At 70.3% G+C, this 56,798-nt stretch carries 50 protein-coding genes and 2 pseudogenes (2 of these 52 running past the window's edge); 31 read left to right on the top strand and 21 right to left on the bottom strand.

Annotated elements, in window-relative coordinates; genetic code table 11:
• Nucleotides 1–2,622: the 3' portion of a formate dehydrogenase subunit alpha gene (fdhF, locus tag ABZ939_RS13805; protein WP_361853135.1), read on the top strand. Its footprint begins 72 nt before the window's first position; only the last 2,622 of its 2,694 coding nucleotides appear in the window; the start codon falls outside the window, past its left edge; it ends in the stop codon at nucleotides 2,620–2,622.
• Between the two features lie 12 nt (nucleotides 2,623–2,634).
• Here fdhF and ABZ939_RS13800 read toward each other — a convergent pair whose 3' ends face one another.
• Together ABZ939_RS13800 and ABZ939_RS13795 are read right to left on the bottom strand one after the other, a co-directional pair.
• A complete protein-coding gene (locus ABZ939_RS13800; protein ID WP_361853132.1) occupies nucleotides 2,635–3,492 on the bottom strand; it encodes a universal stress protein in 858 nt (285 codons plus the stop codon).
• A 24-nt stretch (nucleotides 3,493–3,516) separates the two neighbouring features.
• Nucleotides 3,517–3,729: a hypothetical protein gene (locus ABZ939_RS13795; RefSeq protein ID WP_361853129.1), complete on the bottom strand. Its 213-nt coding sequence runs from the start codon at nucleotides 3,727–3,729 to the stop codon at nucleotides 3,517–3,519.
• Between the two features lie 658 nt (nucleotides 3,730–4,387).
• Between ABZ939_RS13795 and ABZ939_RS13790 the strand changes: the two genes are divergently transcribed.
• The 6 genes from ABZ939_RS13790 (at nucleotide 4,388) to ABZ939_RS13765 (ending at nucleotide 9,611) form a co-directional block, all read left to right on the top strand.
• The gene (locus ABZ939_RS13790; protein WP_361853127.1) at nucleotides 4,388–5,287 is read left to right on the top strand and encodes a universal stress protein; all 900 of its coding nucleotides are present in this window, start codon (nucleotides 4,388–4,390) and stop codon (nucleotides 5,285–5,287) included.
• On the top strand, nucleotides 5,287–6,012 hold the full coding sequence (locus ABZ939_RS13785; protein ID WP_361853125.1) for a pyridoxamine 5'-phosphate oxidase family protein: 726 nt from the start codon (nucleotides 5,287–5,289) through the stop codon (nucleotides 6,010–6,012). The genes ABZ939_RS13790 and ABZ939_RS13785 overlap by 1 nt, the downstream gene beginning before the upstream one ends.
• A 321-nt stretch (nucleotides 6,013–6,333) precedes the next feature.
• Complete coding sequence (locus ABZ939_RS13780) at nucleotides 6,334–7,239, top strand: universal stress protein (protein WP_361853123.1); 906 nt, start codon at nucleotides 6,334–6,336, stop codon at nucleotides 7,237–7,239.
• Nucleotides 7,236–8,180 (top strand): universal stress protein, encoded by a 945-nt coding sequence (locus ABZ939_RS13775; RefSeq protein WP_361853121.1) that lies wholly within the window; start codon nucleotides 7,236–7,238, stop codon nucleotides 8,178–8,180. Before ABZ939_RS13780 ends, ABZ939_RS13775 begins: the two co-directional genes overlap by 4 nt.
• Nucleotides 8,181–8,652: 472 nt before the next feature.
• Nucleotides 8,653–9,108 (top strand): Hsp20/alpha crystallin family protein, encoded by a 456-nt coding sequence (locus tag ABZ939_RS13770; RefSeq protein ID WP_361853119.1) that lies wholly within the window; start codon nucleotides 8,653–8,655, stop codon nucleotides 9,106–9,108.
• On the top strand, nucleotides 9,108–9,611 hold the full coding sequence (locus ABZ939_RS13765; protein ID WP_361853117.1) for a flavodoxin domain-containing protein: 504 nt from the start codon (nucleotides 9,108–9,110) through the stop codon (nucleotides 9,609–9,611). Before ABZ939_RS13770 ends, ABZ939_RS13765 begins: the two co-directional genes overlap by 1 nt.
• A gap of 62 nt (nucleotides 9,612–9,673) precedes the next feature.
• On the opposite strand, the gene ABZ939_RS13760 is transcribed toward ABZ939_RS13765, so the two are convergent.
• The 3 genes from ABZ939_RS13760 to ABZ939_RS13750 all read right to left on the bottom strand — a co-directional run bounded on the left by ABZ939_RS13760 (nucleotide 9,674) and on the right by ABZ939_RS13750 (nucleotide 11,124).
• Nucleotides 9,674–10,327, bottom strand: coding sequence for a CBS domain-containing protein (locus tag ABZ939_RS13760; protein ID WP_361853114.1), 654 nt, complete (start codon nucleotides 10,325–10,327; stop codon nucleotides 9,674–9,676).
• A gap of 10 nt (nucleotides 10,328–10,337) precedes the next feature.
• Complete coding sequence (locus ABZ939_RS13755; RefSeq protein WP_361853111.1) at nucleotides 10,338–10,742, bottom strand: cyclic nucleotide-binding domain-containing protein; 405 nt, start codon at nucleotides 10,740–10,742, stop codon at nucleotides 10,338–10,340.
• 94 nt (nucleotides 10,743–10,836) lie between these two features.
• Entirely contained in the window at nucleotides 10,837–11,124 is a 288-nt protein-coding gene (locus ABZ939_RS13750) for an MBL fold metallo-hydrolase (protein ID WP_361853108.1), read from the bottom strand.
• Between the two features lie 243 nt (nucleotides 11,125–11,367).
• On the opposite strand from ABZ939_RS13750, the pseudogene ABZ939_RS13745 reads away from it, so the two are divergent.
• The 3 genes and pseudogenes from ABZ939_RS13745 to ABZ939_RS13735 form a co-directional block, all read left to right on the top strand.
• Nucleotides 11,368–11,484 (top strand): annotated as a pseudogene (locus tag ABZ939_RS13745) (alcohol dehydrogenase); the annotation flags it as partial.
• A gap of 68 nt (nucleotides 11,485–11,552) precedes the next feature.
• Nucleotides 11,553–12,323, top strand: a complete 771-nt coding sequence (locus ABZ939_RS13740; RefSeq protein ID WP_361853105.1) for an HAD-IA family hydrolase — start codon at nucleotides 11,553–11,555, stop codon at nucleotides 12,321–12,323.
• Nucleotides 12,320–14,710: a glycoside hydrolase family 65 protein gene (locus ABZ939_RS13735; RefSeq protein ID WP_361853102.1), complete on the top strand. Its 2,391-nt coding sequence runs from the start codon at nucleotides 12,320–12,322 to the stop codon at nucleotides 14,708–14,710. Before ABZ939_RS13740 ends, ABZ939_RS13735 begins: the two co-directional genes overlap by 4 nt.
• A gap of 76 nt (nucleotides 14,711–14,786) precedes the next feature.
• On the opposite strand, the gene ABZ939_RS13730 is transcribed toward ABZ939_RS13735, so the two are convergent.
• Nucleotides 14,787–15,776, bottom strand: a complete 990-nt coding sequence (locus ABZ939_RS13730) for a nitroreductase family protein (protein ID WP_361853100.1) — start codon at nucleotides 15,774–15,776, stop codon at nucleotides 14,787–14,789.
• Nucleotides 15,777–15,798: 22 nt separating this feature from the next.
• Nucleotides 15,799–16,422 carry a CBS domain-containing protein gene (locus ABZ939_RS13725; RefSeq protein ID WP_361853097.1) on the bottom strand — a complete coding sequence of 208 codons (624 nt, stop codon included), beginning with the start codon at nucleotides 16,420–16,422 and terminating at the stop codon, nucleotides 15,799–15,801.
• Nucleotides 16,423–16,672: 250 nt separating this feature from the next.
• On the opposite strand from ABZ939_RS13725, the gene ABZ939_RS13720 reads away from it, so the two are divergent.
• From ABZ939_RS13720 to ABZ939_RS13710, 3 genes and pseudogenes are all read left to right on the top strand, one after another.
• Nucleotides 16,673–17,575: a universal stress protein gene (locus ABZ939_RS13720; RefSeq protein WP_361853094.1), complete on the top strand. Its 903-nt coding sequence runs from the start codon at nucleotides 16,673–16,675 to the stop codon at nucleotides 17,573–17,575.
• A pseudogene (locus ABZ939_RS13715) lies at nucleotides 17,559–17,915 on the top strand (cation transporting ATPase C-terminal domain-containing protein); the annotation flags it as partial. The gene ABZ939_RS13720 and the pseudogene ABZ939_RS13715, both read left to right, overlap by 17 nt.
• Nucleotides 17,916–18,039: 124 nt before the next feature.
• Nucleotides 18,040–19,776: a GAF domain-containing protein gene (locus ABZ939_RS13710; protein WP_361853091.1), complete on the top strand. Its 1,737-nt coding sequence runs from the start codon at nucleotides 18,040–18,042 to the stop codon at nucleotides 19,774–19,776.
• A 6-nt stretch (nucleotides 19,777–19,782) separates the two neighbouring features.
• Here ABZ939_RS13710 and ABZ939_RS13705 read toward each other — a convergent pair whose 3' ends face one another.
• Together ABZ939_RS13705 and ABZ939_RS13700 are read right to left on the bottom strand one after the other, a co-directional pair.
• On the bottom strand, nucleotides 19,783–20,469 hold the full coding sequence (locus ABZ939_RS13705; RefSeq protein WP_361853088.1) for a response regulator transcription factor: 687 nt from the start codon (nucleotides 20,467–20,469) through the stop codon (nucleotides 19,783–19,785).
• 51 nt (nucleotides 20,470–20,520) lie between these two features.
• A complete protein-coding gene (locus tag ABZ939_RS13700) occupies nucleotides 20,521–21,159 on the bottom strand; it encodes a CBS domain-containing protein (protein WP_361853085.1) in 639 nt (212 codons plus the stop codon).
• A gap of 703 nt (nucleotides 21,160–21,862) precedes the next feature.
• Here ABZ939_RS13700 and ABZ939_RS13695 point away from each other — a divergent pair.
• Nucleotides 21,863–23,062: an IS110 family transposase gene (locus ABZ939_RS13695; RefSeq protein WP_361853246.1), complete on the top strand. Its 1,200-nt coding sequence runs from the start codon at nucleotides 21,863–21,865 to the stop codon at nucleotides 23,060–23,062.
• A gap of 261 nt (nucleotides 23,063–23,323) precedes the next feature.
• Here the strand turns inward: ABZ939_RS13695 and ABZ939_RS13690 are convergent, their stop codons facing one another.
• Entirely contained in the window at nucleotides 23,324–23,869 is a 546-nt protein-coding gene (locus ABZ939_RS13690) for a flavodoxin domain-containing protein (RefSeq protein ID WP_361853082.1), read from the bottom strand.
• Between the two features lie 14 nt (nucleotides 23,870–23,883).
• Nucleotides 23,884–24,525, bottom strand: coding sequence for a hypothetical protein (locus tag ABZ939_RS13685; RefSeq protein ID WP_361853079.1), 642 nt, complete (start codon nucleotides 24,523–24,525; stop codon nucleotides 23,884–23,886).
• 1,259 nt (nucleotides 24,526–25,784) lie between these two features.
• On the opposite strand from ABZ939_RS13685, the gene ABZ939_RS13680 reads away from it, so the two are divergent.
• The 14 genes from ABZ939_RS13680 to ABZ939_RS13615 all read left to right on the top strand — a co-directional run bounded on the left by ABZ939_RS13680 (nucleotide 25,785) and on the right by ABZ939_RS13615 (nucleotide 40,143).
• Nucleotides 25,785–26,819: a lytic murein transglycosylase gene (locus ABZ939_RS13680; protein ID WP_361853076.1), complete on the top strand. Its 1,035-nt coding sequence runs from the start codon at nucleotides 25,785–25,787 to the stop codon at nucleotides 26,817–26,819.
• Nucleotides 26,820–26,879: 60 nt separating this feature from the next.
• Nucleotides 26,880–27,917 carry a sigma-70 family RNA polymerase sigma factor gene (locus tag ABZ939_RS13675; protein WP_361853074.1) on the top strand — a complete coding sequence of 346 codons (1,038 nt, stop codon included), beginning with the start codon at nucleotides 26,880–26,882 and terminating at the stop codon, nucleotides 27,915–27,917.
• Nucleotides 27,918–28,016: 99 nt separating this feature from the next.
• Entirely contained in the window at nucleotides 28,017–28,949 is a 933-nt protein-coding gene (locus ABZ939_RS13670; protein ID WP_361853072.1) for an ABC transporter ATP-binding protein, read from the top strand.
• Nucleotides 28,946–29,716 (top strand): ABC transporter permease, encoded by a 771-nt coding sequence (locus ABZ939_RS13665; RefSeq protein WP_355109892.1) that lies wholly within the window; start codon nucleotides 28,946–28,948, stop codon nucleotides 29,714–29,716. Before ABZ939_RS13670 ends, ABZ939_RS13665 begins: the two co-directional genes overlap by 4 nt.
• 2 nt (nucleotides 29,717–29,718) lie before the next feature.
• Entirely contained in the window at nucleotides 29,719–30,549 is an 831-nt protein-coding gene (locus ABZ939_RS13660) for an ABC transporter permease (RefSeq protein ID WP_361853068.1), read from the top strand.
• Nucleotides 30,550–30,555: 6 nt separating this feature from the next.
• Complete coding sequence (locus ABZ939_RS13655; protein WP_361853065.1) at nucleotides 30,556–31,788, top strand: MCE family protein; 1,233 nt, start codon at nucleotides 30,556–30,558, stop codon at nucleotides 31,786–31,788.
• On the top strand, nucleotides 31,785–32,831 hold the full coding sequence (locus ABZ939_RS13650; protein WP_361853062.1) for an MCE family protein: 1,047 nt from the start codon (nucleotides 31,785–31,787) through the stop codon (nucleotides 32,829–32,831). The genes ABZ939_RS13655 and ABZ939_RS13650 overlap by 4 nt, the downstream gene beginning before the upstream one ends.
• On the top strand, nucleotides 32,828–33,811 hold the full coding sequence (locus ABZ939_RS13645) for an MCE family protein (RefSeq protein ID WP_361853059.1): 984 nt from the start codon (nucleotides 32,828–32,830) through the stop codon (nucleotides 33,809–33,811). Before ABZ939_RS13650 ends, ABZ939_RS13645 begins: the two co-directional genes overlap by 4 nt.
• Complete coding sequence (locus ABZ939_RS13640; protein ID WP_361853056.1) at nucleotides 33,808–34,932, top strand: MCE family protein; 1,125 nt, start codon at nucleotides 33,808–33,810, stop codon at nucleotides 34,930–34,932. Before ABZ939_RS13645 ends, ABZ939_RS13640 begins: the two co-directional genes overlap by 4 nt.
• Nucleotides 34,929–36,224, top strand: coding sequence for an MCE family protein (locus ABZ939_RS13635; protein ID WP_361853053.1), 1,296 nt, complete (start codon nucleotides 34,929–34,931; stop codon nucleotides 36,222–36,224). The genes ABZ939_RS13640 and ABZ939_RS13635 overlap by 4 nt, the downstream gene beginning before the upstream one ends.
• Nucleotides 36,221–37,417, top strand: a complete 1,197-nt coding sequence (locus ABZ939_RS13630) for an MlaD family protein (RefSeq protein ID WP_361853050.1) — start codon at nucleotides 36,221–36,223, stop codon at nucleotides 37,415–37,417. Before ABZ939_RS13635 ends, ABZ939_RS13630 begins: the two co-directional genes overlap by 4 nt.
• 5 nt (nucleotides 37,418–37,422) lie before the next feature.
• The gene (locus ABZ939_RS13625; RefSeq protein WP_361853047.1) at nucleotides 37,423–37,938 is read left to right on the top strand and encodes a hypothetical protein; all 516 of its coding nucleotides are present in this window, start codon (nucleotides 37,423–37,425) and stop codon (nucleotides 37,936–37,938) included.
• Nucleotides 37,939–37,952: 14 nt separating this feature from the next.
• Entirely contained in the window at nucleotides 37,953–38,582 is a 630-nt protein-coding gene (locus ABZ939_RS13620; RefSeq protein ID WP_361853044.1) for a hypothetical protein, read from the top strand.
• Nucleotides 38,583–38,877: 295 nt separating this feature from the next.
• Nucleotides 38,878–40,143: an ABC transporter substrate-binding protein gene (locus ABZ939_RS13615; protein ID WP_361853041.1), complete on the top strand. Its 1,266-nt coding sequence runs from the start codon at nucleotides 38,878–38,880 to the stop codon at nucleotides 40,141–40,143.
• Nucleotides 40,144–40,219: 76 nt separating this feature from the next.
• On the opposite strand, the gene ABZ939_RS13610 is transcribed toward ABZ939_RS13615, so the two are convergent.
• The 4 genes from ABZ939_RS13610 to ABZ939_RS13595 are packed head-to-tail and all read right to left on the bottom strand — an operon-like array spanning nucleotide 40,220 to nucleotide 43,940.
• On the bottom strand, nucleotides 40,220–41,017 hold the full coding sequence (locus tag ABZ939_RS13610) for an ABC transporter ATP-binding protein (RefSeq protein WP_361853038.1): 798 nt from the start codon (nucleotides 41,015–41,017) through the stop codon (nucleotides 40,220–40,222).
• On the bottom strand, nucleotides 41,014–41,952 hold the full coding sequence (locus ABZ939_RS13605) for an ABC transporter ATP-binding protein (RefSeq protein WP_361853035.1): 939 nt from the start codon (nucleotides 41,950–41,952) through the stop codon (nucleotides 41,014–41,016). The genes ABZ939_RS13610 and ABZ939_RS13605 overlap by 4 nt, the downstream gene beginning before the upstream one ends.
• Entirely contained in the window at nucleotides 41,942–42,934 is a 993-nt protein-coding gene (locus tag ABZ939_RS13600; protein ID WP_361853032.1) for a branched-chain amino acid ABC transporter permease, read from the bottom strand. The genes ABZ939_RS13605 and ABZ939_RS13600 overlap by 11 nt, the downstream gene beginning before the upstream one ends.
• A 13-nt stretch (nucleotides 42,935–42,947) precedes the next feature.
• Nucleotides 42,948–43,940: a branched-chain amino acid ABC transporter permease gene (locus ABZ939_RS13595; RefSeq protein WP_361853029.1), complete on the bottom strand. Its 993-nt coding sequence runs from the start codon at nucleotides 43,938–43,940 to the stop codon at nucleotides 42,948–42,950.
• Between the two features lie 223 nt (nucleotides 43,941–44,163).
• Here ABZ939_RS13595 and ABZ939_RS13590 point away from each other — a divergent pair, with 223 nt between their 5' ends.
• Complete coding sequence (locus ABZ939_RS13590) at nucleotides 44,164–44,331, top strand: hypothetical protein (protein ID WP_361853026.1); 168 nt, start codon at nucleotides 44,164–44,166, stop codon at nucleotides 44,329–44,331.
• A gap of 283 nt (nucleotides 44,332–44,614) precedes the next feature.
• A complete protein-coding gene (locus ABZ939_RS13585) occupies nucleotides 44,615–45,769 on the top strand; it encodes an aminotransferase class V-fold PLP-dependent enzyme (protein WP_361853023.1) in 1,155 nt (384 codons plus the stop codon).
• 107 nt (nucleotides 45,770–45,876) lie between these two features.
• On the opposite strand, the gene ABZ939_RS13580 is transcribed toward ABZ939_RS13585, so the two are convergent.
• Both ABZ939_RS13580 and ABZ939_RS13575 read right to left on the bottom strand, forming a co-directional pair.
• Complete coding sequence (locus ABZ939_RS13580; RefSeq protein WP_361853020.1) at nucleotides 45,877–47,019, bottom strand: extracellular solute-binding protein; 1,143 nt, start codon at nucleotides 47,017–47,019, stop codon at nucleotides 45,877–45,879.
• 122 nt (nucleotides 47,020–47,141) lie between these two features.
• Nucleotides 47,142–49,808 (bottom strand): SpoIIE family protein phosphatase, encoded by a 2,667-nt coding sequence (locus tag ABZ939_RS13575; RefSeq protein WP_361853017.1) that lies wholly within the window; start codon nucleotides 49,806–49,808, stop codon nucleotides 47,142–47,144.
• Between the two features lie 379 nt (nucleotides 49,809–50,187).
• Between ABZ939_RS13575 and ABZ939_RS13570 the strand changes: the two genes are divergently transcribed.
• The gene (locus tag ABZ939_RS13570; RefSeq protein ID WP_361853014.1) at nucleotides 50,188–52,251 is read left to right on the top strand and encodes a SpoIIE family protein phosphatase; all 2,064 of its coding nucleotides are present in this window, start codon (nucleotides 50,188–50,190) and stop codon (nucleotides 52,249–52,251) included.
• A gap of 270 nt (nucleotides 52,252–52,521) precedes the next feature.
• Here ABZ939_RS13570 and manA read toward each other — a convergent pair whose 3' ends face one another.
• The 4 genes from manA to mmsA form a co-directional block, all read right to left on the bottom strand.
• Nucleotides 52,522–53,622: a mannose-6-phosphate isomerase, class I gene (manA, locus tag ABZ939_RS13565; RefSeq protein ID WP_361853011.1), complete on the bottom strand. Its 1,101-nt coding sequence runs from the start codon at nucleotides 53,620–53,622 to the stop codon at nucleotides 52,522–52,524.
• Nucleotides 53,623–53,689: 67 nt separating this feature from the next.
• On the bottom strand, nucleotides 53,690–54,799 hold the full coding sequence (locus tag ABZ939_RS13560; RefSeq protein ID WP_361853008.1) for a sugar-binding protein: 1,110 nt from the start codon (nucleotides 54,797–54,799) through the stop codon (nucleotides 53,690–53,692).
• 61 nt (nucleotides 54,800–54,860) lie between these two features.
• The gene (gene mmsB, locus ABZ939_RS13555) at nucleotides 54,861–56,159 is read right to left on the bottom strand and encodes a multiple monosaccharide ABC transporter permease (RefSeq protein ID WP_361853243.1); all 1,299 of its coding nucleotides are present in this window, start codon (nucleotides 56,157–56,159) and stop codon (nucleotides 54,861–54,863) included.
• On the bottom strand, nucleotides 56,156–56,798 hold the final stretch of the coding sequence (mmsA, locus tag ABZ939_RS13550) for a multiple monosaccharide ABC transporter ATP-binding protein (protein ID WP_361853240.1). The gene runs 878 nt beyond the window's last position; only the last 643 of its 1,521 coding nucleotides appear in the window; its start codon lies off the right edge, out of view; the stop codon is at nucleotides 56,156–56,158. The genes mmsB and mmsA overlap by 4 nt, the downstream gene beginning before the upstream one ends.

Below are 56,798 nucleotides of genomic sequence, written 5' to 3'. Positions count from 1 at the left end.
GCCGCCGGAGCCGAACTGCCCACCCTCTGCCACGACGATCGTCTCCGGCCGGTCGGCTCCTGCCGGACCTGCCTGGTTCGCGCCGACGGGCGGATCGTCGCCGCATGCGTCACGCCCGTGACGCCGGGCCTCACCGTCGACACCGCCGACGAGGGCGTGCGGAACCTGCGCCGGGACGTGGTCGGCCTGATCGCCTCGGCGCTCCCGCCGCGCGCGCTCGCCGACAGCGCGCACAGTGAACTGGCCGAGGCGTGCCGGGCCTTGGGGATTCCCGCGGACACGGCGGCCGGTGACCTCACGCGCGGGCGGGACGAGAGCCACCCGTACGTCCATCTCGACCGCGACCTGTGCATCGCGTGCGGGCGCTGCGTACGGATGTGCTCCGACGTCCAGGGCACGTTCGCGCTCACCCTCACCGGGCGCGGTGCCGACACGGTCGTCGCCCCGGGAACTGGCGGCCCCTGGGCCGGCTCCGACTGCGTGTCCTGCGGCGGCTGCGTCGACACCTGCCCGACGGGGGCGATCACCCAGCCCGGACCCGGGCAGGGCCTCACCTCGCGGCAGGCACCTGCTGACCGCGTGCGCACCACCTGCGGGTACTGCGGAGTCGGTTGCACCCTCGACATCGTCGTCCGCGAGGACCGTGTCGCCGCCGTGCTCCCCGCCCGGGACGGGCCCGTCAACCGGGGCCACGCCTGCGTCAAGGGCCGCTTCGCGTACGGATACCTCAGCTCCGCCGAACGTCTCACCGAACCCCTGATCCGGGAGAACGGCGAACTGCGACCGGCGACCTGGGACGAGGCGGTGACCCGGATCGCCGACGGCCTGCGCGCGGCCGTCCTCGACGGCGGACCCGACTCGGTCGCCGCGATCTCCTCCGCCCGTGCCACCAACGAGGAGAACTACCTCGTCCAGAAGTTCCTGCGGACCGTCATCGGCACCAACAACGTCGACAACTGCTCCCGCCTCTGCCACGCCCCGTCAGCCGCAGGACTCACCGCCTCCTTCGGACGCGCCGGCGGCACCGACCCCTTCGACGACGTCGAGACCGCCGACTGCCTCCTGGTCGTCGGCGCCAATCCCGTCGAAGCCCACCCCGTCGTCGGTGCCCGCCTCCTCCAGCGGGCCCTCGCAGGGGCCTCCCTGATCGTGGCCGACCCCCGTGCCGTGGGCCTCGCGCGCCATGCCGACGTGCACCTTCGTCCGCGCCCCGGTACGAACGTCGCCCTCTTCCACGGCCTCGCGCACGTCCTCGTCGACGAAGGCATGACCGACTCGGGCTTCCTCCATGATCGCGCCACCGGACTGGACGAACTCTCCGACCTCCTGGCCGACTACCCGCCCGAGCGGGTAGCCGAGATCACCGGCGTCCCTGCCGACGACATCAGGAAGGCGGCCCGGCTCTACGGCCGCGCGGAGCGGCCGGCCGTCCTGTACGGACTCGGCGTCACCGAGCACCTGCACGGCACCGACGGCGTACGGACCCTGGCGAACCTCCCCATCCTGCGCGGCGCCGTCGGCGGCACCGGCCGCGGGTTCGGCATCAGCCCCCTGCGTGGCCAGAACAACGTCCAGGGCGCCTCCGACATGGGCGCCCTGCCCGACCTGCTCCCCGGCTACGGCCGCGTCACCGACCCGGAGGCCCGCGCCCGTGCCGAAGCGGCGTGGGGCCGACCGGTCCCCGACCGGCCGGGCATGCGCATCCCCGAGATGTTCGCGGCGGCTCGGGAGGGCCGGCTGAGGGCGCTGTGGATCATCGGAGAAGACGTGTGCGCGACCGATCCCGACAGCCGGCGGGTCGCGGAGGCCCTCGACGCCTGCCCGCTCGTCGTCGTCAACGAGCTCTTCCTCGGCGAGACCGCCCACCACGCCGATGTCGTCCTGCCTGTGGCCTCCTGGCTGGAGAAGGACGGGACCTTCGTCAACTTCGACCGCCGCTTCCAGCGCGTACGACCAGCGGTGGCTCCGCCCGGCACGGCACGCTCCGACTTCGGGGTCGTCCATGCCGTCGCCGATGCCCTCGGCGCCGACCTGGGCTGCCCCACGCCGGCGGCGGCTCTCGCCGAGTGCGGACGTGTGACACCCCTCTTCGCCGGTCTCTCACACGAGCGGATCGACCAGGAGGGTGCTGTGCCCTGGCCCTGCCCCGCGCCGGACCGGCCGGGCGAACGCACGTTGTACGCCGACGAGTTCGCCACGCCCGACGGGCGCGCCCACCTGTCGGCGGCCCCCTACCTGCCGCCCGGCGAGGAACCGGACCAGGACTATCCGCTGGTGCTCGTCACGGGGCGCCGATGGGCCCACTACAACTCCGGGAGCATGACCCGGCGCGGCGGCAACCTTCTTCTCGACGCGTCCGACCGCCTGGACCTGAACCCGGAGGATGCCGCCCGGTTCGGTGTCCAGGACGGCACCCCGGTCACCGTCGAGAGCCGCCATGGACGGGCGCGACTCGTCGCCCGCGTCGGGACGGAACTCGCTCACGGGCAGGTGTTCTGCGCGTTCCACTTCCCGGCCAGCGGCGTCAACTCCCTCACCTCGGAGCACGCCGACACCGTGACCTCGTGTCCGGAGTACAAGGTCACGGCGGTACGCCTGCGTCCGACGGCGTCCGACGACTGATCGGCACGGAGCTCAGGAGTGGGGCACGAGGGCCACGGGCACCGGGCTGTGGTGCAGCACCGCGTGGGCCACGCTGCCGATGTGCGCGCCCGGCGCCGAATGACGCGTACGCCGACCCACGACCACGAGCGCGACGTCCCGGGCGGCCTCGACCAGTTCGAGGCCGGCCGATCCGACCACCACGCGAGCGGCGGCCGCGACGTCGGGGTACTTCGCGCGCCAGGGATCCAGCAGTTCTTCGAGCGAACGCTTGATCTCCGGAGCCAGGGCATGGCGGATGTCCGGGACCATGGCGGGTCCCAGGCCCGCGTACAGCGGGAGTTGCTGCGCGTACACGACGTGGACCTGGGTGTGCCGCCGGGCGGCTTCCTCGAAGGCGAAACCCAGGACGGCGTCCACGGGCTGCCGCACATCGGTCCCGACCACGACGGGGCCCCGTGGAGTGGTCGCCCCGCTGACAGCCCGTACCAATACGACGGGCCGCTCGACGGCACCGGCGACCGTCAGGCCGACCGAGCCGAGCAGGTAACCGGCCACGCTTCCGAGCGCCCGCGAGCCCAGGACCAGCAGCTCGCTCTCCTCGGCCGCGGCGACGAGACCTGGCACGGGACCCGAGGACAGCAGCTGGGTGGTCACCGACAGGCCGGGATGGCGCTCGCGCAGGCCACCGGCGGTGCGCGCCGTCATCTCTTCGGCCCACCCCTCCCCGAGCTCCCGTGCCACGAGAGACAGAACGACCTCCGGTACCGGCTCCTTCGCATGCACCAGATGCACGCCGGTGCCGCGCAGCACCGCCTCCTCGGCCGCCCACTCCGCGGCGGCGTTCGCTTGTTCCGTGCCGTCCAGGCCCACCACGATGCTCCGCGTCATGATCGTCCACCTCCTCGCTCGGTGTCATCGACGTCGTACGGGAGACGGGGGCAGGAGACCGAGACCACGCCGTCCACCGTCGCGCACATGCGCTCGATCGCCGGGACCGTGCCCCCGGAAGGGCGGCCTGCCGCTGACCTCCACGGCGAAGAGACCGGCGATCCCCCTGAACGCGGTCTCCGGGGCGGCGGTGACCACGTCGTGGGGCGTCACCTCGAAAACCGTGCGGTACCGCATGACGGTCCTCCTTCACGGGACGTGGCGGCCCGGTAGATCCCAGCCTGCCGCGGGAAGCCCGCCCCCGGGCAGTGCCGAACGGTCCCCCTCCCGGGACTGTTCGCCCCTATCACGGCCGGCCGGCCGGGACGCACGGTGGAAGGCGAGAGCGCCGGTCTCGGGAGGGCCGCGGCCGCGCGCCGGGCCGGGAGGCGAGAACCATGTCTGCGACCGGAACATCCGGGTCAGCCGCAGGGTCAGATCCACAGGTACAGACTGCGGGAGGCCGCCCGCAAGCGTCACCGCGTCCGCGACCCGTACGGTGAGAGCGGCGTCGCCTTCAGGGACGATGCGAGGTTGTCGCCGCCGGCCGGCGGACGGCAAGGGCCGAAAGGGGCACGTCGGGACCCGGGCAGCCCTGGCACCGACCGTCGACCGGTGCTTTCCTGAAAGTGAGGAGGGGCCCGCCCAAGGGACGCGGGGAAGCGGCTTCGAGCCGCGCACCGCGCGATCAGGATCCGCGAGAAGCGGATGGGCCCCTCCTCACGTCGTGTCTCGGCGCCGCCGCCACTCGTGGTCCGGGCGGACCGCGCCCGGGACCGACCGGCCCTACCGTCCCCCGCAGCCCGGTGCGAGCGTGGCGGCAGGCCACCACACGACCCGGAAGGCGGTGGGCACGATGGAATCACCCCTGGTGGTAGGAGTCGACGGGTCCGACGCCAGTCTCACGGCTCTGGACTGGGCCGTCGACGAAGCGGTACGGCACGGGCTTTCCCTACGGATCGTCCACGCCTCGATGTGGGAACGGTACGAAGGAGTCGTCCCGACCTGGGCCACGGACCGGCCCTCGGGCCAGGTCCTCGCCGAGAACATCGCCGGCACCGCAGCCGAACGAGCCCGACGCCGCGCACCCGACCTTCCCCTCACCACGGACGTCCTCGCCGAGGACGCGTCCACCGGGCTGCTCAGGGAGGGCCGGGAGGGCTCGATCCTCGTCGTGGGGTCCCGGGGGCGGGGCGGGTTCGCCGACCTTCTGCTCGGATCCGTCAGCCTCACCGTGGCCGCCCGGGCCCACTGCCCGGTCGTCGTCGTCCGTGGAGACCGGCACGCCCTGGAGGCACGCCACGGGCGCATCCTGCTCGGCGTCGGAGAGCACGACGTGGACTCGCCGGCCGTGCGCTTCGCCTTCCAGGAGGCGGCGGTCCGGGATGCCGAACTCGACATCGTCCGCACCTGGCGACGGCCGGCCCATGAACCGGTCGACCACCCGCTGCTGAGCGGCGACGGGGGAGCCTACTTCGCGGAACGGTCCTCTCAACTGCTCGACAAGGCCCTTGAGGCCGCCGCGTTCGAACATCCCCGGGTGCGCCTGCGCAGGACCACGGTCGAGGGCCCCGCCCACAGAGTGCTGACCGAGCGCTCCGCCGCAGCCGACCTGCTGGTCGTCGGGGCACGACGCAGGGACGGGCTCGTCGGCCTGGAGCTCGGCAGGGTCGCCCACCGCGCCCTGCACCACGCCTCGTGTCCGGTCGCCGTCGTACCTCAGCGGAATCCGGAGCCCACGGAAGGGGACCGGTGATGAACACGCCCGATGAGCGGCACGCCTCGCACGTCACGAGCGACCTGGGCCGCCGCGTCGCGGCACGGCGCACGCAGCTCGGCTTGTCCCGGGCGGAGGTGGCCGAACGAGCCGGCTCTGCACCCGGCTTCGTGGCCCACGTCGAGGAGGGGATGCCGACCCCGGGGATCGAATTCCTGGTCCGGCTCGCGAACGCCCTGGAGACCACCGTTCAGGATCTCACCGGGTACAGGGCGGACCTCGCGCCCGGAAGAGCCCACGCCGGGCACCGGGCACGGATGGAGGAGGTCGGCGAGGCCGAGTGCTGGGAGTTGCTCGACGGCCACGGCGTCGGCCGGGTCGCCGTCGAGGGACAGGACGGGCCGGCGGTGTTCCCTGTGAACTACCAGGTCGTCGACGGGGAGATCGTCTTCATGACCGCCGCGGACTCGTCCCTCTCGCGCGCCTCGGCGTCCGGCGCGGAAGTCGCCTTCGAGGAGGACCGTCTGGACGAAGCGTTCAGCCAGGGCTGGAGCGTGCTCGTCGTCGGTCCGGTACACACGGTGTCGGACGAGACCTCGGTACGGAGGATCAAGGACGCCGGCCGCCCGGAACCGTGGGCCGGGGATGGGCGCGACACCTTGGTGACCCTCTCGCCGCGCCGGGTGACCGGCCGCCGTATCCGGGTGCCGGGCGCGCCCGGCACGCCGTCCGGTTCTGCCGACCAAGGACCGTCGCGTACGTGATCCCTGAGCGCCGGGCGGTACCTCTCTTCGGCTTCGGAACCGCTGTACCTGGCGGCGCATCTGATGGCGCAGTCGGCGACGCCTGACCTGGGCTGTCATGACGTGTCTCCTCAGCCGAGTCCGCTCCGCACGGTCCATGGTCGGATCGCACAGGATCCCGAACTTCGGGCTGGTACCCCGTCGCTCCCGGCAGCAGGGCCGGGCAGGTCGAGATCGGGGCCGAACGGCCCATCCCGAGAATGCCCGCCACGGTGTCAGCGTGGGGGGTGTCGCCCCTCGGGCCGTGCCCCCGAGCCCCGGGCGTACCTCGGAGGAGGAACCATGACCAGCGAGATCCCCTTCCGACAGAAGCTCGGCAACGTCGTCGTGGGAGTCGACGGGTCCCCCTCCGGGCGGACGGCCGCGCTCTGGGCCGCCGCCGAAGCGGACCGACGGGGACGGCCACTGCATCTCGTCCACGCAGCCGATACCGACCGCCGGGCCCTCTTCGCCAATGCCGAGACGATCCAGGCGGTACGTGAAGCGGGCCGCGACCTGCTGATCGAGACCGCGAGCACGGTTCAAGAGCGCTTCCCGGACCTCGCCGTAACGAAGGAGCTGAGCCGCCAGGAGCCGGTTGCCGGTCTCCGGGCGGCCGCCGGCGACCGGGGCACGATCGTGGTGGGCAACCGGGGGCTCGGCGGCTTCTCGGCCCTCATGCTCGGCTCCGTCGGTCTGGGTGTGGCAGCCCTCGCCGAGGCGCCCGTGATCGTCGTCCGCGGTGAAAGCGACCGCCCCGAGTCGGGATCGGTGACGGCAGCCGTGCACGGTGCGTCGGATGTCGGCTGGCTGCTCGTCGCGGCTGCCGAGGCGGACGCCCGCAAGGCCGTGTTGCGACTGGTGAGCGTCTGGAACGTGCTCACACACGTCGGCAGCGTCGCGACCATGCTGGACGACCTCGACGAGATCGCGCGGCAGCGCGTGCACGAGATCAAGGCACTCGCCGACCTCGTGTGTGAGTACCATCCCGGGCTCATCATCAGCCATCACGTCGAGACGGGCACGAGCACGCCCGGGATCCTGGTGGAGGCGAGTGCCCACACCGATCTGCTCGTGATGGGCAGAGAACACCGTGTTCTGGGCGCAGTCCCGTCCCTGGGGCGCGTCGCCCACATCCTGCTCCACCACTCCCAGTGCCCGGTGGAGATCGTCCCACCCGCCTTCGCCACCCGGGTCGAGGAGACATGAACGAGATACTGCTCGGAGTGGACCCCCGGGAGCAGTCGATCCCCGCCCTCGTCTGGGCCGCCGACGAGGCCGTACGAAGAGGACTGGCGCTCCGCCTGGTCGTCGTGGTACCGCCCGCCCACGAGGGTCTCTGGTACGACGCGCAGGCAAACCAGAGCGCCCTGCGGATCCGCGCGGAGTCGGCGATGGCAAACGCGGAGGACCTGGTACGGGAACTCCACGGCGGTCTGCGGACCGCGACGGAACGCGTGAACGGCGTGCCGGCGACCGTGCTCCGCGACATGGCGGCGCACGCGACACTCGTCGTCGTGGGCTCGCGCCGTCTCGGCAGGGCAGCCGAGATGTTCAGTGAGAGCTCCGTGGTCGTCCCGCTCACCGCGCGCGCCGACTGCCCCGTCGTCGTGGTCCGCGCACCTGAGCACCCCGCCGTGCACCCATCGACCCTCGTCGTCGGCGTGGACGGAAGCGACTCCGCACGGGCCGCAGTCGCCTTCGCCGTTGAGGAGGCGATCCTGCGCGAGGCACGCCTGCGGGCCGTCTGGGTCTGGCCCCCTTCCGTCCTGGCCCGCGAGGATCTCGACGAGGGCCTGGCCGAGCGCCGGAGGCTGCTCGCCGATTCGGTGGCGGGGTGGTCGGAGCGGTATCCGGACGTTGCCATCTCCCAAGAGCTCCTTCGAGGACACCCGGTCGAGCAACTCGCCCTGGCGTCCCGGGAGTCCCTCGCGCTGATCGTCGGCCGCAGAGGCCGCGGCGGCTACTCCGGCATGCGGCTGGGTTCGACGGTCCACGGCCTGCTGCACCGCGCCATGTGTCCCGTGATCACCATCCCCCGCCCACAGCACGAGGGGCGGACCGGCTGGCCGGCATGGGCCGACCGGTCCCGATCCAGTACGACCGACCGGCCCCGGCCCGGTGACCCGCTCGGCACTGGGGCGCGATGACCTTCACGCGGGACGGTGGGGCGAGATGACCACTTCGGTCCGTCCGCCGGTTCCGCGGAGAGGTGAGCACCATGCAGCGCATCCGGATCAGCCCCGGTCCCGGCCGCCCCGCACGCCGAGTCCCCTGGATCTGCGCACCCGTGAGGCAGACCGCTCCCGTACCGAGGACGCTCGAGAGCCACGGCGGGGCCGGACCTGGCGCGGCACCTGCCGTCGGCACGGGGGGCCGCTTCGTCGGGGAGATCTGCCGCTGAAAGCGACGAAGCCGTGGCGCCATGGGCCGGTCGGTCCTTCCTGGTGCGGTCCGTTCGGCCCCGTTGGACAGCCCCCTTGGACGCTGCGCCACGTGACCTCGCGGGCGGACGATGGAGTTACGGAGTCGGACCGGGCCCCGCAACCCGATCCGCCGCCTGTTCGCACCGACTCGGGTCCACGGCGACCGTCCTGGGCCCCGTACACGAGGAGCAGAACAATGGCCGGAGGCAAGGTGGAACGCAGGCACAGCCTCTTCCCCGACTTCAACGACTGGTTCAACCGGGAGTTTCCGGGGCTGCCCGGGTGGCGACCCGCGAGGGCTGCTCACTCCATTCCTGTCGAGGTGACCAGCGGTGACGACGTGTACGTATTGCGGGCTGAACTCCCGGGGATGGACCCCGACGACGACATCAGCATCACCGTCGACGACAACCTCATCACGGTGAGCGCGGAGCACAGCGAGGGCAAGGAGGACAAGGACCACTCGGAGTTCCGCTACGGATCGTTCCGCAGGACCGTGCGCCTCCCGGGCACGATCCCGGCCGACGACGTCGAGGCGTCGTACGCGGACGGCATCCTCACAGTCCGCGTCCCGATGCCCGAGGAGCAGACCATCGCCGCACGCACCATCCCGGTGAAGCGAGGAGGTACCCCGCCCGAAGGAGCCACCTGATGAACCCCAAGCGAGTCCTGGTCGCCTACGGCAGCAAGCATGGCGCGACCAGGGGGGTCGCCGACGAGATCGGCCGGACGCTCCAGGCCGACGGCTTCGAGGCCGTCGTCCTGCCGGCCGACACCGTCTCCGACGTCAGCGGCTACGACGGAGTCGTCCTCGGCGGGGCCCTCAACGCCGGACACTGGAACAGCAAGGCGCGACGTTGCGTCCGGCGCAACGCCGAGCAGCTCCGCCATCGTCCTGTCTGGCTCTTCAGCAGCGGCCCCGTCGGCAGCTCCGCCGAGCAGCACGACATCCCGCCGGTACCTGGTGTCGCCCGCCGGATGAAGAAACTCGGCGCCCGGGAGCACATCACCTTCGGCGGCGCCGTGACCGCCGAGACTCCGGGTCGTATCAGCCGGTCCCTTGTCCGTCACGGCAACGGAGGAGACTTCCGCAACCCGGAACGGATCCAGGAGTGGGCCCACCACATCGGAACCGAACTCGGCACCACGCGCTGAACGGCGTCGTCGGCCCGTCCGGGAGGCGACTCAGGGTGGACGACACCCGCCGCCGGCCATGGCTACGTCCGGCCCTGGGCGGTGAGTTCGCACCGTACGTCCACCACGCCTTCGACAGCGCGGGCAAGGCGGGCCGCGAGCGGAATGAGCGCGCTGTCGCGGACCTCACCGGACAGGGTGACGACTCCGGCGTCGACACGGACGTCGACCTGGTGGTGGGAGAGCGGGAAGAGGTGCTCGATGACGTCGCGGCGCACCTCGCCGGCGAGTTCGTCGTCGGAGCGGAGGAATACCTTGAGCAGGTCGGCTCGGCTCACGATCCCCTGGATGACGCCGCTCGCGTCGACGACCGGCAGCCGCTTGACGTGGTGGGCGGCCATCAGGCGGGCGGCCTGGGGCAGGGATGCCCCGGGAGCGATGGTGACAGCGGGCGAGGTCATCAGGTCCTCGGCCCGGCGAGAGCCCGCCTTGGCCGTGGCGTCGAGCCGTCGCAGCTGTTCGACGAGGCCGAGGCGGTGGTCGTGGAACTCCTCCTTGAGGAGCAGATCGGCCTCGGAGACCACCCCGACGACGCGGCCTTCGCCCTCGACGACCGGTACGGCCGTCACCTTCCACCGCTCGATCGCGTCGACGATCTCCTTGAACTCCGCGCCCGGCCGGACGGCGACGACCTTCTTGGTCATCACGTCGGCGACGGTGAACAGCTGAGGTGCCATCGCTCTTTCCTTACCTGAGTAGTCGGCGCGCATGCGCTGCGGCAACGGTCGCGGACACCGCCTCACCGACGGAGGTGTCCTGTGCGCAGAGCTCCCTGACAGCCTGCCCGTCGAACTCGAGGGCGTGCACCTCGGTGGTTGCCGTGGCGCCGAAGCGCCATCGGTAGGGAGAGATCATCCAGGAACAGCCGAGGAGGTCGCCGGGCACAAGTGTGTCGACGAGGGTGGCGCTGGGACCGGGGACGTGCTTGTCCAGTTCCACCCGACCGGATTCGATGATCCAGAACCGGTCGGCGTGCTGCCGCTCGCGGAAGATGCGCGTGTCTGCGGAGAACCGGACGGGGCGGGCCTGTCGCAGGAGCTGGTCCCGCGCCTCCGGAGCGAGTTCGTTCAGCAGCATCCTCATGGTGCTCATGGTGTGCCTCCAGCCCTTCCCCCACAGACTCCCGCGCGGCGACCGGGCGCAGGTAGGGCCGGGCAGGTCACAGCAGGGGACCGATGGGCCCGGATCAGCGGACCAGGTCGGCCTCACCGGAGCGGGGCACGACGGCCGTCCAGTCCAGCTCGCGGTCGATGCGGTCGCGCAGTGCCTCGCACGCGACCAGGCGGGGCAGATAGCCGCAGTGCTCCAGGTGGGCATGCGTCACGACCACGGCATCGACGTCCGCGGCGGCGCGGGCGAACCGTTCCCGGTTGCGGCGCCGCAAGGTCGCGAAACCCTGGAAGAGACCGCAGTCGAGGAGGATCCGCGCATGGTCGCTCTCGACCAGGAACGTGCTTCCGGTGACCGTTCCCACGCCGCCCAGGAAACCGAGCAGTGCGGGTCGCGGAGTGGTGGCAGCGGCGTCAGGGGTGCCTCGGACATGAGCAGCCCTCCTTCGGAGTGGCCCTCTCTCCACCTTCGCATCCGGAGCGGCCGGGTCCGGAGGGTCCGAGCGGGCCCCATTCGGGGGCCGACCGGCTCATGTGCGGCTGGAGGGCTCCCCGGAGCCTGGTGGACGAGGACCGCAGCGACGCGCGACAGGAAGTGGGTGGGCGCCATGAAGGCAGTCGTCTGCCAGGGGCCGGGTCGGAGCGCCTGGCAGGACGTACCCGACCCGGCCATCGAGGACCCCGCCGACGCGATCGTCCGGGTCGACGTCGTCACCATCTGCGGCGCCATCAAGGTCGTGCTGGGCGGACCGCAGCACACGGTCGTGGCCCTCCCCGACGCCTCGGTGGCCTGATGAACGGACGAGGAACGGGCCCTCGGCCGCAGAGTGTCGTCCTCGACACCGACGGCGTTCTGCTGGACTCCGCCGTCGTGCACGCGGCGGCGTGGAAGATCGCGTTCGACGCCTGCCTCGACCAACTGGCGCCCGACAGCGGGACACAGCCGCCCTTCGACGCGGACGCCGAGTACCGTCGGCTCGTCGACGGCAGGTCCCGGTACGACGGCGCCGCGGCCTTCCTCACCGCCCGCGGCCTTCGCCTCCCGGCGGGAGTGCCGCACGACGCGCCCGGCTGCGGCACGGTCTGGGGCGTCGCAGCGCACAAGGAGCAGGCGTTCGTCGATCTGCTTCGTACGGAGGGTGTCACGGCCTTCGCCGACACCCGGCCGGCTCTCGCGGCCCTGCGCACGGTGGGAGTCCCGTGCGCCGCGGTGTCCGCCTCCCGGCACGCCCGGGCACTGATCCGTGCCGCAGGGCTGGCCGGTCTCCTCGCCGTGATCGTGGACGGCGAGGACGCCGCTCGGCTCGGCCTCGCGGGCAAGCCGGATCCCGCGCTGTTCCTGCGGGCGGCCGCCGTCCTCGGCACGCGCCCGCGCGAGACCGCGGTCGTCGAGGACGCCCTCGCCGGAGTCGAGGCAGCGCGTCGCGGCGGTTTCGGTCTCGTCGTCGGAGTCGACCGCACCCCGCTGCGACGCGCCGCCGCCCTCCTGCGAGAGCAGGGTGCCGACCTGGTGGTTCCCGATCTCACGACGCTGGTCCGGAGCGTGTGGGGTGAACGGGGATGACCACCGGCTGGACGTGGAGTTACGACCGGTACGACCCGGAACGCGAGCCGCTGGTCGAAGCGCTCTGCACCCTCGGCAACGGGCGGTTCGCCACCCGGGGCTCCGCTCCCGAGTGCACCGCCGGGACCACGCACTACCCAGGCACGTATCTGGCCGGCTGCTACGACCGGCTCACCTCGGTCGTCGCGGGTGAGCCGGTCGAGAACGAGGACCTCGTCAACCTTCCGAACTGGACGCTTCTGCGCTATCGCTGCCTGCCGGACGACGGGCCCGTCGGCGACTGGTTGACGCCCGACTCCGGGGAGCTGCGCCACTACGACGTCCGTCTCGACCTGCGCGCGGGCGTGCTCACCCGGCGCCAGGTCTTCGAGGACGCCGGCGGACGGGGCCTGCGCGTCAGCCACATCCGCGTCGTGCACATGGGAGACTCCGGGCTTGCGGCCCAGTGCACCCTGTTCCGCGCCTACGGCTGGAGCGGTGCCGTCGAGGTGCAGTCCGTCCTCGACGGCGCCGTCACCAACGCCGGAGTCGAGCGCTACCGGCACCTCGACGGGCGTCATCTCACGGACCACCGGACCGGATTCGAGCCCGACGGTGTCGCCTGGATCTCCTGCCGTACCGTCGACCCGGGCATCAGGATCGCCATGGCCGTGCGCACGGTCACCGACCCTGCGCGGCCCGCGCGGGAGGCGGCCACCAGCACCGGCACCGTGCAGACGTACCACCTGCCGATCGTTCCCCGCCGCTCGGCGATGGTCGTGAAGACCCTGGCGTTGCACACCTCGATGGACTGGCCCGCCGTCGACCCGCTCTCGGCGGCCACCGACGTGATCTTCCGTGCTCCCTCCTTCCCCCAGCTGCTTTCCGCCCACGAGGCGGCCTGGCAGCGCGTCTGGGAGCAGGGCGAGTTGCACGTGCCCGGGGAGGCCGGCCGCATCCTGCGGCTGCACGTGTTCCACCTGCTGCAGACGCTCTCCCCGCACACGGCGGACCTCGACGTGGGCGTTCCCGCGCGCGGACTGCACGGGGAGGCGTACCGGGGGCACGTCTTCTGGGACGAGCTCTTCGTCCTTCCCTACCTCGGCCTTCACTTCCCCGAGGTGGCCCGGGCGCTGCTCATGTACCGGCACCGTCGACTGCCGGCCGCCCGCGAGGCCGCCCGCCTCGCCGGGCGCCAAGGAGCCATGTACCCCTGGCAGAGCGCGAGTTCCGGCCGCGAGGAGACCCAGGCCCTGCACCTCAACCCACGCTCAGGACGCTGGCTGGCCGACCACTCACGGCTCCAGCGCCATGTGGGCTCGGCCGTCGCGTACAACGTCTGGCAGTACGCGCAGGCCACCGGCGACCGCGGATTCCTCCACTCCGCCGGGGCGGAGATCCTCCTTGAGGTCGCCCGTTACTGGTCGGGGGCCGCCACCTTCGACCCCACGCTCGGCCGCTACCGCATCCGCGGGGTCGTGGGACCGGACGAGTACCACGACGCCTATCCCGATGCCGCGACCCCGGGCATCGACGACAACGCCTACACCAACGCGACCGCCGCCTGGGTGCTCGCCCGCGGCCTCGACCTGCTCGGCGAACTGCCCCAGGCCCGCCGCTCGGAACTCTCGGAGCAACTGTCGCTGGACGACGGCGAACTCGCTCGCTGGGAGGCCGTCTCCCGCCGCCTGTACGTGCCGTTCCACCAGGGCGTGGTCAGCCAGTTCGAGGGATACGGAGACCTGGCGGAACTCGACTGGGAGGCGTACCGGGCCCGTTACGGCGACATCCGCAGACTCGACCGGATCCTGGAGGCCGAAGGCGACACGGTCAACCGCTACCAGGCGTCGAAGCAGGCCGACACCCTCATGCTCGGCTACCTCTTCCGGCCCGACGAGCTGTACGGGCTGTTCGGCAGGCTCGGCTACGCACTGGACGACGAGATGTGGCGTGCGACCATCTCGTACCACCTGCGCCGCACCAGCCACGGCTCGACGCTCAGCAGCCTCGTCCACGGATGGGTGCTGGCCCGGCAGAAAGGCGCCGAAGCCTGGCGGTACTGCAAGGAGGCGCTGCTCGCCGACGTGGCCGACGTCCAGGGCGGCACGACCGGGGAGGGCATCCATCTCGGCGCGATGGCCGGCACGGTCGACCTCGTCGAACGCGGGATCACCGGCCTGGAAACGGGACCGGAAGGGCTTCGGGTGGCTCCGGTGCCGCTGGCGGAGATCCCCCGGTTCACCTTCACCCTGTGTGTCGGCGGTCATCGGGGGGTGCGCCTGCGGATACTTCCCGGTCGGCTGGCCATCAGCGTCCCCGCCTCGCCCGCGGGCCCGCTCGCCGTCCTCCTCCCCGGGGACCGGAGGATCACTGTCGCACCCGGACAGGAGCGTTGGTTCCGTCTGTGAGGCGTGGTCCGGTCCGTGAAGGTGGTCCAGGGAAAGGTGGTCCACGTGAATCGTGGTTCCGCCTGTGAGAAGCGGTTCAGTCGAAGGCGAGCACCTCGGAGACGGGACGGCGCGGCGTGGCCCGACCCTGGGGGCCGTAGCCCAGGCGGATCAGCATGTGGACGAAGCCGATCGTCGAGCCGGGATCGCGTGCGTCGGAACGGAGTTCGGGCCACTCCAGCGGCTGGGACATGAGGGAGGTGGCGAGTCCGTCGAGGGTGGCCTGCAGGAGGACCCGTTGCATGGCCTGGCCGGCCTTCAGCCATTCCTCCCGGGTGTCCTCGACCGTGCCGAGCAGCGCGATCTGCGGCTTCTTCTCGAAGCGCGCCGAGGTACGGCCGGGCACCTGTCGGGGAGCGCCGAAGTCCCTGACGGGAGAGGTCACGTCGTACTGGCGTGGACCGAAGGCGTACGCCGGAATTCCCTCGGTGCCGGGACCCTCCCCGGCCGCACCGGTGCGTGTCCAGGCGGCGATCTCCGCGCGCACGGCCTCGTCCGCCGCCTCGAACAGTTCGGAGGCGTGGACGAGATCCATGACGGTGTCGGTGTGCCACGCTCCCGGTACGACGAGTCGGCAGCCCTCCAGGAGGGCCGCGGCACAGAGTCCGTCGATCACCTCGGTGGGGATCCGCTCCTCGGTGAAGGGGAAGCGGCTGGTGTGCCGCCGCGACAGGACGGCTCGGAGTACGCCCAGTTCGCTGTCGGCGTCGTCGGGACCGTCGAACCGTACATCGGCGAGGTGCCAGGGATCCTCGGGAGAGGGCAGCAGCCGAACGACGGGATGCAGGGCCCGGTGCGCGGCGGCGACCCGCAGACCGAACAGGACGGCGCCGCAGCCGAGGTGGAGGTCACGGTGGTCCGGGTCCTCGAGCGGCATGCCGCGCAACGGGTCGCCGTGCAGCTCGATGACGCCGGTGCCCGTCCTGCAGACGAACTTCCAGGGCTGTGCGTTGTGCATCGAGGGGGCCGTGACAGCGTCTTCGACCAGCGACGTCACGAGTGGTCGGGTCAGAGCGGTGGTAGACACGGTTCGTCCTGTCTGAGGTGAGTCACCAAGAGATGTCGTGCGGAGTCCGGGTGGAGGATGTGAGACGTGTGTCGTCCTCGTGGAAGGACAGCCGGTCCACGACGGCCACGACGCCGTCCACGCGCTCGGCGAGTCCGAGGAGCATCAGGGCCTGACTTTGCCGCCGGACGCGACCCCCAAGCGTCACCACGCCGTCGAGGACGTGCACGTCCACCGCGTCCCCGGGCAGGCCCATGGCATCCGTGAGGACGTCCTCACGGATGCGGCGCCGTATCTCCGAGTCCGGGCGGAGGTAGACGCAGAGCAGATCGCGGCGGGTCACGATGCCTACAAGTCGTTCCTCCTCGTCGACCACGGGCAGGCGCTCGACTCCGCGGCGCACCATCAGTCGTGCCGCGTTCGCCACCGTCTCCTCGGCGTGAACCGTCACGGCCGGTTCGGTCATCAGGTCCCGTGCGGTCAGCTCGTGGCGGGCCAGGAGGTCGCTCTCGGAGACGACTCCGACGACATGGTCGTCCTCGTCCACGACAGGGACGCCGCTGATGTCGTGCTCGGCGAGCATCTTCGCCACCTCCCTGAACGACGTCGCAGGGACGGCGGAGACCACGTCGTCGGTCATCAGACCGCCGACCTTCATGTGTTTCATCGCCGCGCCTCCTGTCAGAGGGTTCGGACGGTGCTGTCCCGCATCACCACCCTCCGACGCGCGCTCGGGGTCGGCGAGGGCCGAATGGTCCACCCTCAGGACCGAACGGGCTCGTCATTGCCGGGTCCGCGCCCTGCCGGGCCAGGAGATGGGGGACCTTTGGTCCCGTCCTTGCCCCCAGCGGCCCTGCGGCCACCGGAACCAGCTGCCAGGGTGGAAGGAGGTCCCTCGGACCCTGCGAGGAGGAGCCATGAACGCAGCCACAGCCCGTCCCGGTCTGGGCAGGGTCGTCGTCGGCGTCGACGGATCGCCGTCCGCACACACGGCGGTGATGTGGGCGGCAGCGGAGGCGGCCCTGCGGGGCAGCACTCTCTGCCTCGTTCATGCGGCGGACACGGACGCCCCGGTCCCGTTTCTGTCCGAGGTGGAGCTCGTCAGGATCCGGCAAGCCGGGCGGGAGCTGCTCGACCGGACCGCCGAGGCGGTCACGGAGCGCCACCCCGAGCTGGCGGTCGTCAAGGAACTCACCGATGGCCCGGCTCCCGGCAGTCTGCGCCGAGCCGCCGCCCTGACCGGCACGATCGTCGTCGGACACCGGGGTCTTGGCGGGTTCTCCTCGCTGGTGCTCGGATCGGTCGGTCTCGAGGTCGCGGCCGGCGCCACCACACCCGTGGTCGTGGTGCGCGGGGCCGCGGAGCCCGTCGAGGCCGGCTCGGTTCTCGCGGCGGTCCGGAACGAGGCCGACGTGGGCTGCGCCCGTGCGGCGGCCCGCGAAGCCCTGCTGCGAAAGGTGCCTCTGCGGCTCCTGCACATCTGGAGTGTGGGGCTGTCCGTCGGCTCACGGGCCGCGTTGCGCAACGGTGGCGACGGGAACGTCCGCGATCACGTACGCGTACTCACCTCGATCTCGGACCGGGTCCGGGAGGAGTTCCCGAACCTGACGGTGCACGCCGACGGCCAGAAGAGCCACAGTGTGCCCGGAGCCCTCGTCGACGCGTCGCACCAGGCCGACCTTCTGGTCGTCGGCGGTCGGCGATCGCCCGGCTACCTCGGACCGACGCTCGGCCGGATCACGCTGACCCTGCTGCAACACGCCCACTGCCCCGTGGAGCTCATCCCTCGGCAAGGGCCCGGACATGGGAGCACGTCATGACCAGCACATCCTCGGCGGAGGAGCCTGGCAGCGCCTGCTTCTGGCCGCCGTCGTCACGACGGGCTCCCTAGGGGAGGGACTCGCCGCGCCGCTCTGCCTCGCCTGGCAGAGCGTTCTCTTCCTCGCCCTTCTCCACGCTCAGCTCGGTGTCGTCCTGGGACTCCTAGGCCGGCTGTTCACCCGAAAGAACCCGTTCCTTCCACTGTCCGTCCTCGCCTCCGCCCTGCCGGCCGTGGCGGCGCTCTACGTGCCCTTCCTGAGCTCGGCGCTGGAGACCGAACCGCTCGGATGGGCGGGTGCCGGCATCGCCGTGGCCGGTGCTCCCGTCGGGTTCCTCGCGGCACGACTCGTCCGCACCGCCTTCCGCGCGTGGCATTCCGGCAGGAGCGTCCGGCACATCGGGACTACCGTGAAGGAGCGCCCATCAGGGGCGGACCACGCGTTCCCCATGGCCGGAGGTGGCGATGGAGCGGGAGGGCCCGGGGCCGGCGGAAAGCAGGCTTCCCCGGCTGCGACTCGACGAGCTGCTCGACGAGCTCCAGGCGCGCATCGACGAAGTGCGGGGCACCAGGGACCGGCTCAACGGGCTGCTCGAAGCCGTCATGTCCGTGGGCAGGGAACTCGCCCTGCCGCAGGTGCTGCGCGGCATCGTGGAGGCCGCCGTGACCCTCGTGGACGCCGAGTACGGTGCCCTGGGCGTCATCGGCGACGACAAGAAGCTCTCCGAGTTCCTCCCCATCGGTATCGGCGACGAACTTCGGCAGCAGATCGGTGACCTGCCCTCCGGACACGGCCTCCTCGGCGAACTGATCCGCAACCCTCAGCCGCTCCGCCTCTCCGAGCTGTCGGAGCACCCCACCTCGTACGGATTTCCGCCCCACCATCCGCCGATGCACACCTTCCTGGGCGTCCCGATCCGGGTCCGCGAGGAGGTCTTCGGCAACCTCTACCTCACCGAGAAGCGTGGAGGAGTCGACTTCGATGCCGAGGACGAGGCCGTCGTCACGACGCTGGCAGTCGCGGCCGGCATCGCGATCGAGAACGCCCGCCTTTACGAGGAGGGCCGCCTCCGGCAGCGGTGGCTCGCCGCGAGCTCCGACCTCACCAGCGCCCTCCTGTCCGGCGCGGAGGAGACCGAGGTCCTCGACGGGATGCTGGAGCAGGCGGTCGACATCGAGGGTGCGGACATGGGGGTCTTCTACCTCGTAGGGGCGGGCGGCGAGCTGCGGGGCTCGCTCGCCCGCGGTGAGGGGGCCGAAGCGCACGCGGGCGTGGTCCTGCCGAGCAGCGAGGGAACCCTGGCCGCTGCCGCCCTCACGCAGGAGGACGGCCTGGTCACGGTGGCGGACGTCGAGAGCGAGCCGCGCATCACTGTCCAGCCACAACGGTGGAAGGGGTTCGGCCCGGCGGTAGCCGTCACGGTCGGCACCAAGGAGCGACTCAGTGGGGTGCTGATCCTCGCGCGGCGTCACGGGCGACCCCCGTTCACAGGCTCGGAGATCACCGCTCTCCCCGGATTCGCGGGGCAGGCGGCGCTGGCGCTGGAACTGGCCGACCGGCGCCGTGACGCCGAGCAGGTGAGCCTTCTGGAGGACCGTGACCGGATCGCCCGTGACCTGCACGACCTGGCGATCCAGCGCCTGTTCGCCACGGGGATGACGCTCCAGAGCGCCCGGCGGTTCGTCGAGCACCCGGAGGCCGTGGACCGGCTGGGGCGGGCGATCGACGATTTGGACGCCACCATCAAGATCATCCGGTCGACCATCTTCGGGCTCCGGGAACATGACACCCCGGGCACCGCCCCGAAGCTGAGGAACCGGGTGGTCAAGGCGGTGGACGAGGCCGCGACCACCCTCGGATTCGCCCCCGCACTGCGCATGGAGGGCCTCCTTGACACGGACGTGCCCTCTGAGGCGGCCGAACAGGCAATCGCGGTCATCGGTGAAGCGCTCACCAACGTGGCCCGGCACGCGCGGGCCCGCCGGGCCGAGGTGTCGGTCGTCGCGGAGGACGGCGTCCTGGCGGTTACGGTGAGCGACGACGGTATCGGCATCTCGCCGGACGGCACCCGTAGCGGACTGCGGAACCTGTCCGAACGGGCCGAGCGGCTGGGCGGCACCCTGTCGGTCCACGCGCGACCTGAGCCGGGCAGCGGCACAGTCCTCGAGTGGCGGGTCCCGCTCCCGGCCGAGCGGGAGTGAGAGTCTCTATGCCTCGTCGGCGTCGTGCTCGTGGACCTGCGCGGCGATGACGGCCGCCTGCACACGCCGTTCGACGCCGAGCTTGCCGAGCAGCCGGGAGATGTGGTTCTTGACGGTCTTCTCCGACAGATAGAGCCGCTTGGCGATCTGCCGGTTGGTCAGCCCCTCGCCGATCAGCTCTAGTACGGACCGCTCTCGCTCGGACAGCAACGCGAGCCGCTCGTCCTCCGGCGGCTTCGCCGCCTCCGGGTCCCGCAGCGAGTGCATCAGCCGCGCGGTGGTGGCCGGGTCCAGCATCGACTGCCCGGTGGCCACGGTCCGTACCGCCGACACGAGGTCTGACCCCTTGATCTGCTTGAGGACGTATCCGGCCGCACCGGCCATGATCGCGTCGAGCAGCGCGTCCTCGTCGTCGAACGAGGTCAGCATCAGACAGGCCAGCTCGGGCATCCGCGAGCGCAGCTCCCGGCAGACGGAGATCCCGTCGCCGTCCGGCAGCCTCACGTCGAGGACTGCCACGTCCGGCCGCAGCGCCGGCCCCCGGGCCAGCGCCTGCTCCGCCGTCGACGCCTCTCCGACCACCTCAAGGTCGGGTTCGTCGTCGATCAGGTCGCGCAGTCCTCGGCGCACGACCTCGTGATCGTCGACGAGGAAGACCCGCGTCGGTGCATCGGCTGCCGGCAGATCGTTCATAGCGATCCCTGCGGTTGGTGGGTTCGTACCCGCCCCCACAAGGATTGTCCGTCATGCAGCGTCTTCATGGGCACCGAGATCCATCCGAACGTCGACGACACCCTCCACAGCCCGCGCGGCTCGGGCGAGCAGCGGCACCAGCGACCGGTCGGCGAGCGCACCGTGAATGGTGGCCACGCCCTCCAGTACCGAGACGTCCAGTCCTGGCGGGGCAGCCGGCTCACTGAGGATGGAAAGGCGGATCTCCTCTTCGATCTCGGCGTCCGTACGGAGGAACACCTTGAGCAGGTCGCTCCGGCTGACGACCCCCTCCAGCATGCCGACGCCGTTGACCACGGGCAGGCGCTTCACCCTCCGCGTCGCCATGATCCGTGCGGCTTCGGCGAGCGTCGCGTCAGGATGGACGGTCACGGCCGGGCTGGACATGAGTTCCCCGGCCCGCACGGCTCCGGCCTTGGACGCCGCGTCGAACTCGTCCGCGCGCGGCTCGTCCGTGCGGAACTCCTCCTTCGGAAGCAGGTCGGCCTCCGACACGACCCCAATCACCCGTCCCTCCCCCTCCAGAACGGGCAAGGCGCTCACCTTCCACTGGTCCATGAGCGCGACGATCTCCTTGTACGGCGCGTCCCGCCCGATGGCGATGGCGGTGTGGGTCATGACGTCGCTGACGGTGTAGCGCGAGGCGGTCATCACGTACTCCCAGAGGGGTGAAGATCTACACGTGCGGGGCGTAGAGATCGAGCAGCCGCACACGGGCGGAGAAGAGACGGTGGGCGAGCGAAGTCCACCGGGCCGACGCGCTGCAACAGCCGGTCACGCTGGTCGGCGGAGAGAGCTGCTGTGAGCCGCAGGTCAGGGGGAGTACTCATCGGGCGCCTCCTGATCGGTGTCCACTCCCAGTCTTGCCTCGGCATGTGTCGGGAGAGGAGGGCCGGATGGCCCCCTCGGGGCCCTGTTCGGCCCGAGCGAGGCGTGTCGGACCCGCCTCCGGCATCCCGCCGTGTGCGGCGCGCATCGGATTCTTGATCACAAGCTCGATGCCGACCGGGCGACCTTCTGGCACGTGTCGGATGAGGCCGCCCGGGCCGGGTTGCACGCAGGGGTGGTGCCGCGTCCTGGCCGGCGGAGCACGGCGTTGCCACCGCCCCCCCGTTACCTTCTTCGTGGCTCCGCAATGGGGCCTCCGGCCTTCGGGACCGGCATGACTTCCCCCCCCCCTTGTTGTTCATGATCCGGGGGGTGGTGTCACCGGGTCCGGAGGCATCGACGGACCGCTGATGAGGGGCTTGAGCACCGGCTTCACCCGAGCCGGAAGAGCTCTCCGTAACGTGGATGTGGCAGCTCGGTGCCCTGGCAAGGCCGGACGAAAGCGTGATGGAGGGGCTGGCACGTGATCGACACCGGCGACATCGACGTCTTCCTCGGCCTGGACGTCGGCAAGGGCGAGCACCACGCCACCGCCGTCACACCGGCCGGGAAGAAGGCGTTCGACAAGCGCCTGCCTAACACCGAACCCAAGCTCCGCGAGCTGTTCGCCAAGCTGAGGGCCAAGCACGGGACGGTGCTGGTCGTGGTCGACCAGCCGGCCTCGATCGGCGCCCTGCCGCTGGCGGTCGCACGGGACATGGGCTGCCCGGTCGCCTACCTCCCGGGCCTGACGATGCGGCGGATCGCCGACCTCTATCCGGGCGAGGCCAAGACGGACGCGAAGGACGCGTTCATCATTGCGGACGCGGCCCGCGCGATGCCGCACACGCTGCGGGCGATCGACGGCGAGGACGGGACGATCGCCGAACTGGAGATGATCGTCGGGTTCGACGACGACCTGGCCGGCGAGGCAACGAGGGTCGCGAACCGGCTGCACGGCCTGCTGACCCAGATCCATCCGTCGCTGGAACGGGTGCTGGGGCCGCGGTTGCAGCACCCGGCCGTCCTCACGCTGCTGGAACGGTTCGGGTCGCCGGCACAGATACGCAAGGCCGGCCGCCGACGGCTGGTCACGCTGCTGCGGCCGAAGGCTCCGAGGATGGCCGAGCGGCTGGTCGAGGAGATCTTCGACGCGCTGGACGAGCAGACCGTGACCGTTCCGGGGACCGAGGCGGCCGCGCTGATCGTCCCGAGCCTGGCCGGATCCCTGGCCGCCGTCCTTGACCAGCGCAAGCTGCTGGCCGGGCGGATCGAGGAACTCCTGGAGGACCACCCTCTTTCCAAAGTCCTGACGTCGATGCCGGGCATCGGCGTCAGGACCGGAGCCCGCATCCTGATCGAGGTCGGCGACGGCAGCACCTTCCCGACCGCCGGCCACCTCGCCGCCTACGCCGGACTCGCGCCCGCGACCCGGAGCTCCGGCTCCTCGATCCGCGGCGAACAGCCCTCCCGAAGGGGAAACAAACAGCTCAAACGGGCCTTTTTCCTCTCTGCGTTCGCCGCCCTGGGAGACCCGGCATCGCGGGCCTACTACGACAAGAAGATCGCCCAAGGGAAGCACCACACCCAGGCCCTGCTCTGCCTCGCCCGCCGCAGGGCCGATGTCCTGTTCGCGATGCTCCGCGACGGAACCTTCTACGAACCCCGGCCAGCCTCAGCGGGCTGATCCTCAGCGGCCTCGCCGCACACGGGACAGTCCCGCTCGTCGACCGAGTCCAACACGACCGGATGACCGCAAAAGTCGCACGGCCGCATGCTTTCGCCGGCCGACTCCCCAACAGGCGCGTCATCACTCATGACAGCCACACTGCCACCCGACCACCTTGACCAAAGACATAGGGGCACCCCCCCGAGTCCGGCCGGAGTCGGCGAGCCCGGCGGCCAGGGTGTGCACAGACCTGTTCTTCGCCTCACCGGCCGCTGTCGGTCAGGCGACCTGAAGAGCCGCGCCCCACGCCCTCGCGCGATCCCGTTCACCTGCGCGCAGCGGCCCGTCGACATCCTCGATGATGAACCCCTCCGGTTCCGCGACGAGTTCATAACCATGGCCGCGCAGCCGGCGTGCGATGCCGCCGGCGGCGGCGCCCGCCAGGCGCATGTCAGCCCTGGTGTCGAAGGCCGCGGCGGCATGGGTGCCGGTGTGGGCCTTCGGGAGCGTGTCGTGGAACCAGTTGCGGACGCCAGGGCCCTCGGCGCCCTCCTCGGGGGTGAAGGGACGCTCCTCCTTCTCGGCCTCCTGCTCCTCGGCCTTCAGCCCCATCTTCCGGCTCATACCGGTGGTCATGCCCCGCATATGGGTCGGCCCGCCGACGACCAGCAGGTCGGTGGGGCCGATGCGCTCCGGCAGCGCGTCGACCACCGGCACGCACTCGACCTCGGCGTCCGGGTGCGCTTCCTTCACGCCCTCTCCGATCGCGTCAGCGATCTCGCGCGTGTTGCCGAACAAGCTCTCGTACACGATCACAGCACGCATCACGACTCATCTCCTCAGGCGCTTCCTTCTCCGGTCTCCGCTGCCGCTTCGATCGCCCGCAGTGCTCCGCGCAGCACGATGCCGACTCCCGGGGAAACCAGCGTCCAGTAGCGGCCGAACCGTGTGGTGGAAACCGGGTCGGTGCAAGCGGTACGCGTTTCGTAGGTCAGGAGGGACCGCCGTGCCCCGTAGGGGTGGACGACGAAGGCGGCGGCCATCTTCGCCCAGCCGGGCTCCGCGAAGCCCGCGTAGTCACCAGGTTCGACACGGCGCCACTCGATGGTGGGCTTCCACACCCTGCCGACCGCCCCGAAGACGATCTCGCGCCCCGCGCGCTCACCCAGGGCAACCCAGGGTTGAGCCAGATTCCCCTGATCACCGGCTGCGGCGGCTTCGAACAGGTCGGACACCCGCATCGAAGGCGGTGTGGCCACCGGCCGACGGCGCACTCGGTCCGGCACTCCACGTGCCCACATGACCACGTCGAACAGCGGCGAGTGTATGGACAGCATGTCAAGATCACGGGCTGCGCCGTACACGACGTCCGGCGCGGCGGCGATCAGGGCGCACTCCAGGCGGGAGAACCGGAACTCGGGCAGAGCCGCGTCGAGCAGGAGAGGCTCGGCTGTCGCACCGACGCTCGGCTGGGTATTCATGTGAACCTCCCGGATCCGACACCACCAGTCTGGTCCACAGGACAGGCAGCTCGCTGGGGCCGAACGGTCCCCAGTCGCATCGCCGACGTCTCCGCCCGCCCCACGGCGGGGACGCCCTCCCCCCTGCCGACAGCGCTGCTGATGGAGCTCACCTACCCAGGCGACCTGCCCCTCGCGTACCGGGTGTGGATCGACGCGTGTGAGGATCTGATCCGCAGTGCCATCGAGGACGGCGACATCGTGCCGGCGGTCTCCCCACTTCGCGGTGGTCACGTACGACCGCCGAACGGGGCAGGCGGCACCATCCGCCTCCGGCCCCGCGCGGCCCGCCGGGCGCCAGGCCGTGCGGGTCAGCCTCCGGGAATCGCCTGGCTTCGCCCGGAGTCACCGGTGGGACCACCCTCTCGCCGTGCGGTACGCACGCGAGGATCTCCGCGCCCGGTACCACGCGTCGCCAGGGGCGGTTGAAATAGGCCGACCCGTCGAGGATGCACACAGCGCTGCTACGCACGGCGGGCAGCTCCGACCGCCCGGGCAGTGCGCGGAGCCGGGCCCGTGCGGTGCTCCGTGCCGTCTCGGCGTCGTGCTTCACCAGACGCGCGACGAGCGACTTGTGGCCCTCGCCGCACGCCGATGTCGTCCGGCTGAGCAACCAGGAGTCCACGCCCGTGGCGGGGCGCCAGGCCGCCGGATCCGCCTGGGAGTTGCGGTCGACGACCTGCCACTCGACCGCGCTTCCGGCATGACCCTGAAAGTGGTCCGTGCGACCTCGGACGCTGTTCCCTCGCGCATCGCACGGACGTAGAGGTCGTGTTCGCCGACGCTCGGCCGGCCGAGGTCTGCCCGCCAGGTACGGGACGCCTCGTCCAGGGGCGCCGAGAGCGATGAGTCGAACGAAGGATCGTCCAGCACTCGAGGCGTCTCCGGGCAGCCGTCGGCTCCCAGCTCCGGGAACGAGGCGTGGCCGCTCTCGTAACCGATTTCCGTCAGCCCGGTGTCGTCCGACAGCAGCTGGAGCATCGGCTGCTAGCCCGTGAGGGCGGGCCGCGCGGTGGTGAAGTCAAGAACGTGACGGGTGTTCGACAGTCGCGCAAGAGGTCCCAGAATCATTCACTCCGAAACCAGGACCCGAAAAAAGAAATCCGACGACCGGCGCGACGGACCCGCCCGCTCGCCCCGTAGAGCCGATGACAGGAGTGGCGTGAGCGGGAGGGGACCGAGGGATGGCGGGACGTGTGTCGGGGCGGATGTCCAGAGGCATGAGGGGTACGGCGGTCGCGGTGGCGGCCATGGCGGCGCTGACAGGTTCACAGGCGCCGGGCCTCGCGGCGTCGGCCGCCGTCCCGAAGGCCGGCGCGACACCGGACTCGGGGACTTCCGGTGATTCGTTCTACCTGAGCGAGCTGCCCCCGCTCGTGGTCCGCAACCCGGCGCCGTCCCCGACCCGCGCCGCGTTCGTGGCCCTGGCCGACCGCGGGGCCCTTCCCGCCACGGTCTTCGCCGCGTATCGGCGGGCGGAGGCGGCGCTTGCGCGGTCCGGCCCGGGCTGCGCGCTGCGCTGGCAGTTGCTCGCCGCGATCGGGCAGGTGGAGTCGGGTCAGGCGCGGGGCGGGAGAGTGGACGCGCACGGCACGACGTACGCGCCCATCATCGGCCCGCAGTTGAACGGCCAGGACTTCGCCCTGATCCGGGACACCGATGGAGGCGCGTACGACGGCGACCCGTCCTACGACCACGCCGTCGGCCCGATGCAGTTCATCCCCTCGACCTGGGCCAGGTGGGGAGCCGACGGCAACGGCGACGGGAGGGCCGATCCCCACAACGTCCACGACGCGGCGCTCGCGGCCGGGCGCTACCTGTGCGCGGGCGGACGCGACCTCTCCCGGCCGCAGGACCTCGACCGCGCGATCCTCTCCTACAACCGGTCCCGGGAGTACCTGAGTGTCGTTCTGTCCTGGTACGGCTACTTCCGGGACGGACACCGGGTGGTGCCGGATCTGAGCGGCTCCGATGTCGCTACGGACTCCGGCACGGGTGCCTCGTCCGGCTCGTTCCCGGGCACCGCGCGGACCGGGACGGCCGACCCCGGGCCGCGTACCGGCGCCTCACCCTCTCCTTCGGCCCCCTCGTCCCCGCCGGGGCCGAATCCCACGTCGCAGCCGACGTCCGAGCCCTCGCCGACACCGGCGTCGCCGGCGACCGCGCCAGATTCCTTGCCGTCCCTGGTCACCGGCCCTGACCCCGGCGTCGGGCGGGTCTTGCCCGAGCCGGAAGCGCTTCCCGGCAACGGTTAGGACTCACTAGCGCGCCGCCCCCTCCCATGAACCGGATACCCGGCGGTAGCGTCCCCGGTCATGACGACGGACATGCATCCTGCCCGCTCGACCGGACCGGGGGACCAAGCGGCCCACCTGCGGTGGCAGCGCATGTGGAGCCATCGCGAGCAACTGCTCAAGGTGGCGCGCCGCAGGTCCATGAGCGCCGAGGACGCCGAGGACGCGGTCCAGGAGGCGATGCTGCGCGGCGCGCAGAACGCACATCTGGACGACGCGCGCCTCGGCGCATGGCTGACGACCGTGACCATGCGCCTGTGCGTCGACCGGTACCGGCAGGTCCACCGCGAGGCCGAGGTGGGCAGGACTCCGAAGCTCACCGTCCCCGGCCCCGTTCCCCTCGAAGAGGCGGTGTGCGACCGGGCGGAGGCCAGCTGGGTGGCGTTCCGGAGCAGGGAGCTGCCCGCCCGCCAGGCGGAGGCCCTCCGGCTGAAGGCGGAGGACCGGGACGTCGACCAGATCGCCCAGGAGATGGGGCTGAGCTACCAGGCCGTCGAGTCCCTGCTGGCCAGGGCCCGGCGTACGCTGCGCAACTCGCTGGCCGGCACGCTGGCCCTCGGCATGTGGCTGATCGGGCGCGGCCGGGACCAGGCGAGTCAGGCGGGCGTGCCCGCCCAGGCCCTGGTCGCGACATCGGCGGCGGTGACCCTGGCCGTGGCGGGCCTGATCATCCCCTTCGCGTACGACACGGATACAGCGCGCCCCGCCCGCCCCGCCACCTCGGAGGCGGTCGAGGTGGGGGAGGAGAAGGCCGGTTACGAGGTGCCCGCCGCCGCCCCCTCCGTACAGCCGACGCCGCCGTTCGCCGAGGCCGCGCCGTCGCCGACCGCCCTCCCGCAGAAGCCCTCTCCGGCGCCGTTGACGGTGACGGTGCCCGACGTGGCCGTGCCGGAAGTCGCCGTGCCAGAAGTCGCCGTGCCCGTAGTGTCCGCGCCGTTGCCGTCCCTGCCGGCCACCCCTGTCGTACCGGCACCGCCGGTTACGCTCCCGCTCCCCGACGCCAGTGCCGTCGCGGAGGTCGTCTCGGACGCCCTGCCCCACACTCCCGTACACCCCTGATGTCCGCCGCGTAAAAAATCTTCGATTCTCCGCGACGGACCCGCCCCCCTTCCCCGTAGAGCAGACGTACGAGCTGCTCCGCGCTGAAGGGTGAACGGGATGGGTGTCGAGATCTGCGTGGAAGGGTTGACCAAATCCTTCGGCCACCAGGTCATCTGGCAGGACGTGTCGCTGACGCTGCCCGCCGGCGAGGTGTCCGTCATGCTCGGTCCTTCGGGCACGGGCAAGTCGGTGTTCTTGAAGACGCTCGTGGGCCTGCTCAAGCCGGAACGCGGATCGATCCGGATCGATGGACAGGACATCACCAAGCTCCGCGAACACGACCTGTACGAGGTGCGCAAGCTCTTCGGTGTGCTGTTCCAGGACGGCGCCCTCTTCGGGTCCATGAGTCTCTACGACAACATCGCCTTCCCGCTGCGCGAACACACCCGCAAACCGGAGAGCGAGGTCAGACGGATCGTCCTGGAGAAAATGGACATGGTCGGTCTGATCGGCGCCGAGGAGAAGCTGCCCGGCGAGATATCCGGCGGTATGCGCAAGCGGGCGGGCCTGGCACGGGCGCTGGTGCTCGACCCGGAGATCATCCTGTTCGACGAGCCCGACTCGGGGCTCGACCCGGTGCGGGTGGCCTACCTCAACCAGCTGATCGTGGACCTCAACGCGCAGATCGACGCGACCTTCCTGATCGTCACCCACGACATCGCCTCGGCCCGCCAGGTCCCGGACAACATCGGACTGCTCTTCCGCCGCGAGCTGGTGATGTTCGGCCCGCGGAAGCAGCTGCTCACCAGCGACGAGCCCGTCGTACGACAGTTCCTCAACGGCCGTATGCAGGGGCCGATCGGAATGGCCGAGGAGAAGGACGCCGCCCAGGTCGAACAGGAGCTGGCCGATCTGAACGACGGCGACCACCCCGCCCCCGCCATGACGCCGCGTCTGCTGCCGAGCCCCGGGATCACCCGGCCGCCCCGCTGGCAGGCGATCGCCGACGGCGAGGCGAAGCTCCACACACCGGAGGCGGCTGACGCATGAGCCTTTCCCCGACAGGAGCCCTCCGCCACTCCGGCAGCCTCTTCGCCATGGCCCTCGACGTTCTACGAACCCTCCCTCGACGCCCTTTCCAGGTACGGGAGTTCATCCAGCAGGCGTGGTTCGTCGCAAGCGTCACCATCCTCCCCACCGCCCTGGTGTCCATCCCCTTCGGCGCCGTCATCGCGCTCCAGATCGGCGGCCTGACCCGGCAGCTCGGCGCCCAGTCGTTCTCCGGCGCCGCCTCCGTACTCGCCGTACTGCGCGAGGCGTCCCCCATCGTCACGGCGCTGCTCATCGCGGGCGCCGGCGGCACCGCGATCTGCGCCGACCTCGGGGCGCGCAAGATCCGGGAGGAGATCGACGCGATGCAGGTCCTCGGCATCGACCCGATCCACCGTCTCGTCGTACCCCGGGTACTGGCCACCATGCTGGTGGCGGTCCTGCTCAACGGCCTGGTCTCGGTGGTCGGCGTGGCCGGCGGCTACTTCTTCAACGTCGTCCTGCAGAACGGCACCCCCGGCGCCTATCTGGCCTCCTTCACCACCCTCGCCCAGCTGTCGGACCTGTGGGCGGCCGAACTGAAGGCGCTCGTCTTCGGCGCCATCGCCGCGATCGTCGCCTCGTACAAGGGCCTGACCGCCAAGGGCGGTCCGAAGGGCGTCGGCGACGCCGTGAACCAGTCCGTGGTCATCACCTTCATGTTGCTGTTCGTGACGAACTTCGTGCTGACCGCCGTGTACTTCCAAATCGTCCCGCAGAGAGGTTAGTTGTGCGACGACCTTTCGACCGAGTTCTCGACCGCCCACTGCACTCCCTGGAGGAGCTGGGCACGCAACTGGTCTTCTACGGCCGCTCCCTCGCCTGGACCGGCCGCACCCTGCGCCGCTACAAGAAGGAAGTCCTGCGCCTGCTGGCCGAGGTGAGCTTCGGCCGTGGCGCGCTGGCCGTCGTCGGCGGCACGGTCGGCGTCATCGCCTTCCTCTCCTTCTTCACCGGCACCGAGGTCGGCCTCCAGGGCTACGCCGCGCTCAACCAGCTCGGCACCTCCAACTTCGTGGCCTTCCTCTCCGCGTACTTCAACACCCGCGAGATCGCCCCACTCGTCGCCGGGCTCGCACTCTCGGCGACGGTCGGCGCCGGATTCACCGCCCAGCTCGGCGCGATGCGGATCAGCGAGGAGACCGACGCGCTGGAGGTGATGGGCGTCCCCTCACTGCCGTTCCTGGTCACCACCCGGATGATCGCCGGCTTCGTGGCCGTGATCCCGCTGTACGTGATCGGGCTGCTGTCCTCCTACTTCGCCGCCCGGACCATCACCACCGGCTACTACGGCCAGTCCAGCGGAACGTACGACCACTACTTCCAGCAGTACCTGCCGCCGGTCGACGTGCTGTGGTCCTTCGGCAAGGTCATCGTCTTCGCCCTCGTGATCATCCTGGTCCACTGCTACCACGGCTACTACGCGAGCGGCGGCCCGGCGGGCGTCGGCGTCGCCGTCGGGCGCGGTGTACGGACGTCCATCGTGGCCATCAACGTCCTCGACTTCTTCCTCAGCCTGGCGATCTGGGGCTCCCACACGACCGTACGGATAGCGGGGTAGGGGCAGATGCGTCGCACCATCGGACTGAGGCTGTACGGGATCGTCTTCATCGTCGTCGTCGCCCTGCTCCTCTCGCTGTCCGTCGCCGTCTACCAGCAGGCGTTCACCCCGGTCGTACGGATCACCCTGGAGGCCGACACCCTCGGCAACCAGCTGGAACCGCGCGCCGACGTCAAGCTGCGCGGGCTGCTCGTGGGCGAGGTGCGCGAGGTGCGGGCCGACGGAGAGAAGGCCACGCTCGGGATCGCGCTCAAGCCGGAGCACGTCTCCCTCATCCCGGCCGACGTCCACGCACGGCTGCTGCCCAAGACCCTGTTCGGCGAGAAGTACGTCGACCTCGTCGCGCCACCCACGTCGTCCACCCGGGCCATCCGCGCCGGTGACGTCATCACTCAGGACCGCACCACGGTCGGCATCGAGCTCCAGCGGCTGATGAACGACCTGCTGCCGCTGCTCCGCACCGTGCAGCCCGCGAAGCTGAACGCCACGCTCTCCGCGTTCTCCACCGCGCTCGAAGGGCGCGGCGAGGACATCGGCGACAACCTCACCCGCCTCGACGCCTACCTGCGCCGGCTCAACCCGCACATGCCCTCCCTCAAGGAGGACATCTCCCGGTTCGCCGACGTGGCCGAGGTGTACGGCGAGGCCGCCCCCGACCTGCTGCGCATCCTGGACAACACCCTCACCACCAGCCGGACGATCGTCGAGAAGCAGGAGCAGCTCTCCTCGCTCCTCACCTGGACCGCCACCGCCGCGAAGACCACGGAGGGTGTCCTCGACGAGAACTCCGCCCGGCTCATCACCCTGGGCCGCGTCTCCCGCCCCACGCTCGCGCTGTTCGCCCGCTACTCGCCTGAGTACCCGTGCCTGCTGGCCGGTCTCGTGCGCCAGGAAGCGGCGTCCGAAGAGGCGTTCAGGGGCGGGAAGATGCGCATCACCCTGGAGTTCGTCCGCCCCCGACCCCCCTACCGACCCGGCGAGGAACCGCGCTATGCCGACCGCTCAGGCCCGAACTGCAGAGGTCTGTCCCACCCTCACATCCCGGCACCGCCGATCAAGCTCGACGACGGTACGTCGGCCGAGAGTTCGGCCGGCCCTGTATCCGGGACACCGGCCGAACAGTACGCCGTCGCCTCGCTCGTGGCCCCGGTCATGGGGCTGCCCGCCGATGAGGTCCCGGCCGTCACGACCCTGCTCTTCGGGCCGCTGGCCCGGGGGACGGCGGTGAGCCACGCATGAGTTCCGGGATGCGTACGAACGCCCGCTCCATGGCCCCTCAGCTCACCAAGCTCGGCATCTTCGCCGTCGTCACCATCGCGGCGACCGCCGTCCTCGCGGCCACCATCGTCAACCTCTCCTTCGCCCCACAGGAGACGTACACCGCGGTGTTCAGCGATGTCACCAGCCTGGAGGAGGGCGACGACATCCGGGTCGCGGGCGTGCGGGTCGGGGAGGTGGAAGGGATCCGGATCAAGGACCGGGCGTTTGCCGAGGTCACCTTCAGCGTCTCCCGCGACCGGCCCCTGCTGACCAGCACCCGCGCCGTCATCCGCTATCGCAGCCTGGTCGGGCAGCGGTACGTCGCCCTCACCGAGGGCGCGGGGAACGGGAAGCGACTCGCTCCTGGAGGCCGGATCCCCCTCTCCCGTACCGAACCGGCACTCGATCTCAACGCGCTGCTCAACGGCTTCAAGCCGCTGTTCGCCGCGCTCAGCCCCGAGGACGTGAACCAGCTCGCCACCGAGATCGTCAAGACCCTCCAGGGTGAGGGTGGTACGGTCCGCAGCCTGCTCGCGCACACGGCCTCGCTCACCACGACGCTCGCCGAACGCGACAAGTTGATCGGGTCCGTGATCACCAACCTCAACACCGTGCTGAAGACGGTGGACCAGCGCAGTACCCGCTTCTCCGACCTGATCACCCAGCTGCAACGGCTGATCTCGGGGCTCTCGGCCGACCGCAAGCCCATCGGGGAGTCGCTGGCGGGCATCAACGGCCTCACGGAGGCCACCTCGGGTCTCCTCAAGGACGCCCGGCCGTCGCTGAAGACCGATATCGCCGAGCTGGCCAAGCTCACCGGAACTTTGAACGACCACGAGAAGACTGTGGAGGGCGTCCTGCAGCGGCTGCCGAACAAGCTGAACAAGCTGACCGGCACCGCGTCGTACGGCTCCTGGTTCAACTTCTACCTCTGCGACTTCGACGGCCGGATCGTCCTGCCGAAGACCGACGAGGTCATCACCCCCGAACTCCATGTCGCCCGGGCGAGGTGCGGCCGGTGATCCCCTTCCGTGAACGGAATCCTGTCGCCATCGGCGCCGTCGGCCTCACCACCCTCGCGCTGCTGATCGCCGCCGCGTTCAACGTCGAGAGCCTTCCGCTGATCGGCGGTGGCGACACGTACAGCGCGGCCTTCTCCGAAGCCGGCGGGCTGCGACCCGGCGACGAGGTGCGGATCGCCGGCGTCAAGACCGGCAAGGTCGACGAGGTCGAGCTGGCCGGCGACCACGTCAAAGTGACCTTCAGGGTCGAGGGGGACCCGGAGCTCGGGACCAGGACCGGCGCGTCCATCCGCATCAAGACGATCCTGGGCGCCAAGTACCTCGCCCTTGAGCCGGAAGGCACCGGCCGGCTGAAGCCGGGCAGCGAGATCCCGCTGAGCCGGACCGTCCCGGCGTACGACGTGGTGGAGGCCTTCAGCGACCTCACCACCACCACCGAACAGATCGACAAGCAGCAGCTGGCCACCGCCCTCGACACCCTCTCCACCACCTTCGAGGACTCGCCCGCCGAGGTCAAAGCCTCCATCCAGGGGCTTTCGAAGATCTCCCGCACCGTGGCCTCCCGCGACGAGGCGCTGCGCGAACTCCTCGACCACGCGAACGGCGTCACCGGTGTGCTCGCCGCACGGAAGGGGGAGTTCAGCAAGCTGGTCAAGGACGGCGACAAGCTGTTCAAGGAGATCGAGTCCCGGCGAAAGGTCATCCACGCGCTTCTCAAGAGCTCCGTCGCCCTCGGTATCCAGCTCTCGGGCCTCGTCGGCGACAACCGCGCGGCGATCGGGCCGGCACTCACCCGCCTGAACACCGTCGTGAAGATGCTGGAACGCAACCAGGCGAGCCTCGACCGCAGCGTCCAGCTCCTCGCCCCCTTCGCCAGGGTCTTCACCAACACCCTCGGCAACGGCCGCTGGTTCGACAGCTACATCCAGAACCTGGTCGCCCCCACACCGGTGACCCCACGGACAGGAGGATCACGATGAACAAGCGGATCATCCGCCGTATCGCGCTCGCCACTCTCCTTGTCGTGGCCGCGGCTCTCGCCGTCGTGTACCTGCCCCAGGAGCCCACGGTCCGGGTGACCGCCTACTTCCCCCGTACGGTCGGCATCTACCCCGGCTCCGACGTGCGCGTACTCGGCGTCCGCATCGGCGAGGTCAAGGAGATCGCACCGGAGGGCGACCGGGTCCGGGTCGAGCTGGAGTACGCGGCCGAGTACAAGGTCCCGCCCGACGCCAAGGCCGCGATCATCAACTCCTCGGTGGTCAGCGACCGTTACCTCCAGCTTCTCCCCGTCCACCGCGGCGGCCCGGCGATGAAGAGCGGCGCCGTCATCCCCCTGCACCGCACGGCCGTGCCCGTCGAGCTGGACCGTGTCTTCGACAGCCTCCGTACGACATCGGACGCGCTCGGCCCCCAGGGCGCCAACAAGGACGGTTCGCTGTCCCGGCTGCTCGCCGTCAGCGCGGACAACCTCCAGGGACAGGGCACGCAGCTCCACCAGACGGTCGAGGACCTCTCGCAGGCCGTCACCACCCTGTCCGACGGCCGCCAGGACCTGTTCGGGACCGTACGGAACCTCCAGGTCTTCACCGCCGCGCTTGCGGCCGACGACGCCTCCGTCCGGTCGTTCAACGAGAGCCTGGCCAAGGTGGCCGAGCAGCTGGCGGGGGAGCGCAAGGACCTCGCCGCGGCGATCACGCACCTGGCGGCGGCACTCGCCGACGTGTCCGACTTCGTGAAGAAGAACAAGAAGGCCCTGACCGCCGATGTGAAGGGCCTCTCCAAGGTGACCCGTGTGCTGGTCACGCAGCGCGCCGCCCTCGAAGAGCTCCTCGACGTCGTCCCCGCAGGTCTCTCCAATCTGCAGAACGCCTACAACCCGGCGTCCGGCACGCTCGACACCCGCAGCAATCCCGAGCAGCTCCAGGACCCGGCCGCCCTGTTGTGCTCCCTGCTGAAGACGACCGGGGAGACCGGCACGGACTGCCAGAACCTGAAGAAGCTGTTCGACTCCCTGCCCAAGCTGCCCGAGGCAGACCCGATCACCGGAGCCCCCTCCATGGACAAGACGCTCGGCGGAATCCTGGAGGCCCGTACATGAGCACTCCGCGAAAGGCGGCACTGTGGGCCGCCGCCGGCTCGTTGCTCCTGACCGGCTGCGAGTTCAACGGCCTCTACGACGTGCCGCTGCCCGGCGGCGCGGCCGCCGACGGCGACAGCTACCGGGTCACGGTCGAGTTCCGGGACGTCCTCGATCTCGTACCGCAGTCCACGGTGAAGGTGAACAACGTCACCGTCGGCGCCGTCGAGACGGTCGAACTGGTCGGCTGGCACGCCCGCGTGCATCTCCGCGTCGCCGACTCCGTCAAGCTGCCCGGCAACGCGATCGCCGAACTGCGGCAGACCAGCATGCTCGGCGAGAAGTACGTGTCGCTGTCGGCACCGACAACCGAGAAGCCGGTCGGCCGACTTGACGACGGCGCGAGGATCCCGCTGTCCCGCTCCGGCCGCAACCCGGAGATCGAGGAGGTTCTGTCGGCCCTGTCGGCCCTCCTCAACGGTGGTGGTGTCGCTCAGCTCAAGACCGTCACCACGGAGCTGAACAAGGCGCTGGAGGGCCGGGAGGACCGGGTCAAGTCCCTGCTCGGTGAGCTGAACACCTTCATCGGCGGACTCGACGCCCAGAAGAAGGAGATCGTCCGCGCGCTGGAAGGCATCGACAAGCTGTCCGCCACCCTCGCCAAGGAGAAGAAGACGATCGGCCAGGCCCTCACCACCGTGGCGCCCGCGCTGAAGGTGCTTGCCGACCAGCGGACCAAGCTGACCACCATGCTCACGTCGCTGTCCGAGCTCGGCAAGACCGGTACGAAGGTGATCAACGCGTCGCGCGCCGACGTGATCGCCAATCTCCGCGCCCTTCAGCCGATCCTCCGCCAGTTGAACAAGGCGGGCGCCGATCTGCCCAACGCCCTCGAGCTCTTGACGACCTATCCCTTCCCTCGGAACGTCGTCGACGCGATCAAGGGGGACTACGTCAACCTCAAGGTCACCGCGGATCTCGACCTGCGCAGCGTCTACGGCAACCTGGCCGACGAGCCCGCGAAGCCCGGGACGCCCGGAGAGCAGCCCGGAGGGCCCGCCGCTCCCGGGCTGCCCGGGCTCCCCACCACCCCCTCGCTCCCGGGCGTCCCCAACCCGGCGCTCCCCAAGACCCCTCTCCCTTCAAAGACCCCCGGCGCTCCGGAGGCTCCCGGCGGCGACGCCGATCTGGAGTGCCTGCCGCTCTGCACCCCGGCCGATCCCGTCTCGTACCACAGTCAGGGCGACAGCCCCTTCCCGCCCGGCGTCGACCTCGCGCTCGCCGAGCTGCTGATGAAGGGACTGGTGCCGTGATCACCCGTACAGTCAAAGCCCAGTTGCTCGCCTTCGCGCTCATCACCGCCGCCGGCGTGTCCTACGTCGGTGCGGAGTACACCGGCCTCGTCGACCGCCTCCTGAACCGCGGATATACCGTACGGGCCGAGTTCCCCGACTCCGGAGGCATCTACTCCGGCGCCGAGGTCACCTACCGAGGGGTGCCCGTGGGCCGCGTGGGCGAGCTGCGGCTGACCGAGTCCGGCGGCGTGTCGGTGGCCCTTCTTCTGGAGGACTCACCCACCATCCCGGCGGACAGCCTGGCCGTGGTGGCGAACCGCTCGGCCGTCGGCGAGCAGTACGTGGATCTGCAGCCGCGCTCCGCGAACGGCCCCGAACTGCGGGACGGCAGCACCATCCCCCGCCGGAACACCCGGGTGCCGGTGCCCACCACCGAGATGATCCTGAGCCTGGACCGGCTGGTCGAATCGGTGGACAAGCAGGACCTGCGGATCACGGTCGACGAACTCGGCAAGGCGTTCTCCGGCACCGGCCCGCACCTGACCCGGCTCGTGGACTCGGGCAACGCGCTGGTCGAGTCGGCGTCCGGCTCGCTCCCCGAGACGATCGCGCTGATCGAGGACTCCAGGAAGGTCCTCAAGACGCAGGCCGACCAGGGCTCGGCGATCACCTCCTTCTCGCGTGATCTGGCCGCGCTCACCGCCCAGGTGAAGGCGAGCGACGGGGACATCCGCGCACTGATGGCCGGCGGCACCTCCGCCGCCCGGGAGGTCGACGCGCTCATGAAGGACAACCGGCCCCATCTCCCGGTCCTCCTCGGCAACCTGATCAGCGGCGGCCAGATCACCCTCGCCCGGCTGCCCGGCGTGGAACAGACGTTGGTCACCTTCCCCGTGGTCGTCGCGGGCAGCTACACCGTGATCCCCGGCGACGGCACCACCCACTTCGGCATGGTCGTCAACGCCGACGACCCGCCGCCCTGCCGTCAGGGATACGGCACCACCCAACGCCGCGACCCCGCCGACACCTCCGACCGGCGGGCCAACACCGACGCCCACTGCGCGGCCCCGCGCGGCGGCGACACCTCCGTACGCGGCGCCCAGAACGCGCCCGCTCCCGGACGGTCCGTCCGTATCGGCTCGACGGGCGGAGCACAGACCGTGTTCGGAAAGGACTCCTGGCAATGGCTGCTCGTAGGACCCATGGCATGAACGGCATGACCCGTGTACTCCTCACGCACGCGGCCCGGCCGCTGCGCCACCGGTGGGCCACGGTGGTACTCGCCGTCCTGGCCGCCGTCCTGACGGCCGCCTCGGGATGGCTGGGTGTCCAGCTGTACGAGCGACACGAGGAGGAACGGCGGCACCAGGACATCCTGGCCGCCGCCCGCCAGTCGGCGCTCAACTTCACCTCGCTCGACTACCGGCACTACGACCGCGACAGCAAGAACGTCCTGAACGGCGCGACCGGGGACTTCAAGAAGCAGTTCGCGGCCCAGACCACGCAGCTGACGAAGATCGTCGCCGACAACAAGTCGGTCTCGGAGGGGCAGATCCTCGACGCGGGTATCGCGCGGGCCGACGAACGGACCGCCCGCGTCCTGGTGGTGGCCGACAGCAAGGTCACCAACGTCGCCGCCCCCGAGGGCACGTCCCGCAACTACCGCCTTCAGCTCGATCTCGTCCTCGAGGACGGACAGTGGCTGACGTCCAACGTCGAATTCGTCGGCTGACAGGAGACAGAACCGTGGCGAACACGACCCTTCGAACGGCGACCCTCCGCGCCGCCGCCAAACGCGCCGAGAGGGCGGCGAGGCAGCCGAACGAGCCCGAGGCCACCCCGGACCCCAAGCCGACCGCCCGGACCGCCGGTCGCCCCGGCCGGCTCGGCGCGGTGCTCGCTGTCCTGGTCGTACTGGGTGTGGTGGCCACCGCCATGCTCGGGTGGAGGTACCGAGAGGCCGAGCGCACGGCCCAGGCACGCGCGGCCGCGCTCACCGCGGCACACAAGGCTGCACCGGCCGTCCTCTCGTACGACTACCGCCACCTGGACCGCGACTTCGCCGCGGCCCGCGCCCACCTCACCGACCCGTTCCTCGACCAGTACGCCAAGACCACCCAAACCGTGGTCGCCCCGACTGCCAAGCAGTACCGCGGCGTGGTCAAGGCCACGGTCGCGAAGCCCCCGGGCGACGACGCCGCCCCGGCGGCGTCGGTGGTGTCGGCCTCCCCGGACAGGGCCGTCATCCTGCTCTTCATGAACCAACTGACCACGAGCACCCAGGTCACCACCCCCCGCCTCGACCTCAACCGCGTCCGCATGACCCTCATCTCCACCCCCCAAGGCTGGAAGGTCAGCGCTTTGGACGCGCTCTAGCGCAGGGTCCGGACAGAGCGCCGTCACGCGCCGAGCTGGTGCGCAACACGGCGGTGCTGCGCAGGAACGCCGACGGCGGCGTCCCCGGCCATGCAGGCCGCGTACATACCGCTGATCACCGCCCAGACGGCCTCGGCGTCCGCGGGGCGTGGAGTCGACCACCCGGCCCACAGCGGGTGCCGAAGCAATGGCGGCGGTTTAGCCGCGCCGTCGCCGGTTAGTCGCTCGGGGTAGAAGGGTTCTCTGCGTCTACTTCGCAGAGAAGCAGTACAGAAGCCTCTGATGGGAGGCGGACATGAAAACGCCGATACGGCGGTCCGCGATCTTCCTGGGTGCGGCCGCTCTCCTGGCGGGCGCGTGGGGTGTGAACGGTGTCGGGGGAAACGGTGCCGCGGCGCAGGAAGCCGACGGCGACGGCGTACTCGAACTCGGATACGTCCTGCCCGAGACGGGTCAGCTGGCCTTTCTCGGCCCGCCGATGATCCAGTCGACGAATTTCGCAATCAAGGTGATCAATGACGGCGGCGGAGTCCTCGGGAAACCGATTCCGAAGGTGGTCGGATCCGACGAGGCAGGCCAGGAGGCGGTGGCGGCACAGTCGGCGGACCGCTTGCTGAACGCGGGGGTCGACGCGATCATCGGCGCCGCGGCCTCCGGGATGTCGCTGGCCATCATCGACCGGGTGACCGGCGAGGGTGTCGTCCAGTGCTCCGGATCCAACACGGCGCCCACCTTCACCGACTACGACGACGGCGGCTTCTACTTCCGTACCGCGCCGAGCGACGCGCTGCAGGGTCCGATCCTTGCGAAGACGATCCAGGGTGACGGGCACAAGCGGGTGGCCCTGGTCGCGCGTGCGGACGACTACGGGCGCGGGCTGCTGGACACGACCAAGAAGGCTCTTGAGGACGGCGGCGCCACGGTGACGCTCGCCGAGACGTACGACCCGAAGGCCACGAACTTCGACCAGGTCGTCCAGAAGATGAAGAACTCGAACCCGGACGCCACTGTGGTGATCGCCTTCGAGGAGGGCGCGCAGATCCTTCAGGGGATGATCGAGGCAGGTCTCGGGCCCGACAGCGTCGGCGTGTACGGCACCGACGGGCTGCGCAGCGAGGAGCTGCCCAAGCTGGTGGCGCCTGCCGACCCCGGCCGACTCGCCGGCATGAAGGGAACGGCTCCGGCGTCGACGTCGAACCCCGAGTTCGTGAAGGCCCTGAAGGCGTTCGCGCCGAACCTGAACGTCCTGCAGTTCGCCCCGCAGGTCTTCGACTGCGTGACGACCGTCGCGCTCGCCGCCGAGCAGGCGAAGTCGGACGACCCGGAGAAGTTCGCCGAGGAGATGATCGCGGTCACGAAGGACGGCGAGAAGTGCAATTCCTTCGCCGCCTGCAAGAAGCTGATCGCCGAGGGCAAGGACATCGACTACGACGGTGTGAGCGGTCCCCTGGACTTCACGGACGCCGGTGAGCCGGGCCAGGCGACGATCGAGGTGTACACGTACAACGACAAGGGCGAGCTGAAGACGGTGCGCACGGAGGTGAGCAAGGGCGCGGAGTGAGACAGGCGCACGGAGGTGAGCAAGGGCGCGGAGTGAGACAGGCGCACCGCAGTGAGACAGACCCACCGCGGTGAGGTCAGCGGACGCGGGCGAGCGTGCCGAGGTACAGATCGATCACCTTCTGGTCGTTCAGCAGATCGAGACCGGCGCCGGTGTACGCGTTGCGGCCCTGGTCGAGCACGTAGCCGCGGGCGCAGATCTGCAGACACCTGCGGGCGTTCTGTTCGACCATGAGGACGGCCACACCCGCGCCGTTGATCTCCTTGACCCGGTCGAAGACCTGGTCCTGGTAGATCGGGGACAGCCCGGCCGACGGCTCGTCGAGCAGCAGCACCCGCGGCTCCATCATCAGCGCGCGGGCCATGGCGAGCATCTGCCGTTCACCGCCCGACATGGAACCCGCCTTCTGCTTCCGGCGGGCAGCGAGCACCGGGAAGATCTCCTCGACCGCGGCGGCGCGCGCGGCGTAGGACTTGGGCCGCAGGTACAGGCCCATCCGCAGGTTCTCCTCCACGGTGAGCGCGGGGAAGACGTTGGCCAGCTGGGGTACGTATCCGACGCCCCGGCGGACCAGGTCGTGCGCGGGCCGGTTGGTGACGTCCTCGCCGTGCAGTCGGACCCTGCCCTTTCGGATGCGCAAAAGCCCGAAGACGGCCTTGGCGAGGGTCGACTTGCCGGCGCCGTTGGGGCCGATGACCCCGACCAGTTCGCCCTGCCGTACCTCGATGGTGCAGCCGCGGAGGACGTCGACACCCGGCAGGTAGCCGGCGGTGATGTCGTCGGCCACGAGGGCGGGACCGTCTCCGGAGTCGCGAGGCACCTCTGGTCTCTCGTCCGGTGTCCCATCCGGTGTCTCGTCCGGTGTCTCGTTCATGGCGGTGACGTCTCCTCTCCTCCGCCCACCTCGGGTTCGTCGTGGCGCTTGCCGAGGTAGGCGTCCACGACGGCGGGGTTCTGGCCGATGGCGGATGGTGGGCCCTCGGCCACCAGCCGCCCGCCCGCCATGACGGCCACCCAGTCGCTGATGCCCATGACCACGTCCATGTCGTGCTCGACGAAGCACACGGTCAGGCCCTCGTCCCGCAGCGCCGTGATGTGGCCGAGGAGCGACTGGGTCAGGGCCGGGTTCACTCCCGCCATGGGCTCGTCGAGCAGGAGCATCACCGGTCGGGCCATCAGGGCGCGGGCCAGTTCGAGCAGCTTGCGCTGGCCGCCGGAGAGCGTGCCCGCGTAGTCGTCCCGGAGCCGGGTGAGCCGGAAGCGTTCGATCAGTTCGTCGGCCCTGGCCACGGCCTCGCGCTCCTGTCTGCGCCAGATGGGAGGCAGCAGTGCGGGCAGGAGTCGCTCGCCGCGCTGTCCCGGGGCGGCGAGGAGCATGTTCTCCAGGACGGTGAGCCGGGCGGGGGTGCGGGTGAGCTGGAACGTGCGGACCAGGCCGAGCCCGGCGATCCGGTGCGCCGGACGGCCGGTGAGCGGCCGTCCGTCGAACGACCACTGGCCGCCGTCGGCCCGGTCGAAGCCGCTCACAACGTTGAACAGGGTGCTCTTTCCGGCGCCGTTGGGGCCGATCAGGGCCGTGATGGTCCCCCGCTGCACCTCCAGGTGATCGACCTGGACGGCGACGAGACCGCCGAAGGCGCGGGTGACACCGTCGAGGACGAGCAGCGGGTCCGGCTTGGGCACACCGGGTACGGGCTCGGGCCCGGGTACAGGCACAGGTGCGGGCTCGGGCACGGGCAGGGGCTCCCGCACATGCTCCGGCTCCGGCTCCGGTTCCGGGACGGACGCGGGGTGCGTGTCATCGGCCACTGAGCAGCATCTCCTTCCGGCTGCCGAGGATTCCCTGCGGTCTGAACGCGACGAGAAGGATCAGGGCGACTCCGACGAGGGCGAAGCGGACGGCGCCGATCTCCGACGTACTGATGAGGTCGGAGGAGATGACGCCCGCGTCGATGGCCTGGCGCAACGCGCTGTCGATGAAGGTGAGCACGAACCAGAAGAGGATCGAGCCGACGACGGGACCGAGGATGCGCCCGGCACCGCCCAGGATGAGCAACGTGTAGAGGAAGAAGGTGACGCCGGGATCGAAGCTGTCCGCGCTCACCGACTGGACCTGGATGGCCTGCAGCATGCCGGCGACCGCGCCGAGCACACCGCCCAGGACGAGGCTCGTCATCTTGTACGCGTAGACGTTCTTGCCGAGGCTGCGCACCGCGGTCTCGTCGTCGCGGATCGACTTGATCACGCGGCCCCACGGACTGCGCATCAGAACGGCGAGCAGCAGGCCGACGATGACGACGAGCGCCCAGGCGACGATCATCACCCACAGGTCGCGCGAGCTGAACGTGATGAGCCAGAAGCCGTACGAGCCTCGGGGGATGGGGTTCAGGTCGTAGAACTCGCCGGCGAACCGCTGGAGCCCGAACACTCCGCCGGTGGTGGGCTCGGCCCAGCTGGAGCGGTAGAACAGCCGGAGCGTCTCCCCGGCGGCGATGGTGGTGATGGCGAGATAGTCGGCGCGCAGCCGCAGCGTCGGCAGGCCGAGCAACAGGGCGAGGACGATCGCGGAGGCGAGTCCGACGAGGACCCCGAGCCACATCGAGCCGCCCCAGGTCGCCACGGTGATCGCCACTCCGTAGCCGCCGACGAGCATGAAGCCGACCTGCCCGAAGTTGAGCAGCCCGGTGTAGCCGAAGTGCAGGTTCAGGCCCATGGCGGAGAGCGCGAAGATCGCGGCGATGGGGCCGATGCCGGATCGGATGGCGTCGGAGAGGATGATTTCGAAGTCCATGGCTCACCACCCCTCATCCGACGCGTTCGCGCTGACCGAGGATGCCCTGCGGCCGGACGAGCAGGACGATGATCAGCGCGAGCAGCGCCCACGCGTACTGCAGGTCGACCGGGAACCACAGCGTGGACATCTGGGCGACGATGCCGATGACGAGGCTGCCCACCATCGCGCCGTACGCGGAGCCGAGACCGCCGAGGATGACTCCGGCGAACATGAGCAGCAGCAGCTTGAAGCCCATGTCCCAGCTGACGACCTCGACGAGTCCGAAGAAGACTCCGCCGAGGGCCGCGAGCGCGCCGCCGAGCATCCAGACGACGAGCACCACGCGCTGGACGTTGATGCCCGATGCCTCGGCCAGGTCGCGGTCCGCGGAGACGGCCCTGATGGCCGTGCCGATCCGGGTCTTCTGGAGCAGGGCGGCGACGCCGAGGAGGGTGAGCACGGCCAGCAGGGTGACGATCAGGTCCCGTGGGGTGATGCCGGCCGGGCCGAGGTCGATCGCCTCCTGGATGTCGTACTGGGCGTAGGAGCCGGGGCGGGTCCCGTACAGCACGAGGACGAGGTGCCGCAGGAGCAGCGACAGGCCGATCGTCACGATGAACATGTTGATGAGACCCGTGCCACGGGCCCGCAGCGGGCGCCATAGGCCGCGGTCGATGGCGGCGCCGAGCAGGGCGCCGAAGGCGACGGCGCCGAGTGCGGCGGGGATCAGATGCCAGCCGGGGCCGGAGGGCGAGGCGTTCAGGAAGAACGCGAACGTCGCGCCGATCGTGACGAGCTCGCCGTGCGCGAAGTTGATCAGATGGATGGTCCCGAAGATCAGGGACAGGCCGACGGCGCAGATGGCGATGATGACGCCGAACTGGATGCCGTCGATCAGAGCCTGCAGGGCTCGGGCGCCGAAGGTCGGGCCGCGCGCAACTTCCTCGCCCTGCGCCGAACCGTGCGCCGCCGCGCTGAACGCGGGCGCCGTCATGAGGAACAGGGCGAGTGCCGCAACGAACAACCGCTGATGACGCACGGCAGGTCCGGTGTGTCACATGCCTCAAACACTTTGTCGAGACCAGTCTCTCACCGCCCGCGGGGCCGGGCCATCCCGTCCGTGTCGGCGGCGGGTCGGCTGATCGCGGTGCTGCTGCGGGACGGGCCGGAGAAAGCAGCGCCGGCCGAACACCCTCAATGTCAGCATCGGCGCGGCACTCGGCCTCCTCGCTACGGCCCAGCAGGTCGTGGCCTCCACCGGCTCGGCCTGCCACAGCGGCACCCGCACACCATCATCCGTCCTGACCGCGATGGGCCTCGATCCGGCCCGCGCGCTCGGGGCGCTGCGGCTGTCACTGGGCCGCTGGACCGCGGCCGAGGACATGGAGACGGCGGCAGCGGCCCTCATCAGATGAGGGCTGACGACTTGACATCGATCCACTGCCGGAGGCCGCTTGGGTGATGGTTTGTCGGCACCCGCGGCCACCTCGCGTAACCTCGTCGCCAGAAGGGCACCGACAGCTATTCCGCCACCGTTTCGCCGGTCGCGGTGTAAAGGGGTGCTGGATGTCGATGACGAGTCGGCGTGATCTGCTGGCGAGATCTGCGGGAGTGGCGGCGGTCGCACTCGTGCCCGGCTCCGGCGTGGCAAGGGTGCCCACGCCACAGGAGCTGCCTGTCACTACGCCTGATGGGGGCGTGGACTGGGACGCCCTGCGAGCGCAGTTTCGTCTGGAGCCGGGTTGGGCGAACCTCGCGTTGTTCTACCTGGCCTCGCATCCGAAGGTCGTACGTGATGCGGTGGATCATCTGAGTGCGCAGGTCGACGCCAATCCTCTGTCGGTGCCGACGGGGTTGGCGCTGCCCGACGGTCCGACTGGATGGCCCCGGGTTCGCCAGTCGCTCGCGACCTATCTGGGAGGCCGGGCCCAGGACATCGCGATGACGGCGAGCACGAGTATCGGGCTGGGTGTCGTCTACAACGGCGTCGTGACCCGTGCGGGACAAGAGTTCCTTTTGACGGAGCACGACCATATCTCCCATCGCACCGCCGCCCGGTTGGCCGCCGAAAAGCATGGCAACAGAGTGCGGCTGGTTTCCTGGTTCGCCGATCCGGCCACCGCGACGGCGGACGGCATCGCAGCGGCAGTCGGCGAGGCGCTACGCCCGAACACCAGAATGGTGGGGATCACGTGGGTGCAGTCGAGCACGGGGCTTCGGATGCCCGTGCGTGCGGTGGCCGAGGTGGTGCGCCGGGCCAATGAAGGACGCAGTCCTGCCGACCGGTGCCTGCTGGTCGTCGACGGCGTGCACGGGCTGGCGGCAGTCGACGAGGATGTCGCCGGACTGGGCGCGGACGTGGTGGTCGCCGGAACGCACAAATGGCTTTTCGGTCCAAGAGGCACGGGGCTGGTCTGGGTGGCGCCGGACGTCCTCGAGCAGCTGCGGCCCACGTTCGTGAGCTTCATCGGCGGCGGGGGAGCAGCGCCCCTGTCGCCTGGCGGGTTTCTGGCGTTCGAGCATGCCTTCGCTCTGCCCGTGGCAGTGGCGCTGCATGAGCAGCTGGGCCGAGCGCGCGTTGCCACCCGCATCACACAGCTGTCGACCCAGGTGAAACAAGGACTGAGCCGCATCCGCGGGGTCACCGTGCACACTCCTGCCGACCCGGAACTGTCAGCGGGCATCACCTGTTTCAGCGTGGCAGGCCACACCCATCAGCAGGTCGTCGACCACGCCGCCGCCGCCCGCGTGCGGCTGTCCACCTTGACCTACACCCGCATCGGCACCGCCGCCATCAACACGCCGGCAGAGATCGACACCGCACTCGACAGCTTGGCTGATCTCACCCGCTGAAGGCCGTTCTGGGCTTCCCCCGGGCGTCGTCACTGGGGCGTTCGGCAGGGATCAGGTCTCGGCCCGCCGATGCACGGTGCAACGCTGGCCAGGAGCGCCCTTGGTCCTCAGCTCGAGACGGCCTCGGCCCAGCCGCGGTTGACGGTCTCTCTTGCCTTCTCCGTCTGCGCCTCCGTCGGAAACGTCGGCGTGCCCTCGACCGTCGGCAGTTTCTCCGCGGCGGCCTTGTCGAGGGTGCCGTCCTTCTCCATGGCGTCCATGAGGACGGGGCGTGCATAGGCGCCGAGCCGGAGGTTCTGGCCCTCCGGGCTGAAGACGTACTCCTGCCACAGACGTGCCGCCGCGGGGTGCGGAGCGTCTTTGTTCACCCCGTTCGCGTAGTACTGAGCGAAGCTGCCGTCGAAGGGGATGGCGGTCCGCCAGTCGACGTCCGTGCCGTTCTCGCGGAATTCGTCGGCGTATCCGAGGTTGAGGAAGTCCCAGTCGATGCTGATCGGGGTCTGGCCCTTCGCGATCGTGGCCGGGGTGGATTCGACCGGGATGAAGTTGCCGTTCTTGCTGAGCTCGGCGAAGAAGTCGATGCCGGGCTGGATGTCGTCGAAGGAACCCCCGTTCGCCAGGGCCGCCGCGTAGACCGCGGCGAAGGCGGAGCCGGACTTGGTGGGGTTGCCGTTGAGCGCGACCTTGCCTTTGTATTCGGGCTTGCGCAGGTCGGCGAAGGTCGCGGGGCAGGTCTTGACGCGCTTGGCGTCACAGCCGATCGAGATGTAACCGCCGTAGTTGTTGTACCAGCGGGCCTGGTCGTCCTTCTGTTCCTTGGGGATCTCGTCGTACGCGGCGACCTTGTACGGAGCGAGCAGGCCCTGCCGTGCCGCGGACTGCGCGAATGAGTCCCCCACGTCGATCACATCGGGGGCGCGGCCTCCGCCCCTGTGCTCCTTCAGGGCGTTGATCTCGTCCTGGCTGGTACCTTCCGGGTTCTCCACGATGACCTTGATCCCGTACTTCTTCTCGAAGCCGTCGATCAGTGCGCCGTAGTTGGCCCAGTCGCTCGGGAGCGCGATCGTGTTGAGCGAGCCCTCTTTCTTCGCCGCTGTGGTCAGTGCTGCCATGCCGCCGGCGTCCGCGGCGGAGGTGGCCACCGCGGGTGCTCTGGGCGCGGCGGTGGGCTTGTCCCCGCAGGCGCCGAGGGGCGCCGCGAGGACCAGGCAGGCGGCGACGAAGGCTGTCCGGAGACGAGGTGCGGGCACAAAGGCTCCATAACGGGCGGTCGCGTACTGATCGAGGCCAGCGTACGTTCGGCGGCCTCGGCAGCGCAGTCCCAGACGGTGGTGTCCGCTGTCTTCCCTGCGGCTGCCGTACCGGCGCGTTCTCAGAAACCCTCGTCGTCCCACCCGGCCAGGAGCGCCTCCCCGAGATCCATCGCGGGCGGTGCGGCCCCGTCGTGGAGGGCCTGCTCGCTCCAGATGATCTTGCCGCGGGCGGTGTAGCGGGTGCCCCAGCGCTCGGCGAACTGCGCGACGAGGAACAGGCCGCGACCGCCCTCGTCGGTGGCCTCGGCTCGGCGCAGGTGCGGGGAGGTGCTGGACCCGTCGGAGACCTCGCAGATCAGGCCGCGGTCGTACAGCAGCCTCACCCGGATGGGCTCGGTGCCGTAGCGGATGGCGTTGGTTATCAGCTCGCTGAGGATGAGTTCCGTGGTGAAGGCGATGTCCTCCAGGCCCCAGTCCGCCAGTCGGCGGGCGCAGGCGTTGCGCACCGGGGACACCGCCGCAGGGTCGGGGCGCACGTCCCACTCGGCGATCCGCGCGGGGTCCAGCCGGCGGGTACGGGCGACCAGCAGCGCGACGTCGTCGCTGGGCCTGGTGGGCAGCATCGCGTCGATCACCGCGGTGCAGGTTTCCTCCGGGGTGCGGGTGGGCCCGGCCAGGGCGGCGCGCAGCGCTGCCAGGCCCGCGTCCGGATCGCGGTCGCGGCTCTCGATCAGCCCGTCGGTGAAGAGTGCCAGCCGGGAGCCTTCGGGCAGGGTGACCGTCATGGTCTCCATGGGCAGGCCCTCGCCCAGGCCCAGCGGCGGGGAGACCGGCACCTCGGGGAAGGACACGGTTCCGTCGGGGTGTACCAGAGCGGGGCCCGGATGCCCGGCGGTGGCGGCCGTCACCTGCCCCGAGACGGGATCGTAGATGGCGCACAGGCAGGTGGCTCCGGTGATCCCCTGCCACTCCTGCTCGTCGGTGTCGATGTGGGCGACCAGCTCGTCCAGGTGGCTCAGGAGTTCGTCCGGGGGCAGGTCGAGGGTGGAGAAGTTGTACACGGCGGTGCGCAGGCGGCCCATGGTGGCGGCTGCGTGGAGACCGTGGCCGACGACGTCGCCGACCACCAGGGCCACCCGGGTGCCGGGCAGCGGGATGACATCGAACCAGTCACCACCCACACCGGCCTGGGCGGCCAGATAGCGGTGCGCGACCTCGACGGCGGACTGCTCCGGTACGCCCCGGGGCAACAGGCTGCGCTGCAGGGTGACGGCCATGGTGTGCTCGCGGGTGTAGCGGCGGGCGTTGTCGACGGCCAGTGCCGCCCGGGCGGTCAGCTCCTCGGAGAAGGACACGTCCTCCTCGTCGAACGGCGGGGAGTCCTGCCCCCGCCAGTAGCCGGCCATCCCCAGCACCACGCCCCGGGCCCGCAGGGGCACGGCGATCAAGGAGTGGATGCCGCGGTCCAGGATCCGCAGGGCGTTGGCCGGGTCCTGGGTCCGCCAGCCGTGGGTGGCGCGCAGGTCCGCCTCCAGGACGGCACGGCCGTCGGCCAGCCCGGCCGCCATGGGGCTGGTGGGAACGAACCGGATCAGCTCGCCGACGGGGTAGAGCGGGTGGTCGCCCTGAAGGCCGACGGCGGCGGCGCGGCGCATCTCGGTGCTCGCTTCGGTCGGCTCCTCGCCGCGCAGCACCGGGTCCAGCAGGTCGACCGTGACCACGTCGGCGAACCGTGGGACCGCCACCTCCGCCAGTTCCTCCGCAGTGCGCTCGACGTTCAGCGTCGTTCCCACCCGCAACCCCGCGTCGTAGAGCAACTTCAGCCGCTCGCGGGCCACCTCGGCCCTGCCGGAGAGGGCCCGCAGCTCGGTGGTGTCCCGCAGCGTGACGACGGTCCCGGCCTGCCCGTAGGGGGCGGTGGGCCGGATGTTCACCGACAGCAGCCGATCGGCTGCCATGTGCAGCTCGTCGGTCGCGGAACGGCCCGATGCGATCGGCTCGGCGATCCCCTCCTCCAGACCCAGGTCCGTGACGGGGAGGCCTTCCGCGTCCACGGGCAGCCGCAGCAGCCGCCGCGCCTCGTCATTGGCCAGCAGCAGCCGTCCGCCGCCGCCGACGATCAGCACGCCCTCTCGTACCGCGTGCAGCACCGCGTCGTGGTGCTCGTACATCCTCGTTATCTCGGCCGGTCCCAGGCCATGGGTCCGGCGCAGCAGCCGACGGCTCACCAGAGCGGTTCCGCCCGCGGACAGGGCGAGCACCGCGGCCGCACTGCCGAGTACGACCGGCAGCTGCCGGTTCACCATGCTCTGCACGTTCTGGACCGTGACCGGGGAGGAGACGATGGCGATGACGCGGCCGTCGGAGTCCTTGACGGGGACCACCGAGACCACGGACTGCCCCAGGGACCCTTCGAAGGTCTCGGTGAAGGATTGGCCGGCCGCCGCCTTGGAGAAGGGGCCGACGACGTGCTTCCCGATCTGGCTTGGGTCGCTGTGGGCGAGGGTGACCCCGGAGAGTGTGTACACGTTGATGCCGTCGACCCCGGCGATCTTCCGGGCCGCCTCGGCGCTCGGCTGTAGCACTGCGCTCGGATCGGGGCTGCGCAGGGCCGCGTCGATTCCCGGAGATTCCGCGAACGTTCCGGCGGCGGCGAGCGTACGGTGCCGGGCGTCCACCATGCCGGCGCTCCGGGCTTGCACCACGAGCGCCACCACCGCGGCGGCGACGAGCAGCACCACGACGGCCAGCTGCAGGAGGAACACCTCGCCGGCCACGCTGCGCACGCTCAACAGGGAGGACAGACGCTGCGGCCGCCTTCCCTTGGGGGGCTGGTCGTGCTCCTGACGCTCCTGGTGGCTTCCTGAGCGGGGACGCCGAGAGGGAGACGAAGAGCTCGTGGTCGAGCCGAGCAGCCGACGTCGGACGTGTCCAAGTACGTCGCTCATACTCCATCTTCTAACCTCTATGGGCCGTCGGCAGCGGGGAGCGACGGTCGCCGAGCTCAACGACGTGCCGGCCGCCGTCAGCCCCGCTGCGCTGAGCCGGCCACCGGCGGCCGGAGGCGTTTCTCTCGGCTCAGTCCTCGCCAGGGCGCACTTCGCGCCGCGGAATGCCCATGGCGTCCGGATAATGGATGGAACGGCGAGTGGAAGGGGACATCTCGTGCCATCGGCTCGGCCGGGGGGCGAGGAGACCCACGGCCCGTTCTGGTCCGAGCCGGGGACGCTGCTCGAGCACGTTCCCGTGGCCGTCTTCGGCCTCGATGACGGGGACCTCGTCTGTTACTGGGGGCCCGGCGCGCGGGACCTCTTCGGATATGACGCCACCGCCGTCCTGTCGAGGCCCGGCGCCGTTCTCTTCGCCGACGGGCCCCCGGGCGCCCCCGATCCGTGCGCCCGGCTGACCGAGCGAGGCCGGACCCAGGGTTACTGGAGGGGGCGGCTGCCGGCCCGGCATCGTGACAGCACCGTCTTCGACTGCGGCTTCCGGGCCTTCTCCGTGACCGGATCCGGCGGACCTTCGGTGGTGATGGTCCTGGCGAGCCGTAGTGACGAGCTCGATCGGGTCAAGACCAACCTCGCCTTCCTCGACGCCCTCTTCGAGACGTGCCCCATCGGTCTGGTCATGCTCGACCAGGACCTCCGGTACGTCCATCTCAACCAGGCGCTCGCCGACATGGACGGTCTGCCGATCGAGGACCACCTCGGGCGGCGCATGGACGAAATCATGATCATGTCCGACGACGGTGAGTACCAGCGCATGCTCCGCGGTGTCGCGCTGGGCGGAGCACCGGTCGTGGGGACCCTGGTGGGCATGCGTCCGCGGGGGCATCCGGACCGTGACCAGGTGCGGTCGGTGAGTCTCTTCCCCCTGAGCCAGGCGGTCGGCTCGCGCCCCGGAGTGGGCGGGCTGATGTTGGACGTGACCGACCGGGAACAGGCCATCCTGGAAGCCACCGCCAGCCGTCGACGGCTGGCTCTGCTGGACGGGGCCTCCACTCGCATCGGGACCACCCTGGACGTGAACGTCACCGCCCAGGAGCTGGTCGACGCTTCAATGCCGGACTTCTGCGACGGCGCCGTGGTCGAAGTCGTGGAGTGGCTGGACGAGGCAGAGGACTTCGACCCGGCGCGACCGCTGTTCACCCGAAGAATCGCCTCGGGGACGATCCTGCCCCCTCCGGCCACCGAACTCGTGAGCGGGGTGGAGAGGGTGCGGTATCCGCCCGGCTCCGTCATCCACGACATGCTGAGGACCGGTCGCGCCGTCTCCGCCGTGGTGAACGAGGAGTTCCTGGCCCGGACCGTCCTCATCGAGTCGCGCGCACGGCTCTTCGCCGAGAGCGGGTTGGCCTGCGTCCTCGTTGCCCCGCTCATCGCCAGGGGTACGGTCCAGGGAATCGCCATGTTCGGCCGGTCCACGGGCCGGCCGGCCTTCACCCGGGACGATGTCAGCCTGGCCGGTGAGCTCGCCTCACGGGCTGCGATCTGCCTGGACAACGCCCGTCTGTACAGCCGCGTCCAGGACATCGCCCTCACCCTGCAGCGGGCGTTGTTGCCCAGCGCGTTGGCGACCAGCCCGTACGTGGACGTGGCCCACCGGTACGTACCCGGCAGTCGGATCACCGAGGTCGGCGGCGACTGGTACGACGTGATCGGCCTGCCCGACGGCCGAGTCGTTCTCGTGGTGGGCGACGTGATGGGGCACGGTGTGTCGGCCGCCGCCGCCATGGGCCGCCTTCGTATCACCACCAAGGCTCTGGCCAGGCACGACAGCGAGCCCGACGACCTCCTCACCGAGCTCGACGCATGCGCCCAGGAGGCCGGCATCGAGCTGGCGACGTGCCTGTACATCGTCTACGACCCGAAGAGCGGCGTAGCCCGCATCGCCAGCGCCGGTCACCCCCCGCCCCTGGTACTCCGGCCGGACGGCACGGTGGAGACCATCGACGAGGTCCTGGGAGTCCCTCTCGGCGTCGGCGGCTGTCCTTTCCGGACGATCGAGATCGAACTCCCCGGGAACGCGAGTCTCGCCCTGTACACCGACGGCCTCATCGAGACACGAGGCGCGGACCTCGACGTCGGCCTGAAGGCATTGCGCGCCGAACTGGCCAGGACCCCAGGCCCGTTGGAAGCAATGGCGGACCGCATCCTCGCGAGCCTGCTGCCCGCCCCGCCGGCCGACGACGCGGTTCTGGTCCTCGCCCGCGTCCGCCGCGCCCATTGAGGAGGCGTCGAGTCCGGTGGCCCCGGCCGGCAGGACATCCGCGCTGGCCAGGGAGCACAGGCGGGAGACGGGGGCGTAGAGCGCGTACAGGCAGGTGGCGCTGGTCTCGCCCGCGGCCTGCGCCTCGTCGGCGAAGGCGCGGACGGCGGTCCGCAGGCGGGTCGGTGGAGGGCGCGGTCCCAGGAGAGGTGACATGCCCACCGACCGGCCTCACGTGCGCCAGGCGAATTCCGCGGTCGGCTCTCGGATGTTGTTTCCGCAGCTCATGGATCAGCGGGGGAGTGAGGCGCGGAAAGCGAGGCCGTGTCCGGTCACGCTCGCCGGTCCGCCTGCGTAGGGGAGGAACAGGGAATCGCCGCGGCCGAGGTGCTCGGTGGCCGGGCCTCGGGTGATGGTGAGGTTGCCGTCGAGGCAGAGCAGAGCGGAGGGACCTGGGGCGGCGATCTCGATGGGAGTCCCTGACGGCTGCAGCCGGGTGAGATGGAAGTGGGAGGTCGGCGCGGGGAAGGAGGCTTCGCCGTTGGCGAGGAGAACTGGGGCGACCAGTTCGGGGAGCGACGGGGTGAAGTCGGTGATCGCTTGTAGTTCGGCGATGTCGACGTGTTTGGTGGTGAGGCCGCCGCGCAGGACATTGTCGGAGTTGGCCATGATCTCCACGCCGGTGCCGCAGAGGTAGGCGTGGAGGGTGCGGGGGCGGGCGAAGAGTGCTTGACCGGGGGACAGGATTACGTGGTTCATCAGGATCGCGATGACGACGCCCGGGTCGGTGGGGTGCTGCTCGGCCAGTCGCCGGGGCCAGGTGAGGTCGGGGGTGGTGCTCGCACCGACCTCGGAGACGAGGGCGCGGCGGTCGTGCTCGGGCCATGTGGTGAGGGCCGCGACCGCGGCGCGTGGGCCGCCGGCCGTGAGTACGTCGGCGACATAGCGCAGGCGTTCGCCTCCTGCGGAGGTCAGGATGGCGGCGGCGTGTTCCGGGTCGGCGAATCCGCACAGGGCCTCGAACCGGGTGAGGGCGTAGATCAGTTCCGGTTTGGGCCAGGCGTCCTGGTAACCGCGTCGTGCGGCGTAGCCGTCACGGGCTTGGCCGGCATCGGGGTGGACCTGGATGGACAGCGGGCGTTCGACCGCGAGGACCTTGAGCAGGAACGGCAGCCGGTTCTCGCCGGGGCCGATCATCGGTTCGGGCGCGCCGGTGATGTGGTCGAGGAGGGAGCTGCCGTCGGGCAGCCGGGAGGGAGCGGTCGGGTGTGCTCCGATCCACAACTCGGCCTGCGGGCCGGTGGCCGGGCGGCCGAGGAGTTCGGCGAGCACGGTGTGTGAGCCCCAGTCGTACGTACGGATCGGGTTGTCCAGGCGCAGCAGTTCGCTCATGGGTGTCCTCGGGGAATGCGGTCGCGCGCCCCGCGGTGTGGCCGAGGGGCGCGCGAGAGGGGGTCTCTTACTTGGTGAGCGGGGCGAGCTTGGGGTCGTTGGCGTACGCTTCCGCCGCGTTGGCCTTGGTGACGATGACGGGCGGGAGCAGGTAGGCCGGGACCACCTTGGCCCCGTTGTCGTAGGACGTGGGGTCGTTGATCTCCGGAGTGGTGCCGGCCTGCAGCGCCTTGACCATCTTGATGGCTTCCGCGACGAGCTTGCGGGTGTCCTTGTTGATCGTGGAGTACTGCTCACCGGCCATGATGGACTTGACGGACTCGACCTCGGAGTCCTGGCCGGTCACGACCGGAAGCGGCTTGCCGGCTCCCTTGACGGAGGTGAGGATCGCGCGGGCGAGGGTGTCGTTGGGCGACAGCACCCCGTCGACGGTCTTGCCGCCGTTGTAGGTCGAGGTCAGCAGCGAGTCCATGCGCTGCTGGGCGTTCTCGGCCTTCCAGCCCTGGATCGCGGTCTGCTTCACCTGGGACTGGCCAGATCCGACAACGATGTCACCCTTGTCGATCAGGGGCTTGAGGACATCCATCGCGCCGTTGAAGAACACCGCCGAGTTGTTGTCGTCGGGCGAGCCGGAGAAGAGCTCGACCGTCCACGGGCCGTTCGGCTTCTTGGCCTTCATGCCGTCGATCAGTGCCTGGCCCTGCAGCTGCCCGACCTTGAAGTTGTCGAAGGCGACGTAGTAGTCGACGTCCTTGGTGTTGGTGATGAGCCGGTCGTAGGCGATGACGACCGCACCGGATTCCTTGGCCTGCTGCACCTGGGTGGCCAGCTGCGCGGCGTCGGCGGCGCCGATGACGATGACCTTCGCACCCTTGGTGATCATGGCCGAGATCTGGCCCTGCTGGTCGGCCACTGTGGAGGACGCGCCCGCGTACTGCACGTCGGACTTGAACCCCGCCTCCTTGAGGCCGTTGGCGAACAGGTCGCCGGCGAGCACCCAGTTCTCCGAAGTCTTCGACGGCAGGGCGACGCCGATCAGGCTGTCCGCCGCGAAGCCCTTGGCGGCGGCGGTGCTGCCGCCGCTCTGACCTTCGCGTTCGGAGGAGCAGGCGGTGGCGGCGAGTGCCAGTGCGGCCGCGGCAGCGACGGTGACGGCCTTGGTGAGTATGTTGCGCATCTTCGATTGCCTTTCTTGGCTTACCGCTTGAGCTGGCGTCGAGCGGCGATTGGGGGGGCGATCAGACCGCGGACGACACTCTGTCGCCTTCGCGGACCGGCTCGGTCGGTGCTGTGGCAGGCCGCGGTTCCTGACGTCGGAACGGGCGCGTGATCGAATCGATTACGGAGAACCGGCCCTGGCCCTTGTTGTAGACGTCGAGGGCGACCGCGAGCAGCAGGACCAGACCCTTGATGATCTGCACCAGGTCCACGCCGACGCCCATGAGCTGCAGGCCGTTGTTGAGCAGGGCCATGACGAGGCCACCGACGATCGACCCGCTGATGGTGCCCAGGCCGCCGGAGACCGCAGCACCGCCGATGAACACCGCCGCGATGGCGTCGAGTTCCCAGCTGAGGCCGTCCTGGGGGCCGGAGGCGGCCGATCGCGCCACGAAGATCAGGCCCGCCAGGGCGGCGAGGATCGACATGTTCGTCATGACGAAGAAGTTGACGCGCCGAAGCTTCACGCCCGACAGCTCGGCGGCGCGGGCGTTGCCGCCCACGGCGTAGATGTGCCTGCCGCCGATCGTGTTGCGGGTGTAGAACGAGTAGGCGATCACCAGGAGCCCCAGGATGATGCCCGACACGGGCAGGCTGGTGCCGACGCGGCCGCCGGCGAACCGCAGCGTGGCGAAGACGATGACGCCCACCATCACCGCCAGCCGCAGGCCCGAGGCCCACAGCGGGGCGGACTGCGCGCCCATCTGCACCCGAGTGCGCCGCGTGCGGATCTCACGCCACACCACGGCGGCGCAGGCGATGAGACCGAGCAGCAGGGTCAGGTTGTTGTATCCGGTGGCGGGGCCGACCTCCGGCAGGTAGCCGGCGCCGATGGCGCGGAAGCCTTCCGGTACGGGCACGGTGTCGGCGTTGCCGATGAACTGGTTGCCGCCGCGGAACAGCAGCATCCCGGCCAGGGTCACGATGAACGCCGGGACGCCGACATAAGCGACCCAGAATCCCTGCCACGCTCCGATGACCGCGCCGCACGCCAGGCCCAGCAGGATCGCCAGCGGCCAGGGAAGGTCGTAGTGCTGCATCGCTTTGGCGACGATGATGCCGACGAACGCCGCAACCGAGCCGACCGACAGGTCGATGTGCCCGGCGACGATCACCATCAGCATCCCGATGGCCAGGATGAGGATGTAGGAATACTGACTGACGACCGCGATCAGGTTCCCCGACGTGAGCGCGAGGCCGTTGGTCAGGATCTGGAACAGCAGGGTGATCGCCACAAGTGTGAAGATCATGCCGAACTGACGGCCGACGGAGGTCGTGCCCCCGAACAGGTTCTTCTTGAGGTTCTGGAATCCGGTCATGACATCGACTTCTTCTTCGTAGTGGTCATCTGCTTCATGAGGCGTTCCGGGTCCGCGTCGGCACGCGCGACCTCGCCGGTGATGGCCCCTTCGCACACGGTGTAGATCCGGTCGCACAGCCCGATGAGCTCAGGCAGCTCCGAGGAGATGACGACCACGCCCTTGCCCTGGCCGGCGAGCCGGTGGATGATCCCGTAGATCTCGAACTTGGCACCCACGTCGATGCCGCGGGTCGGCTCGTCGAGGATCAGCAGGTCGGGGTCGGTGAACATCCACTTGGCCAGCACGACTTTCTGCTGGTTGCCACCCGAGAGCTTGGCGACGCCCTCGTCGACGGTCGGTGTCTTGATCCGCAGGTCGCGGCGGTACTGGTCGGCGACGCGGTGCTCGGCGACCTGGTCGAGGATCCCGTGTCGGGCGACCTTCGACGGCTTGGCCGCGACGATCGAGGTCTTGATGTCGTCGAGCAGGTTCAGCCCGATCGCCTTGCGGTCTTCGCTGACGTAAGCCAGTCCGTGCTTGATCGCATCCGTGACGGACTGCAGCTGGATCTCCTTGCCGTCCTTGTAGACGTGCCCGCCCTGCCACACCCCGTACGACCGTCCGAACAGGCTCATGGCGAGTTCGGTGCGGCCGGCG

It is taken from the genome of Streptomyces sp. NPDC046712 (assembly GCF_040645695.1).
GTDB lineage: Bacteria > Actinomycetota > Actinomycetes > Streptomycetales > Streptomycetaceae > Streptomyces.
This window is presented reverse-complemented; position numbering and strand designations above follow the sequence as displayed.

Coding starts and splice junctions, on each gene's coding strand:
- ABZ939_RS13800 (WP_361853132.1), bottom strand. CDS start 3,492: ATGACGCGGAGCATCGTGGTGGGCCTGGACGGCACGGAACAAGCGAAC.
- ABZ939_RS13795 (WP_361853129.1), bottom strand. CDS start 3,729: ATGCGGTACCGCACGGTTTTCGAGGTGACGCCCCACGACGTGGTCACC.
- ABZ939_RS13790 (WP_361853127.1), top strand. CDS start 4,388: ATGGAATCACCCCTGGTGGTAGGAGTCGACGGGTCCGACGCCAGTCTC.
- ABZ939_RS13785 (WP_361853125.1), top strand. CDS start 5,287: ATGAACACGCCCGATGAGCGGCACGCCTCGCACGTCACGAGCGACCTG.
- ABZ939_RS13780 (WP_361853123.1), top strand. CDS start 6,334: ATGACCAGCGAGATCCCCTTCCGACAGAAGCTCGGCAACGTCGTCGTG.
- ABZ939_RS13775 (WP_361853121.1), top strand. CDS start 7,236: ATGAACGAGATACTGCTCGGAGTGGACCCCCGGGAGCAGTCGATCCCC.
- ABZ939_RS13770 (WP_361853119.1), top strand. CDS start 8,653: ATGGCCGGAGGCAAGGTGGAACGCAGGCACAGCCTCTTCCCCGACTTC.
- ABZ939_RS13765 (WP_361853117.1), top strand. CDS start 9,108: ATGAACCCCAAGCGAGTCCTGGTCGCCTACGGCAGCAAGCATGGCGCG.
- ABZ939_RS13760 (WP_361853114.1), bottom strand. CDS start 10,327: ATGGCACCTCAGCTGTTCACCGTCGCCGACGTGATGACCAAGAAGGTC.
- ABZ939_RS13755 (WP_361853111.1), bottom strand. CDS start 10,742: ATGAGCACCATGAGGATGCTGCTGAACGAACTCGCTCCGGAGGCGCGG.
- ABZ939_RS13740 (WP_361853105.1), top strand. CDS start 11,553: ATGAACGGACGAGGAACGGGCCCTCGGCCGCAGAGTGTCGTCCTCGAC.
- ABZ939_RS13735 (WP_361853102.1), top strand. CDS start 12,320: ATGACCACCGGCTGGACGTGGAGTTACGACCGGTACGACCCGGAACGC.
- ABZ939_RS13725 (WP_361853097.1), bottom strand. CDS start 16,422: ATGAAACACATGAAGGTCGGCGGTCTGATGACCGACGACGTGGTCTCC.
- ABZ939_RS13720 (WP_361853094.1), top strand. CDS start 16,673: ATGAACGCAGCCACAGCCCGTCCCGGTCTGGGCAGGGTCGTCGTCGGC.
- ABZ939_RS13710 (WP_361853091.1), top strand. CDS start 18,040: ATGGAGCGGGAGGGCCCGGGGCCGGCGGAAAGCAGGCTTCCCCGGCTG.
- ABZ939_RS13705 (WP_361853088.1), bottom strand. CDS start 20,469: ATGAACGATCTGCCGGCAGCCGATGCACCGACGCGGGTCTTCCTCGTC.
- ABZ939_RS13700 (WP_361853085.1), bottom strand. CDS start 21,159: ATGACCGCCTCGCGCTACACCGTCAGCGACGTCATGACCCACACCGCC.
- ABZ939_RS13690 (WP_361853082.1), bottom strand. CDS start 23,869: ATGCGTGCTGTGATCGTGTACGAGAGCTTGTTCGGCAACACGCGCGAG.
- ABZ939_RS13685 (WP_361853079.1), bottom strand. CDS start 24,525: ATGAATACCCAGCCGAGCGTCGGTGCGACAGCCGAGCCTCTCCTGCTC.
- ABZ939_RS13680 (WP_361853076.1), top strand. CDS start 25,785: ATGAGGGGTACGGCGGTCGCGGTGGCGGCCATGGCGGCGCTGACAGGT.
- ABZ939_RS13675 (WP_361853074.1), top strand. CDS start 26,880: ATGACGACGGACATGCATCCTGCCCGCTCGACCGGACCGGGGGACCAA.
- ABZ939_RS13670 (WP_361853072.1), top strand. CDS start 28,017: ATGGGTGTCGAGATCTGCGTGGAAGGGTTGACCAAATCCTTCGGCCAC.
- ABZ939_RS13665 (WP_355109892.1), top strand. CDS start 28,946: ATGAGCCTTTCCCCGACAGGAGCCCTCCGCCACTCCGGCAGCCTCTTC.
- ABZ939_RS13655 (WP_361853065.1), top strand. CDS start 30,556: ATGCGTCGCACCATCGGACTGAGGCTGTACGGGATCGTCTTCATCGTC.
- ABZ939_RS13650 (WP_361853062.1), top strand. CDS start 31,785: ATGAGTTCCGGGATGCGTACGAACGCCCGCTCCATGGCCCCTCAGCTC.
- ABZ939_RS13640 (WP_361853056.1), top strand. CDS start 33,808: ATGAACAAGCGGATCATCCGCCGTATCGCGCTCGCCACTCTCCTTGTC.
- ABZ939_RS13635 (WP_361853053.1), top strand. CDS start 34,929: ATGAGCACTCCGCGAAAGGCGGCACTGTGGGCCGCCGCCGGCTCGTTG.
- ABZ939_RS13625 (WP_361853047.1), top strand. CDS start 37,423: ATGACCCGTGTACTCCTCACGCACGCGGCCCGGCCGCTGCGCCACCGG.
- ABZ939_RS13615 (WP_361853041.1), top strand. CDS start 38,878: ATGAAAACGCCGATACGGCGGTCCGCGATCTTCCTGGGTGCGGCCGCT.
- ABZ939_RS13610 (WP_361853038.1), bottom strand. CDS start 41,017: ATGAACGAGACACCGGACGAGACACCGGATGGGACACCGGACGAGAGA.
- ABZ939_RS13600 (WP_361853032.1), bottom strand. CDS start 42,934: ATGGACTTCGAAATCATCCTCTCCGACGCCATCCGATCCGGCATCGGC.
- manA (WP_361853011.1), bottom strand. CDS start 53,622: ATGAGCGAACTGCTGCGCCTGGACAACCCGATCCGTACGTACGACTGG.
- ABZ939_RS13560 (WP_361853008.1), bottom strand. CDS start 54,799: ATGCGCAACATACTCACCAAGGCCGTCACCGTCGCTGCCGCGGCCGCA.
- mmsB (WP_361853243.1), bottom strand. CDS start 56,159: ATGACCGGATTCCAGAACCTCAAGAAGAACCTGTTCGGGGGCACGACC.